The 41,341-nt window shown below is 46.7% G+C and carries 32 protein-coding genes and 1 pseudogene; 12 read left to right on the top strand and 21 right to left on the bottom strand.

Translation table 11 applies throughout. The features are described 5' to 3' along the window. The 3 genes and pseudogenes from A596_RS23465 to A596_RS05775 all read left to right on the top strand — a co-directional run. Positions 1-249, top strand: a pseudogene (locus A596_RS23465) ((Fe-S)-binding protein); the annotation flags it as partial. 65 nt (positions 250-314) lie between these two features. Then, positions 315-2,894: a DUF349 domain-containing protein gene (locus A596_RS05785; protein WP_039913214.1), complete on the top strand. Its 2,580-nt coding sequence runs from the start codon at positions 315-317 to the stop codon at positions 2,892-2,894. Between the two features lie 629 nt (positions 2,895-3,523). Continuing rightward, a complete protein-coding gene (locus A596_RS05775; protein WP_235425625.1) occupies positions 3,524-4,243 on the top strand; it encodes a GntR family transcriptional regulator in 720 nt (239 codons plus the stop codon). 89 nt (positions 4,244-4,332) lie between these two features. On the opposite strand, the gene A596_RS05770 is transcribed toward A596_RS05775, so the two are convergent. Together A596_RS05770 and A596_RS05765 are read right to left on the bottom strand one after the other, a co-directional pair. Then, positions 4,333-4,545, bottom strand: a complete 213-nt coding sequence (locus A596_RS05770) for a type II toxin-antitoxin system antitoxin (RefSeq protein ID WP_039913211.1) — start codon at positions 4,543-4,545, stop codon at positions 4,333-4,335. 12 nt (positions 4,546-4,557) lie between these two features. Then, positions 4,558-5,418, bottom strand: coding sequence for an SPFH domain-containing protein (locus A596_RS05765; protein WP_039913210.1), 861 nt, complete (start codon positions 5,416-5,418; stop codon positions 4,558-4,560). Positions 5,419-5,669: 251 nt separating this feature from the next. On the opposite strand from A596_RS05765, the gene A596_RS05760 reads away from it, so the two are divergent. From A596_RS05760 to A596_RS05740, 5 genes are all read left to right on the top strand, one after another. Continuing rightward, positions 5,670-6,761 (top strand): ATP-binding protein, encoded by a 1,092-nt coding sequence (locus A596_RS05760; RefSeq protein WP_039913209.1) that lies wholly within the window; start codon positions 5,670-5,672, stop codon positions 6,759-6,761. 15 nt (positions 6,762-6,776) lie between these two features. After that, positions 6,777-7,373, top strand: a complete 597-nt coding sequence (locus A596_RS05755) for a response regulator transcription factor (RefSeq protein WP_039913208.1) — start codon at positions 6,777-6,779, stop codon at positions 7,371-7,373. Positions 7,374-7,582: 209 nt separating this feature from the next. Next, entirely contained in the window at positions 7,583-7,891 is a 309-nt protein-coding gene (locus A596_RS05750) for a DUF485 domain-containing protein (protein WP_039913207.1), read from the top strand. After that, positions 7,888-9,528 (top strand): cation acetate symporter, encoded by a 1,641-nt coding sequence (locus tag A596_RS05745; RefSeq protein WP_039913206.1) that lies wholly within the window; start codon positions 7,888-7,890, stop codon positions 9,526-9,528. Before A596_RS05750 ends, A596_RS05745 begins: the two co-directional genes overlap by 4 nt. Positions 9,529-9,612: 84 nt before the next feature. Further along, positions 9,613-10,455 carry a hypothetical protein gene (locus A596_RS05740; RefSeq protein ID WP_039913205.1) on the top strand — a complete coding sequence of 281 codons (843 nt, stop codon included), beginning with the start codon at positions 9,613-9,615 and terminating at the stop codon, positions 10,453-10,455. A 58-nt stretch (positions 10,456-10,513) separates the two neighbouring features. Here A596_RS05740 and A596_RS05735 read toward each other — a convergent pair whose 3' ends face one another. Both A596_RS05735 and A596_RS05730 read right to left on the bottom strand, forming a co-directional pair. Next, positions 10,514-11,497 (bottom strand): glycoside hydrolase family 16 protein, encoded by a 984-nt coding sequence (locus tag A596_RS05735; protein ID WP_039913204.1) that lies wholly within the window; start codon positions 11,495-11,497, stop codon positions 10,514-10,516. A 155-nt stretch (positions 11,498-11,652) separates the two neighbouring features. Continuing rightward, positions 11,653-12,318 (bottom strand): RluA family pseudouridine synthase, encoded by a 666-nt coding sequence (locus tag A596_RS05730; RefSeq protein WP_039913203.1) that lies wholly within the window; start codon positions 12,316-12,318, stop codon positions 11,653-11,655. Between the two features lie 300 nt (positions 12,319-12,618). Between A596_RS05730 and A596_RS05725 the strand changes: the two genes are divergently transcribed. Together A596_RS05725 and A596_RS05720 are read left to right on the top strand one after the other, a co-directional pair. Further along, a complete protein-coding gene (locus tag A596_RS05725) occupies positions 12,619-14,283 on the top strand; it encodes a nitrite/sulfite reductase (RefSeq protein WP_039913202.1) in 1,665 nt (554 codons plus the stop codon). Beyond that, the gene (locus A596_RS05720; protein WP_039913201.1) at positions 14,267-14,770 is read left to right on the top strand and encodes a DUF934 domain-containing protein; all 504 of its coding nucleotides are present in this window, start codon (positions 14,267-14,269) and stop codon (positions 14,768-14,770) included. The genes A596_RS05725 and A596_RS05720 overlap by 17 nt, the downstream gene beginning before the upstream one ends. 59 nt (positions 14,771-14,829) lie before the next feature. Here the strand turns inward: A596_RS05720 and A596_RS05715 are convergent, their stop codons facing one another. The 8 genes from A596_RS05715 to A596_RS05680 all read right to left on the bottom strand — a co-directional run bounded on the left by A596_RS05715 (position 14,830) and on the right by A596_RS05680 (position 24,046). Then, positions 14,830-15,969 carry a patatin-like phospholipase family protein gene (locus tag A596_RS05715; protein WP_039913200.1) on the bottom strand — a complete coding sequence of 380 codons (1,140 nt, stop codon included), beginning with the start codon at positions 15,967-15,969 and terminating at the stop codon, positions 14,830-14,832. Between the two features lie 3 nt (positions 15,970-15,972). Beyond that, positions 15,973-17,604, bottom strand: a complete 1,632-nt coding sequence (locus tag A596_RS05710) for an AMP-binding protein (RefSeq protein ID WP_039913198.1) — start codon at positions 17,602-17,604, stop codon at positions 15,973-15,975. 33 nt (positions 17,605-17,637) lie between these two features. Further along, positions 17,638-19,428, bottom strand: a complete 1,791-nt coding sequence (locus A596_RS05705) for an acyl-CoA dehydrogenase C-terminal domain-containing protein (protein ID WP_039913197.1) — start codon at positions 19,426-19,428, stop codon at positions 17,638-17,640. 173 nt (positions 19,429-19,601) lie between these two features. Beyond that, entirely contained in the window at positions 19,602-20,186 is a 585-nt protein-coding gene (locus A596_RS05700; protein WP_052417270.1) for an NUDIX hydrolase, read from the bottom strand. Further along, complete coding sequence (locus A596_RS05695) at positions 20,183-20,506, bottom strand: YqfO family protein (RefSeq protein ID WP_039913196.1); 324 nt, start codon at positions 20,504-20,506, stop codon at positions 20,183-20,185. The genes A596_RS05700 and A596_RS05695 overlap by 4 nt, the downstream gene beginning before the upstream one ends. 40 nt (positions 20,507-20,546) lie before the next feature. Beyond that, positions 20,547-21,722 carry a phosphoglycerate dehydrogenase gene (locus A596_RS05690; RefSeq protein ID WP_039913195.1) on the bottom strand — a complete coding sequence of 392 codons (1,176 nt, stop codon included), beginning with the start codon at positions 21,720-21,722 and terminating at the stop codon, positions 20,547-20,549. A gap of 72 nt (positions 21,723-21,794) precedes the next feature. Further along, a complete protein-coding gene (locus tag A596_RS05685) occupies positions 21,795-22,910 on the bottom strand; it encodes a phosphoserine transaminase (protein ID WP_039913194.1) in 1,116 nt (371 codons plus the stop codon). Between the two features lie 503 nt (positions 22,911-23,413). Beyond that, positions 23,414-24,046, bottom strand: a complete 633-nt coding sequence (locus A596_RS05680; RefSeq protein ID WP_152600113.1) for a hypothetical protein — start codon at positions 24,044-24,046, stop codon at positions 23,414-23,416. Positions 24,047-24,249: 203 nt separating this feature from the next. Between A596_RS05680 and A596_RS05675 the strand changes: the two genes are divergently transcribed. Continuing rightward, positions 24,250-26,457: an FdhF/YdeP family oxidoreductase gene (locus tag A596_RS05675; RefSeq protein WP_039914290.1), complete on the top strand. Its 2,208-nt coding sequence runs from the start codon at positions 24,250-24,252 to the stop codon at positions 26,455-26,457. On the opposite strand, the gene A596_RS05670 is transcribed toward A596_RS05675, so the two are convergent. Further along, entirely contained in the window at positions 26,450-26,716 is a 267-nt protein-coding gene (locus A596_RS05670) for a hypothetical protein (protein WP_039913192.1), read from the bottom strand. The genes A596_RS05675 and A596_RS05670 overlap by 8 nt on opposite strands. A gap of 425 nt (positions 26,717-27,141) precedes the next feature. Here A596_RS05670 and A596_RS05665 point away from each other — a divergent pair, with 425 nt between their 5' ends. Continuing rightward, complete coding sequence (locus tag A596_RS05665; protein ID WP_326979664.1) at positions 27,142-28,191, top strand: TerC family protein; 1,050 nt, start codon at positions 27,142-27,144, stop codon at positions 28,189-28,191. Positions 28,192-28,230: 39 nt separating this feature from the next. Here the strand turns inward: A596_RS05665 and cysG are convergent, their stop codons facing one another. From cysG to A596_RS05625, 8 genes are all read right to left on the bottom strand, one after another. Further along, positions 28,231-29,616: a siroheme synthase CysG gene (gene cysG / locus A596_RS05660; RefSeq protein ID WP_039913191.1), complete on the bottom strand. Its 1,386-nt coding sequence runs from the start codon at positions 29,614-29,616 to the stop codon at positions 28,231-28,233. A 134-nt stretch (positions 29,617-29,750) separates the two neighbouring features. After that, on the bottom strand, positions 29,751-31,037 hold the full coding sequence (serS, locus tag A596_RS05655; RefSeq protein WP_039913190.1) for a serine--tRNA ligase: 1,287 nt from the start codon (positions 31,035-31,037) through the stop codon (positions 29,751-29,753). Between the two features lie 74 nt (positions 31,038-31,111). Next, complete coding sequence (gene crcB / locus A596_RS05650; protein WP_052417269.1) at positions 31,112-31,486, bottom strand: fluoride efflux transporter CrcB; 375 nt, start codon at positions 31,484-31,486, stop codon at positions 31,112-31,114. A 13-nt stretch (positions 31,487-31,499) separates the two neighbouring features. Next, positions 31,500-32,840 (bottom strand): replication-associated recombination protein A, encoded by a 1,341-nt coding sequence (locus A596_RS05645; RefSeq protein ID WP_039913187.1) that lies wholly within the window; start codon positions 32,838-32,840, stop codon positions 31,500-31,502. 24 nt (positions 32,841-32,864) lie between these two features. Beyond that, positions 32,865-33,506 (bottom strand): outer membrane lipoprotein periplasmic chaperone LolA, encoded by a 642-nt coding sequence (gene lolA / locus A596_RS05640; protein WP_052417268.1) that lies wholly within the window; start codon positions 33,504-33,506, stop codon positions 32,865-32,867. 79 nt (positions 33,507-33,585) lie between these two features. After that, positions 33,586-35,946, bottom strand: a complete 2,361-nt coding sequence (locus tag A596_RS05635; protein WP_200882894.1) for a DNA translocase FtsK — start codon at positions 35,944-35,946, stop codon at positions 33,586-33,588. Positions 35,947-36,125: 179 nt separating this feature from the next. Then, positions 36,126-37,637, bottom strand: coding sequence for a sensor domain-containing diguanylate cyclase (locus A596_RS05630; RefSeq protein WP_039913184.1), 1,512 nt, complete (start codon positions 37,635-37,637; stop codon positions 36,126-36,128). A gap of 40 nt (positions 37,638-37,677) precedes the next feature. Next, positions 37,678-41,341, bottom strand: a 3,664-nt coding sequence (locus A596_RS05625) for a putative Ig domain-containing protein (protein WP_160280091.1), incomplete at its 5' end; no start/stop codon positions are given.

The following is a 41,341-nucleotide window of genomic DNA, read 5'->3' as shown; positions in this document are numbered from 1 at the left end:
AAACTTGGCCAACAATTAAAAGTTATCGAAACCGGTTGCTGTGGTATGGCAGGTACCTATGGACATGAAAGTGACAATGCACAAACCTCCAGAAAAATCTATGCACTTTCCTGGTCACAAGTAGTAAATAACCCTGCCAATGCTGGCAAGTTGACCGCAACAGGCTATTCCTGTCGCAGCCAAACCAAACGTATCGATAATGTGAAACTACCGCACCCGGTACAAATTCTATTACAACAAGTAGTGTAAGTTCCCTATGAAAACCTCTGCTCACACAGAGGTTTTTTAACATCAATGAACGACGAGCCACGATTATGAAATTATTACGCAAACTATTTGGTGCCAAACCCAAGGTTGAACCGGTGAAAGCAATCCCTCTGCCTGTTGCAGAAGTTAAACCACCAAAGCCGGTTATTACGCTGGATGTAGTTGAAAACACCAATGACGAACAGGAACTGTTAAAGCTTGCGATAGATGGTGCGACCAGCCAATTGCGCCAGGCGGCCGCAGAAAAGTTACATACTCGTGAAGTGCTTGAGCAAATAGCCAAGGCTGTTAAAACCAAAGATAAAAATGTTTTTAAGATTGTTAAAACAAAATTGGAGATCTTTAAGGCAGAAGATGCAAAGCAAGCAGAATTGGAAGTAACTGCACAGCGCATTTGTGAAAAGCTGGAGCGCCACTCGCACCTGGAGGCAGATGCACTCTTCAAAGCAAAATTAACCGTATTGCAAAACGAATGGGCTACCCTACCCTCATTATCTCACGTCAGCCAGGAGCGATTTAATAAGGCCCTGGCAGCCTGCGAAGCAAAAATCACAGCACGCGCACAAGCTATTGCCGATGAGGAAGAAAAACAAACGTTAGACCTGCAAGCACAACAGCTAGCGGAAGAAGCGCTAATAAGTTTGAAGGAATTGACAACCAATATATATCGTCATGCCCATATCGACGATTTGCTCAATGCGAATTACGAATTGAAAATCCAGGAATTGAACAACGCTGTGCGCCTTGCAGCCAACCGCCAATTACCATTGGATAAGCTGACAAGGGAATTTGAACACCGCAAACAACAAACCCTGAACCTGATCGACCAAATTAAAACATCAGGAACAATTACCCAGCTCAATCAGGCATTAGAACAAGCGAGTGATGCAGATCTGATAAAGCAGGCCCAATATAAATTGCAACAATTTACAAAATTAGCCAAAGACATGGGAGATGATATTCCCGAAGCATTAGAGCAAGCCAAAAATAAAATTAACGCATTCTTTGCCGAACGCAACCAAACTGAGCAAGCCGCTAAAAATGCATTGCGTGAATTCAACGAACTGGTGCGCAAAGGGCTGTGGGCTGCCGAGCAGGGTTTCGTGCGTAAAGCGCGTGCAATCCAAAAAGAATTGCAGGAAAAGCGCGAGCAATTAACAAACTTTACGCAGGAATTACCAAAAGCAATCCAGGCAAAAGTCGATGACTTTGAAGCCCAACTGATCAAGCTAGGTGATTGGCATGAGTTTGCAGTAACCCCAAAAAAAGAAGCGTTGATTGAACAAATGCGCGCCCTTGCAAACAATCAAATAAATCCGGAGGCATTGGCAACACGTATTCACGACTTACAGGACAGCTGGAAGGAAGTCAGTAAAGGTGCGCAACAACAGGATGATGACCTTTGGCAACAATTCCAACAAGCATCTGCGCTTGCCTATGCACCTTGCAAAGAGTTCTTCGAAGCCCAGGCAGCTGAACGTGAAGCCAATTTAATTAAACGACGTGAGCTTGTATCCCAATTGCATCAATACCTCAATGGTTACGATTTTGCTAACGCGGTATGGAAAGATGTGGAACAAACATTAAAAACGGCCCGCGCTGAATGGCAAAACTACTGGCCTGTACCGCGTAAGGCCGGCAATGATTTGCAAAAAGAGTTTGAAGGCCTGATGGAACAACTCTTTGGCAAAATCACTCATGAACATGAAAGCAATAAAATCGCCAAGCAGCAATTAATTGAACAAGCAGAAGCGCTAAGCAATAGCAACGACTCACGTACAGCCGCCGAACAAATCAAGCTTCTTCAAGGTCAATGGAAAACTATTGGTAAAAGCTGGCCTAGAGAAGATCATCAACTCTGGCAAGAGTTTCGCAAACATTGCGATGCTGTATTCGCCAAACGCAGCGAGGCTTTTGAAGCAGCCAAAGAGCAGCGGCAGGCTATTACCACCCGGGCTGAGGAAATTATTGCGCAGTTAAATCAATTAGCAGAGCAATCATTAGAGCAAATCAATAATGCCAAAGAAGAAATTGAAAACCTGAAAAATGAGTTTTCTACCCTGGATTTACCCAAAGAAGCCACAAAACCTGCGCAACAAAAATTCACCAACAGTTTGAACGCTATAGCAGCCAAACGTGACAGCGCACGCCATCAGGCAGAAGCGCAACGCTGGGTCGATTTATTCAATATTTTGGACGCAATTCGCGCTTATGAAGTAGAGGTTATCAATAGTGCTGCCCCAGAGAACCTGGCTGCGCAAAAAGCAGAGTTGGAAAATCGTATCGCAAATATTTCACGCTGGCCTGCAGGCACACTGAGTGCAGTTCAACAACGACTGGCCAAAGCAGATGCGATACAGGCTGATGACCAAGCCCATAACGCCAATTTACTTCGCATACTCACCATTCGCGCTGAAGTTTTTGCCGGAATTGAAACACCTGAAAGCGATAAATCTTTACGCATGAATTATCAAGTGCAGCAATTACAGCAAGGTTTGGGACAAAGGGATTCGCAATTTGAACCGTTACTGATCGAATGGATTGGACTGGGTGGAGTCCCTGGAGAAATATATTCTCCACTCTTCGCACGATTCAACCAGATTCGCCAACACAGCATGAACAAATAACCATAATCAGCACAGCAAAAAAAAGCGAGTCCGGTTAATTCCAGGCTCGCTTTTTTATACCTGCAAGTAAACAGCAGGCTGCTAATTTAATCCGGGTGTTTTAGTGCAATCACCCACATAAAAAAGCAGCCCAAAACGGGCTGCTAAAGGGAGAGGTCAAAAATGTACAGGGAGAACTACAAGCTCAAAAAACTGGCGGAAAAACTCCGCCAGAATAAGGTCAAACACAACCCCTGTTTACTGAACCATCGGCGACGTTTCAGCAAACATTGAATGAATCCTACCCCTTGCATACTAGTGGGTCAAGCTTTTTGTCATTATGACTTTAAGATTTTTTCATTTGTTTTGCAGATGATTCCATTTTTATTGATAACCATAAATTCCCTGGTATTGGCATATGATTTAACATAGGGTGTTTGCTTTCCCCTTCACTCAAAATCCTGATTATCGCTATGCTGCAAATACAACAAGGGAAGCCGCGTGAGCCAACGCCCCAAACCATACAATCCGGTTATTTTCCCTGACAAATAGCCTTTGCGCACATAACAAGGCACAATCTGTTTTAGGGTTTGATGGCACCAGACCGTATCAATAACATTCGCAGGCTTCATTACTGAAGGAGATTTAACGTGGCTAAACAGCCTCTAATTAATATGCGCCCGGATTCCAAGGGTTTGTCGTATGACCGACCGGCAGCCAGTCAGATTTTTGGTTTTGTGCGCGATGCCATCATCAGCATGGAATTGCTACCAGGCCAGATGATTTCCGAAACCGCCCTCGCCCAACAATTCGGTGTTAGTCGCACACCGGTGCGTGAGGCGCTAATCCAGCTTTCCAATATTGGTTTTGTAGAGGTGCTTCCCCAACGCGGCACCTATGTGACCAAATTCAGCATGGAAAAAATCCTGGAAGCACGTTTCATCCGCGAAGCACTGGAGGTAGCAGTTGTCACGCAATTGGCAGCTAATGCTAATGAAAGTATTCGCGAAGAAGCCGTAGAAGCTTGTGAAAAAATTATCGTCGATCAAAAAACAGCAGCGGCTGATGATGACGCGCTCGCCTTTCAGAACCTGGATGATCAGTTCCATCAAACCCTGGCAAGTTTTACCCAATATCCACGCGCAGCGACTCTAATAGAAGCTGAAAAGGCACACATGGATCGCGTACGTAATTTAAGCTTGCATGTTAGCGGACAATACAAACGCGTGCTCAGCCAACATGCGGCGATTACCAAGGCAATTAAAGCGGGTTCAGCAGAAAAGTCTGCAGCAGCAATGAGCGTGCATTTAAAGGATGTGTACAATATTCTGGAAGTCATTCCTCAAGAACATCCGGAATACTTTATTTAATAAAGAAGACATGAAGAACAGCAACAGGTGTTGCTGTTCTGTTATTTAACCCGTTTAAAAACAACTATAAAACCATATAGACCATATAGTCACACTGCTTCCTCGCCAGCCTCATCACTCCCCAGCTGTTCTATATCGGTGATAACCTTCTGCACAAGCTTTACCCGCCCGTTTTTTACCAACGCATCGCGCAGGACAAATTCAATTTGCGCATTAAGGCTACGCAAGTCATCGTCTGCCCAGCGTTGCATTGCAGCAATAACTTGTTCATTAATTCGCAGAGGAAATGATTTTTTAGTCATAACAATAACCTGTTACGAATAAATGGTGCCGGTATTAATAACAGGTTTTGCTTGTTGATCACCGCACAGCACCACCAGTAAATTACTCACCATGGCAGCCTTGCGCTCTGCATCCAGCTCTACCACATCCAAAGCCGTTAATTGCTCCAGGGCATCACTCACCATTCCTACAGCCCCCTGCACAATAATTTTGCGCGCTGCCAATACAGCACTGGCTTGCTGGCGTTGCAACATTGCCTGGGCAATTTCCGGTGCATAAGCCAAATGACTCAAGCGCGCCTCAAGCACATCCACACCTGCTTTTTGCAAGCGATCCTGCACTTCATTTTTTAATTTCTGGGCAATCACATTAGAATCACTTCGCAACGATAGGCGCTCATCTTCAGCGTCATGTTCATAGGGATAGGTGGTAGCAAGATTGCGCAACGCCGCTTCACTTTGGATGGTTACGTAGTTTTCATAGTCATCCACCTCAAATACTGCTTCGGCCGTATCGACTACCTTCCACACAATAACCGCCGCAATTTCAATGGGATTGCCATTCGCATCATTTACTTTCAAACGCCCTGACTCAAAGTTACGTACACGCAAACTCACAGATTGCTTGGAATACAGCGGGTTGGCCCAGCGTAAACCATTTGTACGATCAGTTCCGGCGTACTGACCAAACAGTTGCAGTACTTTTCCCTGATTGGGCTGTACCATATAAAACCCAAACCAGCAGATAAAAATAAGGATGGCAGCCAGAATCGCCGCGATTTTTATAAAACCTGGCAAAAAGAATATGGCGCTCCCGCTGGCCAATTGGAGAATAAGCAATACCACCAACAGAAAATATCCTGACCCACTGCGCGCTTCGGTTTCATTAACCACGATTTTCTCCTTTTTTGACTTACTGATTGATATCATTTAGATATCAAAATAATACAAAAAAAGTAATCTGTAAATTATTTATTTGTCTGACATTTGTCACGTCCGAATGATGACGGGCATAGATAGTTTTGATCCCCGGTTTGGGCCACACTAATTGCTACACATTAAGGCGTGGAATATTTAAGTCTGCAGGGCTATGAGTTCATAATAGATTTTTCACATCCCACGCTGATCAATTCAGGTATCCCTTTATGCACCACCGGCCAGAACAATGCCCCGGCTCACTACACTCCGCCAAATCCTGGGTATGGTTGATTTTCAGCCTTTGGTATTTTGTCCCGCTCTATTACATGCCTTGGCACGAATTCAAACTGGGACTGTTTATCGGGGCCTACCTCCTATTCGTTGCATTCTATATTTGGGCCATTCAATCAAAGCCGCAACATATATGGAAACCGGTAACCGCTATTGTTTTGCTGGCGATTATTATTACGCCCTACTCTCCCGGCTCCAGTACATTTTTTTCTTACGTCGGGTTTGTGATTGGTTTTTCCTACCGGACCAAAACATGGCTAGCGATTACCACTGTCTTGGTCGGCCTGATTTTATTCCTGCATTATCAATTTAATTATCCATTTCCATTTTTTGCATTTCCGGCGCTCTCGGGTTTAATTTCAATCGGAATTATTGGATATGTTGAACGTATGCGAATGGATGCGCGTTCAAATTTATTAAAAAGCCATCAGGAAATTGAACAGCTTGCCGTAATCGCAGAGCGTGAACGCATTGCGCGCGACCTGCACGATATTTTGGGGCACACACTGTCGAGCATCGCGTTAAAAGCCGAACTGGCAGAAAAATTATTGAAGCAAGAAAAACATGAATCCGTACAACAACACTTATCAGAACTGCATCAGATTGCACGAAACAGCTTAAGCCTGGTGCGCCAAACTGTTTCTGGCTACAAGCATCGTGGTCTTTCCGGTGAAGTGATGGAATTGTGTGAGCGGCTGAGACAAAAAGGCTTTGTCGTAGAGTTGAACGGCGATATTCCGCAATTATCACCCCGTGCGGAAACAGCGATAATTCTCGCACTGACTGAACTAACCACCAATATTTTGCGTCACAGTAAAGGTAACCATTGCCAAATAGAGTTCAGTAAAGCATGCGATAAAATCCAGGTAAAAATGCGTGACAATGGTGAAGTTACATCGTTAACACCCGGCAACGGGTTGCAAGGAATTCAAGAGCGGTTGCATGCGCTAGCAGGCGATTTGCAATCCTCTATTCACAAGGGTTGTGAATTTATTATTTCATTACCCACGCGCGAGCTACACCGTTAAGAGTCATATATAACAATGAAAATTTTATTAGCTGAAGATCAATCGATGGTGCGTGGTGCGTTGGCGGCACTATTAGGAATGGAAACCGGTTTTGAAATTACCCAGGCGGAAGACGGTGATCGCGCATGGTTGCTAATGAAACAAAATAGTTACGACATATTATTGACCGATATTGAAATGCCCGGCCGTTCCGGTTTGGAGTTGGCGCAATGGGTCCTGCAACAAAAGCTGCACACAAAAACCATTATCATCACCACCTTCGGGCGCTCCGGTTATATTCGCCGTGCGATTGATATGGGTGTCGCTGGCTTCTTATTAAAAGATGCACCATCCGAACAACTTATTGAAGCCATCTATAAAGTGGTGGAAGGTAAACGTGTTATTGATGGTGAGTTGGCAATGATGGCTTTAGGTGAAGCGGACCCATTAAATGACAAAGAGCGCCGTGCCTTGAGGTTGGCAGCAGAAGGCAAAACCACAGCGGAAATCGCCACTGTACTTTGTTTGTCTGAAGGTACCGTGCGTAATTATCTCTCTGAAGCTATTGCCAAGCTTCACGCAGTTAATCGTGTAGATGCCGCCCGCATCGCTCGTCAAAAGGGCTGGATTTAGAAAAACCGCGCTGCAAAACCCGGTATAAATCGGCGTTAATTCCCCCGCAGCACTATTCCTGTAGCAGCGTAATGGCTGCTAGAATTCCCTACCCGCCCAAACCTGCGGTACCAACAGCGATAACAAAAATAGATAGATCGCGGTAACACAAGGCCGCCTCACAACCCAATTATTACCTGCACTAAAACCCATAAAGAACAGGGAAACCTATGAACCATACTGAAATTATCCGGCAGTGGCCGGAGTACGCGGCCCTAACCCGCGCCCGTAAAAAAATTATGTGGCCGCTCTCCATCGTCATTATTTCAGCGTATTTTGCGTTGATTCTGGCAATCGGTTTTATTCCCGAATCGTTGGGCAGCCCCATTGGCACGGGAGTAACTTCACTGGGTATTGCACTTGGCCTGGGCATCATCCTGCTGTGTTTTATTATTACCGGTATTTATGTGTATTACGCCAACCGTGTACTTGAGCCTTTAAATCAGGCGATTATCAAAAAAGCGGAGGCATTGAAATGATAAATATTTTTTCACGCCTGCTTTTATTAATGATTGCAACGGTCAGCATGCCCGTACTCGCACAATCAAACAGCATGGCTCCTGATTCTGCCATTTTAATGTTTGTTCTATTCGTGGTGCTCACGCTGGGCATTACGGTTTGGGCATCCAAACGTACGAAAACCACCAAAGACTTTTATGCCGCGGGTGGTGGTATTACCGGTTTCCAGAACGGATTGGCAATTGCAGGCGATTATATGTCTGCAGCTTCATTCCTCGGGATTGCAGGCCTGGTGTATTTATCCGGGTTTGATGGATTAATTTACGCGATCGGATTTTTAGTCGGCTGGCCTCTGGTGTTATTGCTAATTGCCGAACCGTTACGAAATCTAGGCAAGTATACCTTTGCCGATGTTGCCTCTTTTCGTTTACAACAGAAACCCATTCGCATACTCGCTGCGAGTGGTTCGCTCGTTACTGTGATTTTTTATTTGATCGCACAAATGGTCGGCGCCGGAAAACTCATCGAATTATTATTTGGAATGCAATATGAAACTGCCGTCATTATCGTCGGCGTATTGATGACATTGTATGTAACGTTTGGCGGTATGCTCGCCACTACCTGGGTGCAATTGATTAAAGCCATTTTGTTGCTATCCGGCGCAACCCTTATGGCCATATTGGTGATGGTGCACTTTGGTTTCAGCTTTGAAAATATGTTTGCCGAAGCCGTCAAAGTCCATAGCAAAGGTGATGCGATCATGGCCCCAGGCACATTGGTCTCTGACCCTATTTCTGCTATTTCATTAGGAATGGCATTGATGTTTGGTACTGCTGGCTTGCCGCATATTCTGATGCGTTTCTTTACCGTTCGCGATGCGGTACAAGCTCGCCGCTCGGTATTTTATGCAACCGGATTTATTGGATATTTTTATATCCTTACTTTTATTATTGGTTTCGGTGCGATTGTATTGCTTACATCCCATCCTGAATATTTCACCAACGGTGCATTAAATGGTGGAACCAATATGGCAGCAATTCACTTATCACAAGCAGTGGGCGGAGATTTATTACTTGGTTTTATTTCTGCTGTCGCCTTCGCCACTATTCTCGCTGTGGTGTCCGGTTTGACACTCGCAGGCTCCAGTGCAATTTCCCACGATCTTTATTCCACACTGGTTCTGAAAGGTGAGCGTAATGAGCAAAAAGAAATGCGCGCTTCACGTATTGCAACCATTACCCTTGGTGTAATTGCAGTCTTGCTGGGTATCGTATTTGAAAACCAAAACGTTGCATTTATGGTCGGACTCGCCTTCTGTGTTGCTGCCAGCGCTAATTTTCCAATTTTATTGCTCAGTATGTACTGGCGCAAACTCACTACACGCGGGGCGGTGATCGGCGGCTCGTTAGGGTTATTAACTGCTGTGGTATTGGTATTTATTGGCCCGACAGTATGGGTAGATGCTTTCGGTAACAAGGAAGCTATTTTCCCTTACAAATACCCGGCGATTTTCTCGGTGAGCGTGGCGTTTATTGGTATCTGGATTTTCTCGTTGCTGGATAATTCCGCAACAGCAAAAACCGAACAAGACGCCTTTGATAAACAATTTGTTCGTTCGCAAACAGGAATTGGTGCGGCAGAAGCGTCAGAGCATTAATAAAGCACCAACAATAAGCGCTGCCTGCAACATCACGATGGCAGCGCTAGTACACAACAAAAAGCTGGGAAATTCTGCGTGGTCATGCATTTGATAACACTTATTTGCCTGCTAATCCTATCCACTCAGCTATTCGCAAATACCGAAACGAACACCAACATCACTACAAATAAATTTGACTATGCCAGATCTGTTGCCCTGATTATAAAAGTCGACGATGGCGGTCATATCCTTCAGCGGCCGGATCGCCATGACCCGCAAAACGCATTCGTACTTAGCTTTACTATTGTCAGCAAATATATTGCAGACATGCAATCTGCACATGCGGGTATGACACTTGATCTTAATTCATTGCAACCACACGATTCATTCTTGCTTGTTAATCACCAAACCGTACAGACTTTGCATCTTGGTGATCACTGGATTGGCGATGAAAACTCATTTGCAGTGATGGAAACCAATGATTATCAGCGACTGAAAAGTATTTTTGATTCCATCAAACGCTCCCGGGGAAAACCCTCTCCCACTGATGCGCTGGATTTTTATACACGGGATATTCATCAGCTTTGGGAAGAAGACAGTGAAGAGTTTTATCGGAAATATTATTTCCCCGAACGAGGCACGCTGACTCCTACCAGCACATCAGAAAATTCGATCAAGACCTCTTCGTATGCTCGCAGCTCGTTACCCTTAAGTAAAAATCTGCCTCTGGATATCAATGAGCCGGTATTAAATCAACACTCATCCAGTTTTGCGAAGAGTTCGCTAGCAGTTATCAGTATTAACGACTCGCGAGAAAACCGGCCGGTTTACGATTCAATATCACAAGACACCCATTTACCGTTGAAAACCCTTCTTTGGAAAATTATTTTAGGATGTGTTTTGATTGCTATGGCGGGGTATTGGTGGCATCGTCAACGCAAATAAAAAAGCCTGCCAGTGCGCAATGACTGACAGGCTTTTTGATAGCAATCAAAACCAGATTTTATAAACCGCAAGGCGAAGGCAATGCGGGGTTCTGCTCTTTAACATTGTCAATAAAAGCCACTTTATTTGTGCGATAACCATTCACCAGCGTTTCAACTTCTGCCGTTGATAAAGCTACGCCTTCACGGAAAAATACCCAGTCAATATCCTCCTGGTATTCACGCAACTCGGGTGAATCCACCGGGCCTTGCGAACCATCGGCACCTTTTGGCATAAACCATAGGTTGAAATTGATGGACATGAAATCTTCCGGATAAACCGCACTGGTGTGCTCGGAAAATAATTGCCCGTCCACATAATAAATCACTTTATTATCGGTAACGGTCAGCACCAAGGTACGCCACCCCGCATAACTACCAGCCTTGCGTGTGTATTCATTAACTTTGGTCCAGGGCTCTAACTGGAACGTATCCCAGCTGGTAGTCCACATTGCCGGAACTGTATTTTCGCCCCAGCCACCATTGGGTAAATATTCAAAATCGGTTTCGCTATAATTTTTATCCATCGGTGCCTTCAATGGACTGATTGCATAGAACGTCTGGATTACTTCATCGCCATCAGGCCCATAGCTGGGTTCATCGCGGAAAAAGACGCGTGCAGCATAAGTGCCTTCGCGATATTTACGCGCATGGCAGAACTGGGTATGGCGAGTATTTTCACCCTTGCCACCAGTCACCGAACTCATACGAATCGCGCCATTCTCTGCGCCGGCAATATCCTGATGAAAAGACAAACCTTCCGCTGACCAGGTAGCACCTGCAATACCCGGGTGACCAGTTTCAGTTCTCACTTTCCAGCCATTATTGTGAAAGGCGGCCAAATCGCCATAACTAAAATCATCAAAAAATATCGGCGCCGAGGCAACAGGCTCCGGTTGGGTATTGGCGGCTTGGGTATTATCAGGTTTGTTTTTACCGGAGTCGCAACCTGCAAACCCTATGCTTGCAGCCACTAAACCAGTCAGGATTATTTTTTTATTCATTGCTTCGCTCCAGTATCGCCCTTGCGATTGTGTTTAGAAAAGACATTTTCGCGCAAAGGACAACGTTGTCAAACCAATTAGGACTTATGGGTAACAACTTAACGGGAATTTACATTGGAAAATAAAAAATGAAATTGTCCTAAGTACTTTTAGCGCTAAAAATCTGGTTCACACGCAATAAATACTGATTCATTAGTCGCTGGATGGGCAAAACATAAATCTGTCGCGTGCAGCAAAAGTCGATCGGCAGCCGCTGCAAACTCCCCGCCGTAGAACTCGCAACCCAGGATGGGATGCCCCATGGCTTGTAAATGCAAACGCAATTGATGTGATCGACCGGTAATCGGATGCAGTAAAACGCGGGTTACTCCAGCTTCATTATCGCGGGTTAACACCCGGTATTCAGTAACCGAAGGCTTACCCGATTCGTGGCAAATTTTATACCGGGGTCCCTCAGCTGCCGCGATGGGCAAATTAATAGTGCCTTGGTCTTCTTTAATTAACCCCGCTACTATGGCGATATAGTGTTTGCTAACCGTACGTGCCTGAAACTGCTTGCTAATATGTGACAAGGCAGCCTTATTAAGCGGAATAACCATTACTCCCGACGTATCAAAATCCAGGCGATGAACAATGGTTGCCGTCTCGTAATCGACCTGTAAACGACTTATCACCGAGTCGCGATTTTGCGGGTGACGACCAGGAACACTTAACAAGCGAGCCGGCTTGTTAATCAGTAAGAAATCCCGTTCCTTGCGCAGAATCTGGATATCGCCATCGCAAGGAGGCAGGATGAATAGTTGGTCGGGATCGGCATGCATAAGTAAAATAGCTAAGATAAAGAAAAAAAATCAATAAGGGCATGATACCAGCCCAAGCCCAGTAACGGCGCGGATCATAACTTGCCGGAACAAGCTTAGACTCAACGGATTATTCCCATCCGGATTCCCTGCTGCTATTTTGCCGCCACAAACTCGCTGGTGAGCCGCTTTTCCTGTATCCTGCGCGCCTCCGATTATTAGCCTACAGTGCCATTCCGTGGTGGCCGTTATCCTTTGTCTTCGATGGAGCCAGGCATTAGCCCTCGATGACTTCTTAACATTAGATAGGTATCTAGTTACATGTACATCTACGACGAGTACGACAACAGCATTTTGCGTCAGCGTATCGCCCAATTCCGTGGTCAAACCGAACGCTTTCTGGCGGGCGAGCTTCCGCCGGAACAATTCTTGCCATTGCGCTTGCAAAATGGCCTGTATGTGCAACGTTTGGCCCCGATGCTGAGAATTAACGTGCCCTACGGCATGATCAATTCCACCCAAATCCGCAAGCTGGCCCATATTGCCCGCTTTTACGACAAAGGCTACTGCCATGTCAGTACTCGCCAAAACATCCAGTACAACTGGCCTGACCTGACCGAGGTTCCTGATATTTTGTCGGAGTTGGCCGATGTTGGCATGCATGGTACCCAATCCAGTGGTAACTGCATCCGCAACACTACATCAGACCAGTTTGCCGGGGTTGCGCCGGATGAAATTATCGATCCGCGTCCCTACTGCGAAATTATTCGCCAATGGTCCAGCTTCCATCCGGAATTCGCCTTCCTGCCACGCAAATTCAAAATTGCAGTAACAGGTTCAACCCGGGATCGTGCCGCAGTACAAGTGCATGATATCGGGTTGCAAGTGGTATTTAATGATAAAGGTGAAGTGGGCTTTAAAGTCTTTGTTGGTGGTGGTTTGGGCCGTACGCCGGTAATCGGTGTTGCGATTCGCAACTTCCTGCCGGAAGAAGATTTGCTGTCCTACCTTGAAGCCATTTTGCGCGTGTATAACCTGTATGGTCGCCGCGATAACAAATACAAAGCCCGTATCAAAATTTTGGTACGCGCATTAACGCCAGAAGTTTTTGCACAGAAAGTAGAAGACGAATGGCAACATTTGAAAGATGGCAGCAACAAACTGACTCGCACTGAAATTGAACGTGCAAAAGGTTTCTTTACTGCGCCAGCTTACGAAACGATAGATAACTCCGCTGCCCAGGCTGTAGTTGATGCGCAAGCCGCTGATAGTGTTGCGTTTAGCAAATGGCTGCAACGCAATGTCCGTGAACACAAAATCCCTGGCTATGCAGCAGTTACGCTCTCATTAAAACCAACTGGCGTTGCTCCCGGTGATATCACCGATTCGCAATTGGAGATCATCGCTAACCTCGCTGATGAATTCAGTTTTAGTGAAGCGCGTACAACGCATGAGCAAAATATCGTGCTCGCGGATGTGAAGAAAACCGAGCTGTTTAATCTGTGGCAAAAAGCCAAAGCCGCTGGTTTCGCAACGCCGAACATCGGCACAATTACCGATATTATTTGTTGCCCCGGTGGTGATTTCTGCTCGCTCGCCAACGCCAAATCCATCCCTATCGCTGAAGCAATCCAGCGTCAGTTTGACGATCTGGATTACGTTTACGATTTGGGTGATATCGACCTGAATATTTCCGGTTGTATGAATGCCTGCGGTCACCATCACGTTGGCCATATCGGAATTCTGGGTGTGGATAAAGCGGGCAAAGAGTTTTATCAAGTGCAATTGGGTGGTAGTGCAAGTAATGATGCATCGCTCGGCGATGTGCTTGGCCCATCCTTTAGCGCTGAAGATATGCCAACCGTGATCCAAAAACTGGTTGATGTATACCTGGTTAACCGCACCCAGGAAGAATTGTTTATTGATACCTATCGCCGTATAGGCGCAGCTCCCTTCAAGGAGAAAGTGTATGCCAAAGCTAATTAAAGACGGTTCGATTGTTGAAAACACCTGGATCTTTATCGCCAAGCCTGAAGGAGATATTGCTGCATTGGAAGTACCGGCTGGCCAGGTGATTATTCCTGTTGGCACATGGCTCGCGCAAAAAGAAACATTGCAAACGCGAGCTGATATTGGTGTGTGGCTGGATAGTGATGACAGTGCTGAATTAATCGGCGCAGAGGCCAATCGTTTTGCGGTGATCGGTGTGAATTTTCCATTATTTATGGATGGCCGCTCATTCTCTACTGCACGTTTGTTGCGTGAGCGCTATGGTTTTACTGGCGAGTTGCGCGCGGTAGGTAATTTTATTCGCGATCAACTTTGCTACCTGCGTCGGTGCGGTGTTAATGCCTTCGCGTTTGCCAATCCGGAAACCAACCTGGAAGATGCTGTTAAATCGTTACAGGATTTCCAGGAATACTACCAGGCATCTGTGGATCAACCATTACCCTTGTTCAGGCGTCGCGCTTGATGTGAAAACAAAACGCCGCTTGATAGCGGCGTTTTCAGTTGCGTTACATAATTTCCAATTTACTTGTTGGCAAAGAAAGTATGTATTTTCTCAGCCTCAACTAATGTATCTGCCCGCCCAAGCTCAATTAGCTCAGTAATAAATTCCTGGGAAAACAATAAATAACTCGCTGCTGTGGCACCACCACCTTTTGCGGTAGAACCCGTTGCCCGCATAAAAAAGCGCAGGCTTTTAGGTAAGTAGCGCACGTTACGCCCCGCAATGCTATCAATAGGTGATGATGGTGAAATCACCATATTTTCTACCGGGCGCAAATAAATTCCCTCTTTAATCCGTTGCTCTTCGGGAATTAATTTAAGCAAATGGTTCATACGTTCCAAATGTTCCAGATCGCTTTCCATTGCATCCACAAATGCGCTATTAAACAAATGGCCAACAATCTGCCCCATTGAAGGAGAATGTCGATGCGGAACGCGTCGATTGGCTTTCACTGCCGTGCGATTGCCACTCACACCAATTACAAATAAAGAATCCGCCCCAAGGTGTAACGCCGGGCTCATTGGCGCGAGCTGGCGTAAAGCCCCATCGCCAAAATATTCGCGATTAATGCGTACCGCCGGAAAAATAGTGGGAATTGCAGAGGATGCGAGTAAATGCTCCAAGCGTAAATGAGTTGGAACACCGGCACGACGGTAACGATTCCAACCTTGCAAATCAGGATGCCCTTGAAAAAAACTTACCGAATGGCCCGATGTATAACCCATGGCCGAAATACTAACGGCGAGCAGCTTGCCTGAATTAATCGCACCATTAAGGTTTTCAAAATTAATTTTGGAGCCCAGTAAATTCCAGAGCGGACCATTATCCAGTAAGGACAGCGGTCTGCGTCGCCCCATACCTTCATTCATCAGGGAGAAGCCAAGATAAGCGAGCCCTTTAAAAATATCGGTCCATCCATGCAAATACACCTGCCCTATTTCCAGGCTCTGCCACATAGCTGCAAGCCCGTTAACGGCAGCCTTGAAATTACCGGGGTGCGCAGCAATTGCCAAAGCATTAATTGCGCCGGCAGATGTACCGCAAATAATGGGAAAAGGATTTTCAATATCGTCTGGCAGGATTTCCGCCAACGCTTTTAATACCCCAACCTGATAAGCAGCGCGAGCGCCGCCGCCCGAAAGGATCAACGCGCGTTTCATAAATTACTTCTTGGCGTTTTTTGCAATTTCCTGATCGCGCAATTCACGTCGTAAAATCTTTCCGACGTTGGTTTTCGGCAATTCCTTACGAAACTCAATTAAATGGGGAACCTTATAGGCGGTTAGGGTTTCCTTGGCATATTTGCGCACTTGCTCAATGGTTAGAGATTCATTAGCAGTGACAATAAATGCTTTAACAATTTCACTGCCTTCACCATCTGGCACACCGACAATTGCAACCTCAACAATATCAGGATGATTGCTTAATGCATCTTCAACTTCATTGGGAAACACTTTAAAACCGCTAACGTTGATCATGTCTTTTTTGCGATCAACAATTTTTATAAATCCATCCGGTTGGATTACCGCAATATCACCCGTTTTGAACCAGCCCTCACTATCAATGACTTCAGCGGTAGCATCGGGACGCTGCCAGTAACCTTTCATCACTTGCGGGCCACGCACACACAACTCTCCCGCCTCACCACTTGGAAGACTATTGTTGTGTTCATCAATAACTTTGGTTTCTGTATCAATCAGCGGCAAACCAACAGTGCCATGCTGTACATTTTCCAGCGGATTATTAGATACTACAGGCGAGGTTTCGGTTAAACCATAACCTTCACTGATAGGTGCCTTGGTGACCTCCAACCAATGCCGTGCCGTTTCCGCCGTTAGGGCCATTCCGCCCGAACACGTTAAACGCAGGTTACTGAAATCCAGCCTGGCAAAATCAGGATTGCGCATCAGCGCATTGAATAACGTATTTAATCCTACAAAAAAAGTGAATGGGTTGCGCTGTAAGGTCTTTACGAAACCGGGAATATCACGGGGGTTAGGAATTAATAAACTATGGTTACCCAGTTCCACTGCTGATGTGCAGTGAATAGTAAAAGAATATATGTGGTACAACGGCAATGGTGCTACGTAAATTTCCTGTTTGGGGCGAAAAACATTTTTCATCCGCTCATTCAACTGCGCCATGTTCGCCACAAGGTTGCGGTGAGTAAGCATCGCACCTTTTGCTACACCAGTAGTTCCGCCAGTGTATTGTAATACCGCAATATCGTCTGGAGTTTGAGGTACTGGCTGCCATGGTTTTGAGGGCAAAGACAAGGCTTTATTTAAAGAAATTTGTTGCGGGAATGAAAAAGGTGGAACCAGTTTTTTCAAATATTTAACCGCGAAATTCAACAAGATGCGTTTCACTGGCGGATGCAAATCAGCTAGCTCCGTCACAATGACTTGCTCTACTTTTGTTTCACCAATAATCGCGGCAGCGTTCTTGGCAATATTTGCCAACACAATCAGTGCTTTCGCACCTGAATCATTCAATTGGTGTTTTATTTCATGCGGCGTATAAAGCGGATTGGTATTAACAACCACGAGGCCAGCACGCAACGCACCGAAAACTACAACGGGATATTGCAAAACATTAGGCAGCTGCACCGCAATTCTGTCACCCGGTTGTAATTGGGTGTGCTGTTGCAAATAAGCAGCAAAACGTCCGGAGAGATGATCCAATTCGGCATAGGTCAACGTGTGCCCCATACAAGTGAATGCTTTACAGTCCGCGAATTGTTTACAGGATTGCGCAAATACTTCCGCGAGAGTTCTGTCGTAATTCAGCGACATGTAGGTATCTCCACTATTGTTATGGTAAATCGTTTAGAAACTATCATCAGGTAAATTCATTAAATTATCGGCACCCGACTTAATTGCCTGAACTAATCCTGCCGTACGCGGTAAAATGCGCGCAAAATAAAAATCAGCCGAGGCCAGCTTGGCCTTATAAAAATTCGCATCTTCCGCAGCTAATACCAATTGCATACGCGCAACTTTTTCTGCCCGGAGCCATAAATAAGCGAGCACAAGATAGCCCGAATACATCAGATAATCCACCGCTGCTGCTCCGATTTCATCCGGGTTTTCCTGCGCCTTGGCCGCAATATCCAAACCTAATTGTTGCCACTCCTGATTGAGTGTAGCTAATTGCGTGACATGTTGCGCCAACTGTTCACTATTTGCACAATCGATGCAAAAATCTGCAATTTCAGTAGCTAGCATAACCAGTGTTTTACCGCCGGAACCAATGATTTTACGGCCGAGCAAATCCAGCGCCTGAATACCGGTAGTACCTTCATAAAGAGTAGCAATGCGGCAATCGCGCAGGTTTTGTTCCAGACCCCATTCTCGAATATAACCGTGCCCACCTAAACATTGCACGGCAAGATTGGCAGACTCGAAGCCAACCTCTGTACTGAATGCCTTTACGATGGGAGTTAATATACCCAGCAAATCTGTCGCATTATCGCGCCCCGGAAGCTCTACAGAATGTTGGCTTAAATCCATTTTCAAGGTCGCAAAGTAACAAAGCATGCGAATCCCTTCTACCAAAACCTTCTGTGTGAGTAACATACGGCGCACATCGGGATGAACAATAATCGGGTCAGCGGCTTTGTCCGGATGCTTGGGCCCATTGGCCGAGCGCGCTTGTAAACGCTCACGGGCGTAGCGACGTGCAATCTGATATCCCAGTTCCCCATGGGCAAGCCCTTGTAGTCCGGAACCTATCCGTGCGAGATTCATAAAGGTGAACATCTGGTTCAGGCCTTTATTAACATCACCCAGGAGCCAGCCAATAGCGCCGTCAAAATTCAATACGCAAGTCGCATTGCCGTGAATCCCCATTTTATGTTCGATGGCAGAACAATGAATTTTATTCCGCTCCAGTAATTCGCCTGAGTCGTTAACAAGAATTTTGGGGACTACAAATAACGAAATCCCCTTGGTTCCCTGGGGGGCATCCGGCAAGCGGGCAAGGACGATGTGCACGATATTTTCAGCGAGGTCATGATCGCCAGATGAGATAAAAATCTTGGTACCGGTAATTTTATAACTACCATCAGCACAAATTTCAGCTTTGGTTTTAAGCAATCCCAAATCGCTACCGGCTTGTGACTCGGTCAGGCACATGGTCCCGGTCCAACGCCCTGAAATAAGCGACGGCAAATATTGCTGCTTCTGGCGCTGGCTTCCGTGAGTTTCGATGGTATGCATCGCCCCTTGCGATAACCCCACATACATACCCCATGCCCAATTGGGCGTACCCAGGATTTCGCTTAGCACAATTCCCAGAGATTGCGGAAGACCTTGCCCGCCATATAGGCCAGAACGCGACAGCGTGGGCCAACCCGCGTCACAATACTGCTGATAGGCTTCTTTAAAACCGGGTGGCGTGATTACTTTTCCATCGATAAGCTGGCAACCGGCTCTATCGCCCAGTGGACCGAGGGGGGCAAGTACAGTTTCAGAAAAACGCGCTGCTTCTGTCAAAAATGCATTCGCCAGTTCGGAGTCCAATGCCGGTTGACCAATAAGGGAACAATGTCCCGCATAGTCCAATAGCTCGAAAAGTGTGAAGTTAATATCGCGTAGAGGTGTCTGGTAATTGCTCATCCTTAACCACCGGGACAAAGCCCATCGAGAAATAATATAGTGAAAATCCAGTCACTTACTGGTTGATAATTATTATCGCCCACACCAGGATAAGGGGCATTGGCATGTAACTTTGCCCAGTTGAATCTCTTATGTCAAATAATCCAGTCGATGCCGCAACAAAGAACCAAAAGTTATGAATTATTTATCAGTTTTGAATCATTAGCTTTAGCCACCAGGCGCAAAAAACGGGCAGTAACTGCTGCTGTGAATCCCCATATTTCATATCCCTGATAATGGTAGACGGGAATTGTATAACTGCGACCTTCTCGTTCGAAGACATCTTCACGGACCATAATTCCTTGCTCAAATAGCGACAGCGGCACCATAAAAATAGAATCAAGTTCCGATAGCGCAGCAACCAGCGGATAACTCGCATCGAAACTCGCGACAAAAGGTGTTACCCGGGTTCCGACACGCGTATATGCTTCAGGCAATCGACCAAGCACTTGCACCTCATGCGCAGGGAGGCCAATCTCTTCCTCCATCTCACGCAAAGCAGTCGCTAATAAATTAATATCCCCGGGTTCACGCATACCCCCCGGAAAACAAACTTCCCCCGGATGATTGCGCAAATGCAATGCACGTTTAGTAAAAAGCAATGCAGGGTTATCGCCGCGGCTTAATAACAGGATGACAGCTGCATGAGACTGGCCGATATCAGCGCGTAGAGAGTCGGACAATTCCGCGGAAAGCATCTTAAATAGAGACAAACTCATCTATGCGTCTCCACATCGGTAAGGTAGAAGACATCAAAAGCTGGCTCCTCATAGGGATGTGCAACCCGAAGAGCGGCTACTGCATCTTGAATAAACTCATCAGCACAAACCATCTCAACACGATATTCATGCAAGACCTCAAGCTTACCGACACTACCAATGTAAGGGTTCGCATTTGCCAGTGGATGAAACTGGCCAACACCTGGCACTTGCCAACAACACTGGTCGTAATTGCCAATGCGCCCGGCCCCGGCGGAAAAAACAGCAGTTTTTACAAGTTCAAGGTGGGATTCGGGAACAAAGAAGACCAGTTTATACATCTACCCTGCTCCCGAATTTTTTTGAATGTTACGATAAAAATTAAATCACACGCACCGCGATCACGTGCTCAACTTTAGCCAGCGCGCTGATGACGCTTGCAGCCGGGGCTTGCTCAACATCGATAATATTGTACGCAACATCGCCACGGCTTTTATTAACCATATCGATCACGTTGACTTTATTATCTGCCAGCACGGAAAGCACATGTCCAAGAACACCGGACACATTCTCATTGGAGAATGTAATACGCGCACCAATATTCTGGTTGCGGTCCATAGACACCGCCGGGAAATTCACGGAATTTTTGATATTACCGTTTTCCAGGTAATCCACCAATTGATCCGCAGCCATAATCGCGCAGTTTTCTTCTGCCTCTTCAGTGCTGGCGCCGATGTGCGGCATCGCCAGAACATCATTGCGGTTGAGCAGGATCGGCTCGGGGAAATCGCAAATGTATTTACCCAAATGACCGGCATCCAGGCTCTCAACTACCGCATGCGCATCCACAATCGCCTCACGCGCAAAATTCAGCAACACCGCGCCCTTTTTGCACACTTTTAAAGTGTCAGCATTGATCAAATGTTTGGTTGCAGGAATCGCAGGCACATGCAAGGTGATGTAGTCAGAGCGAGCTAATAATGATTGCAGGTTTTCCATGCGGCCAACCTGGTTTGGCAAACGCCATGCAGCTTCTACAGATAATGCGGGATCGAAACCCACCACATTCATACCCAACGCAAGTGCCGCGTCAGCAATCAATGAACCAATTGCCCCCAAGCCAACAATACCCAGGGTTTTTCCCTGAAGTTCCATTCCAGCAAAATTGGATTTTTCTTTTTCAAGCAGCTTGGACATTTCATCGGCATCAGTCATGTGAGTCAAACCATTCACATAATTCATGCCGGAAACGATGCCACGCGATCCCAATAACATACCAGCCAATACCAACTCTTTAACGGCATTAGCGTTTGCACCGGGTGAGTTAAACACCACAACACCTTTTTTAGTGTATTCATCAACCGGAACATTGTTAGTACCAGCACCGGCACGGGCAACTGCCTTTACTGATTCAGGGAGTGATTCGCCATGCAATTTATGGCTGCGAAGAATATAGGCATCGGGAGCTCCGATATCGCTGGCAACCTCATAGTTCTCGCGCGGAAAACGATTAAGGCCCTTTACAGAAATTGCGTTGTAAGTTTTTATTTTAAACATGAGCTTCTTCCTCAAATCTGCTAACAAAAAGGCCGTGTAAAAACACGGCCTGAGTCGTTACATCAATCAATATCAAGCGGCCGTGACTTCGTTATAAGCCCAGGTCAGCCAAGGTAAAACAGCTTCAAGATCTTCCGCACCAACCGTTGCACCGGCCCAGAAACGCAAGCCAGGCGGGGCATCGCGGTAAGCGCCAATATCATAAGCTACGCCTTCTTTATCCAGCAGTTTGATCAAGGCTTTTACCTGATCCGGCGTTGCTTTCAGGGTGAAACACACGCTGGTATTTGACAGGGTTTCCGGAGTCTGTGCCAAAAAATCGATCCAGTCATTGGCAGCAACAAATCGCTTCAACACGTCCAGGTTGGCATTGGAACGAGCGATAGTTTCTTTTACACCACCGATAGAGCGAACCCAATCCAGTGCATCCAGATAATCAGCAACAGCCAGCATGGATGGCGTGTTGATAGTGTCGCCTTTGAAAATACCTTCCTGCAATTTTCCGCCGCTGGTCATGCGGAACAATTTTGGCATCGGCCAGCTTGGCTTATAAGTTTCCAGACGCTCAACCGCACGCGGACTCAGGATCAACATACCGTGTGCCCCTTCGCCGCCGAGCACTTTTTGCCAGCTATAGGTAATTACGTCGAGCTTGTCCCATGGCAGGTCCATGGCGAACACCGCAGACGTTGCATCGCAAATAGTCAGGCCTTTACGGTCTGCGGGAATCCAGTCGCCGTTGGGCACTTTCACACCGGAAGTGGTGCCGTTCCAGGTGAAAATTACATCGTTATCAAAATTTACTTTGGACAAATCCGGCAGTAAACCGTAATCCGCTTCATGGGCATTGACGGTCAATTTCAATTCTTTGGTGGCATCGCTCAACCAGCCTTTACCGAACGATTCCCATTGCAGGATATCCACGCCGCGCGCGCCCAGCAAAGACCACATCGCCATCTCCACCGCACCGGTATCAGAACCGGGAACCACACCTACACGATAACCTTCCGGCAAACCGAGTAGCTCGGCAGTATCGTCACATGCACGTTGCAGTGCTGTTTTACCAATGGTTGAACGATGCGAACGGCCGAGGGTGGAAATATCAAGTTGATCAAGGCTATAGCCTGGACGCTTGCTACAAGGGCCAGATGAGAAATTGGGGTTACGGGGTTTTACGGCTGGCTTCATGGTAATCCTCTAGCTGACAGGAAAGCGCGCCTTAAGCCATAACGGCCTGGCTCGCCACGAGGGCCCACCCTTGAACACTGCCCAGGGCAAACCCGGAAAATTCGGGGCGTCGATTATGCCAGCTAAGCACTGAATAACCTAGTCAGGAGCGCAAGAATTATGATGGGAATGAAACATCTGTCCACGTGCAGTAAAACACGGCGTGATTACGCTAACAGCCAAATCAAAACGGGAAATTAAAAAAAGCCCTCTGAAACTCAGAGGGCAAGAGGGAGACGTCGATGCATCAACCAGACATCGACGGTGAGAGACCATTTAACGATTTAAAACTGGACTTAATGAAGTTTTTTAAGACCGATATTCAATCAACTGTGATTACTTTAAAACCTCATGACAGCGCTGTCAAACATATTTTGATGACAACTGGAAATTTCTCGGGTACCGACATCAATGTTAGCCCTAACAAATATTTCGATAACCCGATTTGCTACACCGAATGGCCATTACGAGGCAGGAATGAAAACAATGGACTCACTACGAGGAAAAACCGTCCTGAAATGCTTAACAAAGTCCTCGTTAAATTTGCGGCGATTTTTAGAGACCAGAAGATTGCCGGAGGTAAACGTTTTCTTGCAATTCTCATTACCTCTAATACAGAAGGCGGCGGTTTCAATAGGAACAGCAAAAAAGTAATCGGAGAAATTGCGCTCAAACTTTCCCATATCAGCCGGCGCAATACGTAATTCATCATCATCGTAGTAAACGCCAACCAGAAAATACGCTTGCTTATCATCACGCACCAATGGCTCACCGTTAACCCGGAGGCTGGCCATTTCTACACTCACCGCAAGTTTACGTTTGAACCCTGCAACCTTTACCTTTCCTTCAACCAAACGTTCGGGCTCTTGTACAGTAAACTGATACCAGCCGGATTTATCAGTTTTTTTCAACTCAAGCCGAATATTTTTATCTTCCGCCACCCAATTTCCTACAAACACATAACGTGATAAATCATCCTCCTGCCCTTCCAATGGCTTGTTCAACACGTCTTTACATCCCCCCAGCAACAATACAAAAACAATACCAACGAGCCATCTAAAATACATTCCAACAACCTCATTAATTAAAAAAACCAATAAATTTTTGCGGCGCCGCAGCTTATTCACTCAACGGGAAAATGAATGTAAACATTTGTAGGTGGTGCCTATAAAAACACCAGTGTTATCAGGCGATTCAGCAAATCCGGCCTAATCTGATAAAAATTGCCGCCATTTGACGTATTGCAATCATGAACATTCCCACCTACCCTCCAAAAAATATTCCGGCATGCGATGAAATTATGTCAACCAAAGATACCTCTACCACCGAAGCCATCACCATAGTCGGCGGTGGCCCCAAAAAAGTACTTTATACACTCAAGACAGTTGCCCGCATCGGCCTGTTGAATTCCGCTAAAGCATTAAATAGTAAAAATACGTGCAAGGCTTGCGGCTTGGGGATGGGCGGGCAACGCGGGGGAATGACTAACGAAAAAGATGAATTCCCTTCAGTTTGCAATAAAAGTATCCAGGCACAATCAACTGATATCCAACTGCCTATTCCGGAGGATTTATTCGCGCACACACTGGAAGATTTCAAACAACTGAGCGCATATGAGCTGGAGCATTTGGGTCGACTCAATACGCCGTTATTCAAAAGTGCCGACACCGATAAATACACCCCCGTCACCTGGGCATTTGCACTCGACAAAATGGCTGGAGCATTTTCCGGAACCAGCCCTGACCACAGTTTTTTTTATTCATCCGGCCGCTCATCCAATGAAGCAGGATTTGTACTGCAATTGCTCGCACGACTTTACGGTACCAACAATGTCAATAACTGCTCCTATTATTGCCACCAAGCAACCGGCGTTGGTTTATACAATGTGATAGGCACCGGTACTGCCACCGTATCGCTGGAGGACGTAGGCAATTGCGATTGCATTTTTGTGATCGGAGCAAACCCGGCATCCAATCATCCACGCTTTGTGCATCAATTAAAGAATTGTCGTGAACGAGGCGGGCAAGTCATCGTTATTAACCCAGCGAAAGAACCCGGGTTGGTACGTTTCGCCGTTCCAAAAAGCGCAAAATCCATGTTAAGTGGCGGCACCTGGATTGCATCGGAATATGTGCAACCCAAAATTGGTAGCGACCTGGCATTATTAAACGGTATCGCCAAAGCATTAATTGAAAACCAGCAAATCGATTCCGGCTTTATTGCGCAACACACCGACGATTTCTATGTATTTAAACAGGAATTGGAAAATACTGATTGGCAAACAATCGTCAATCATTGTGGCGTAGCGCAAGAAAAAATTATGCAACTCGCCAATGCATATGCGAAATCCGAACGGGCTATTTTTGCCTGGGGAATGGGGATTACCCATCACCTGAACGGCGTTGAAAATGTAGAAGCTATTGCGAACCTTGCATTACTGCGCGGGATGATTGGTAAACCAGCAGCCGGATTATTGCCCTTGCGCGGCCACAGCAACGTGCAAGGTATTGGCACTGTCGGCGTTAAACCGGTGTTGGCAGAAGATGTATTGGAAAAGCTGGAACAGCAGCTGAATATCCGGTTACCACGCACGCCTGGTATGGATACACTCGCCTGCTTGCACGCAGCTTTCAATGGAAAAATAAATGCTGCATTAATCATGGGCGGCAATTTGTTTTCCGCAACTCCCAATACTGATTGGGCACGTACAGCGCTGGATAAAATTCCATTCAAAGTTTACTTAACAACGACACTCAACGCCGGCCACATCAATGGTGTAGAAAATAGTGAAGCGTTGATTTTGCCAGTCACTGCGCGAGATGAAGAATGGCAACCAACAACGCAGGAATCGATGTTTAACTATGTACGCTTGAGTGATGGCGGCATAGATCGATTACACAATGTAAAACCGGAAGTGGAAATTTTATGTGAATTAGGTATCCGGTTATTACCTGCCGCGGCGTATCATTTCCAGCAATTTAAAAAACATAATTCAATTCGCGCTGCTATCGCAAAAACAATTCCGGGATTGGAAAATCTAAAAGATATTGAAGAAACCAAACAGGAATTTACCATTAAAAACCGTCTTCTTGATAAAGCGGTATTCCACACCAAAAATCAAAAAGCCCAATTTAAAACCCATTCACTTCGCACCATCATTGAAAACACCGAATTTCCATTTATGCTCGCCAGTATCCGTAGCGAGGGGCAATTTAATTCAATCATTTACGAAGAAAGTGATTCTTACAGAGGTACGGACTCACGCTGGTCTGTATTAATGAATAATGAGGATATGAAAGAGCTGGGAATTGAATCGGGAACACTCATAGACATTGCATCCATGCATGGGACTATGCCTGCGGTGAAAGCGGTTGGCTTTGATTTACCGCGAGGAAATTTGATGGCCTATTATCCGGAGGCGAATGTATTGATTGCGACTACACATGACCCACGCAGTAAAACACCCGCGTTCAAGTCTGTGCCCGTAAAAATACTTAAATCTAGATAGAAATATTAATGCTGGGTTTGGGCGATTTGCGGCGATCTTTACCGGCCCGGGTTTCCACTAAATGCTCTCCCGACTTACTGCGACGATCCTGTTTACGCCGCTCAACACCACCGGGAGGCCCAACACCGATCGCCGGAGCAGCATCGACATCAATGCCATGTTGATCGCTGGCATAGGCACGCACCGGGGTAATACTGGTCGGTCTTGCCGGGTTTTTTACCGGCTGCGGCCTGGGAGTAATTGGACCTAAATAAACCATAACTGCACCTGATATTCACAATTCATAGTCAATTTGTCGGCTTTATTCGCATTTTCTTGAAGCCTAATTCATGTAGTTATAGAAATTTGGCACATTGATCACATTTTGGACAATGGTTTTATCCTTACGTCACCTTGCCAGCCTGTAAATGTCATTCAAAAACCTTGACCCTTTAGCCTTAGCTTTTATACTAGGCGAACGAAGGGGAGTAGTTCCCGCCGCGCAGGTCGTCAATACGAGTTATTTAGCTCCGGTCGCGCGGGCAAGGCAATATCTAGATGACTCGAAGGCTTGATGGCTCGAGGTTTGATAGTAAGTACCTTGTGAACGAGACCTTTGTCGCAATGACAAAGGCTTCCTTATTTCCCTTTTTATTTCCTTTGCCCGTCATTGCGTTGAGTAATCTATTAACGACGGAGCTATTCATGATCAAATCTTTACTTGCACTCTTCGCTGGCTTAAGCCCGGCGCTTGCAGTGGCGGAAACTACACTGGCAACTGCTGCTCAATCCACTGACATAACCTCCATCGGAACCTGGGGGATGTGGTTAATATTCTTCTGCATTGTCCTGATCGTATTAGCAATTGACCTGGTATTTGTCGGGGGCGGCAAGGAACATCGCGTATCACTGAAAGAAGCGGCCAGTTGGTCCGTGGTATGGGTTACGTTGGCATTGAGTTTTGGTGCGGGCCTCTGGTGGTACCTGGATACGTATTTCACCCGCGAGTTAGCTAACACCAAAACCATGGAATACCTGACAGGTTATTTAATTGAAAAATCGCTCGCGGTAGATAACGTGTTTGTGTGGCTGATGCTATTCAATTTCTTTGCCATTCCATTTGAATTGCAAAAGCGCGTGCTGACCTACGGTGTGCTCGGTGCAATTATTTTACGCACCATTATGATTTTTGCCGGCGTGTGGTTAATTGCCCACTTCCACTGGTTGTTATATGTGTTCGGCCTGTTTCTATTGGTGACGGGAATTAAAATGTGGTGGATGGCTGACAAAGAAATTAACCTGGAAAATAACCCATTACTCAACTGGTTCAAAAAGCATTTTGCCATCAGCAATCAGTTACACGGCGAAAAATTCTTCGTGGTCGAAAACGGGGTGAAGTTAATGACTCCCCTATTTCTTGCGCTAATTATGGTGGAAATATCTGACGTGATTTTTGCGGTAGATTCAATCCCCGCTATTTTTGCGATCACATCTGATCCATTTATCGTCCTGACTTCAAATATATTCGCCATTCTTGGTTTGCGGGCAATGTATTTCTTGTTAGCTGATATGGCAGACCGATTTACTTATATTAAATATGGTCTGGCGCTTGTGTTGGTATTTATTGGCATCAAGATGTTGTTGATTGATATCTATAAAATTCCAGTGGGAATTTCATTATCGGTAGTTGCTTTGTTGATCGGTGGTTCGATTTTAATTTCCTGGTTCAAAACCAAACCGCAAGAAAATACCTAAGTGAAAGCGCATATGTGCCTGTTAACAGGCACATATGCATTAATTCGTTTTAAACCATTTCAAACTGTCATGCAGTTTTACAACGTCTCCGACAATAAACAATGTAGGTGCATGAACATCATTTACGGCCACCACGCCGGCAATAGTATTCAAATCCGCAATTAACACTCGCTGATCTTGCGTTGTACCTTTCTCAATTAATGCTACCGGTGTCGTTGCTGCACGACCATGTGCAATAAGTGACTCACAAATTTCTTTCAATCCAACCAGGCCCATATAAAACACTAATGTTTGTGTCGGATTGGCAAGCTCGGGCCAGGATAAATTAGTATCATCAGATTTAAGATGCCCCGTAACAAAACGAACTGATTGTGCATAATCACGATGCGTCAATGGAATACCCGCATAAGCTGCACAACCCGATGCAGCAGTAATTCCCGGTACAACCTGAAACGGAATATCATTTTGTGCAAGCAATTCAATTTCTTCACCACCGCGCCCGAAAATAAATGGATCTCCACCTTTCAAACGCAACACACGTTTTCCTTGCTTTGCGAGATCAACCAACAGCTGATTAATATTTTCCTGCTCCATCGCGTGTTCATTACGACGCTTTCCTACATAAATTCGCTCTGCATCGCGTCGCACCAATTCCATCACCGCATCAGAGACCAAACGATCATAAAGTACGACATCCGCTTGCTGCATTAATCGCAATGCACGCAGTGTTAATAATTCAGGATCGCCGGGGCCGCCGCCGACTAAATACACTTCACCTTTTGTCAGTTGCGATTGATCGTTGGCAAGCTCATCATCAATAAACTTGTTTGCAGCATCCTCCTGTCCATTCATCATTAATTCTGCGGCGGGACCTTGCAGAATTTTTTCCCAGAATTTTCTACGGCTATCACCATTGTCAAAGCGCGTTTTAATGCGCTCGCGCCATTGACTGGCGATCTGCGCAAGTTTTCCATAGCTTGCAGGAATCAGTGTTTCCAGTTTTGCGCGCACTAACCGCGCCAACACCGGCGCTTCGCCGCCACTGGAAACAGCAATCACCAACGGAGAACGATCAATAATTGCAGGAGTAATGTAAGTACAAAGTGCAGGGCTATCCACCACATTGACGGGTATATGTAATGTTTGTGCGTCGGCAGAGATTTTTTCATTCAGGGATTCAATATCGGTAGCGGCGATTGCCAATACACAATCTTGCAAATCACTTGCTTGATATTCCCGCTCAAAAATTTCACCCTTGGAGACAATAACAAGCCCACGTAACTCCGTAGAAATTTCCGGTGCGACTACGCGCAGGGAAGCGCCAGCTTTTGCCAGTAAGCGGCCTTTGCGTGTTGCGACATCGCCACCACCAACCAACAGGCAGCGACGTTTTTTTAAATCGAGAAAGACCGGAAAATAATCCATAGCCAGGTGCACCAGATTCAACGAAAGCAAAAGAACTATTCATTTTGCTTTTTAAGGTTGTAAAAAAGGTGGGTCGCTAATGCGATACCCACCTTTACAGAATAATCCAACAATAAAATAGAGCAATGCCCGGTTTATTTTTTTGCCGGTGCAAGTACTTCCTGCCCACCCATATAAGGGCGTAATGCTTCAGGAATGACAACACTGCCATCAGCCTGCTGATAATTTTCCAATACAGCCAGCAAGGTACGGCCAATCGCAAGGCCAGAACCATTCAGGGTATGTAACAATTCGGGCTTGCCAGTTTCTTTATTGCGGTAACGTGCCAACATACGGCGCGCCTGAAAATCGCGGAAACTGCTGCATGAAGAAATCTCGCGATATTTATTTTGCGATGGCACCCACACTTCAATATCGTATGTTTTTGCAGAAGAGAACCCAATATCACCGCCACACAGAATTACGGTGCGATGTGGCAGCCCCAATTTTTGCAGAATCGCTTCTGCGTGGCCGACCAAGGCTTCCAATGCTGCATCCGATTCTTCAGGGCGAACAAACTTAACTAACTCTACCTTTTCAAATTGATGCTGGCGAATCATGCCACGCGTATCGCGACCATAGCTTCCCGCTTCTGAACGGAAGCAGGGAGAATGACACACCAATTTAATGGGCAACTGTGCCTCATCAACGATTTCATCACGATAAATATTAGTGACAGGAACTTCTGCGGTCGGAATTAAATAAAATTCGCGGTCATCAGTAAGTTTGAATAAATCCTCTTCAAACTTGGGTAATTGGCCGGTGCCAAACAACGAATCACGATTAACAATAAATGGAACATTAACCTCTTCATAACCATGTTCAGCGATGTGGGTTTCAAGCATGAACTGTGCAAGTGCGCGATGCAATCTGGCTACACCACCACGCAACACTGCAAAACGGGTGCCGGTAATTTTGGTAGCGACCTCAAAATCCAGGCCGCCAAGATTCGCACCGAGATCCACATGATCAACAATTGGAAAATCAAAATTACGCGGTGTACCCCAAGTGCGCACTTCTACGTTGTCTTCATCACTTTTACCTTCAGGCACTTCATCTGCAGGAACATTGGGAATTGCTTTAACGAAGTCATCCCATTCAGTTTGAATGGTCGCCAATTCAGCTTCTGCACTTACCAGGTCCTGTTTGATGTTTTCCACTTTTTGCATTAAAGGCGCAACATCTTCGCCCGCTTGTTTAGCTTTGCCGATACCCTTGGAGATGGAATTTCGTTCTGCTTGCAGGTTTTCAGTTTTTATTTGAATTGCCTTGCGCTTTTCTTCCAAAGCTTGGATTTTTGCTACATCTAATTCGTAGCCGCGTTTGGCCAAACCTTTTGCTACTTCTTCGGTAGCAGTACGAAGTAATTTTGAATCTAGCATGATGTCTAATTTTCTAGTTGAAGTTAAAAGGTGTTAACGCAGCCCGTATAGGTGTAACGCAATACGGCTACGCTCTAAAATATTTTTTGGGTTAACGCCATTCCGATGAACGCCATTAATAGGCCTAAAATGACAGAACCACTGGCATAGGCAAACGCGTTGAGCGCATGCCCCTCTTGCCACAGCTGCAAAATCTCCAGCGAAAATGCCGAGAAAGTTGTGTAGCCCCCCAATATCCCTGTAATAAAAAACAATCTCCACTCTGCAGGCAGGGTTGTTTTTTCAACCAATAATACGTAAGCCACGCCAATTAAAAATGAACCGGTTAAATTTACGATAAACGTACCAAAGGGAAAACGATGATTAATCAGCGGGGTCAGATAACTGACGGCAGCGAATCTGAGCACAGACCCGAGCGCACCACCTATTGCAATTGCCAACCACTGCATTATCGTTTCCGCTTTACTTTCTATAACGTTGCTTTTTACTTAGCTTGTCCAGCTCACGCAAATGCGCGAGTTTTTCCTGGATTTTTAATTCGAGCCCGCGCTCTACCGGATCGTAATAGCGAGCCCCGGAAATATCTTCCGGCAGATAGTTTTCCCCTGCTGCATAAGCTCCCGGTTCGTCGTGGGCATAACGATATTCCGCACCGTAATCCATATTTTTCATGAGTTTGGTAGGAGCATTGCGCAAATGAATAGGAACATCATAAGCAGGCTGGCTACGTACATCAGCCATCACTTGATTGAATGCATTATACACAGCATTACTTTTAGGTGCGCATGCCAAATATACTACTGCCTGGGCGATAGCCAACTCTCCTTCCGGACGTCCAAGGCGCTCTTGCACATCCCATGCGGAGAGGCACAATGGTAATGCGCGCGGGTCTGCATTACCGATATCTTCACTCGCCATGCGCACTACACGGCGCGCGATATAAAGTGGATCGCAACCACCATCCAGCATGCGCGCCAGCCAATACAAAGCACCGTCGGGTGATGATCCGCGCACCGATTTGTGCAATGCCGATATTTGCTCGTAGAAAATGTCTCCGCCTTTATCGAAGCGGCGCACGTCGCTGGCGAGAACTTCGGCAACGACATGCTCGTTGATAACTTTTTGCTCGCCATCTTCATCGGCAAGGTCTGCAGCGATTTCCAATAAATTAAGTGATTTACGGGCATCGCCATCGGCAGCTTGCGCCAATGTCATCAAGGTATCATCGTCAATCGTAATAGATTGGCTACCTAATCCGCGCGTTTTATCATTGAGCGCCTGGAGTAATACATTTTTCAATTGCTCTGGTTGCAAACCGCGCAACACGTAAACGCGGCAACGCGATAACAACGCATTATTCAATTCAAATGATGGGTTTTCTGTAGTTGCGCCAATAAAAATAAACGTGCCATCTTCTACATAAGGTAAAAATGCATCTTGCTGGGATTTATTAAAGCGATGCACCTCGTCGACAAATAAAATAGTTTTGCGCCGCGTAGAAATTCGTTCTTGCTGTGCAGTAGCAACTGCGGCGCGAATTTCCTTTACGCCGGATAACACGGCCGACAAGGACTCAAAACGTGCATCCGCCTGTTCAGCGAATAATTTGGCGAGCGAAGTTTTACCAACACCCGGCGGCCCCCACAAAATCATTGAATGTAATTGGCCGCGAACAATTGCTTCGCGCAAGGGTTTTCCCGGTGCGAGCAAATGTTCCTGGCCGATATAATCATCCAGGTTACGCGGGCGCATACGCGCAGCAAGCGGTTGATACGCGGGTGTGGGTGAACCAAATAAATCCATGCCAAGCCTGTGATAAAAGCCGGATTAATCTTTCAACACTTCAACGCCTTCCGGAATCTGGAAAAAGAATTTTTCTTCTGCCAGCGGTTTATTACGTTGTGTATTGTTGAGTACGCAGCGAGTTAATTGCCCCAGGCTGTCTTTAATTGAAAACTCTGCCAGCTGGCCATCTTTAAATACCAGTGTCAAATGCTGGAACATACCTTCCGTTACTTTTGGAGTAAGCGTGTAGGCTTCAGCAGCTTTGTTTTTGTCATCGCGTGTAACAGAAAACTGTTTGCGCAATTGTTCAACATCTGCACTTAACAGTAATGCAGGCGTTTCGCGCAGGTCATCAGTAAATTCGCGTACGGTGACAGTTTCCAGATCGGCGTCGTACAACCAAATGGTCTTGTTATTGGACACCAGTAATTGCGGCATGGGTTCGCGGGTTTCCCAATAAAACTTACCGGGGCGCATCAACATAAAATTACCTTTGCTGACGTCTTGCTCAGCACCGGTTTTGTCATATGTAGTTTGCACAAAATTGCCTTGCAGGTTGTTCATGGCATCAAGTAGTTTACGCAACTGCACCGCGGCTTGGTCATCAGCAGCATTGGCGATTGTTGAAAACACCATCAAAACACCGATTAAGGTTCGCGATAAAAATTTCAGGAAAAATGTCATAAGTTATCCAGGTAAAATCGAATATGGACGCAGGATTGCACCTGGCAATCCTATCGTTTGAGACTGAACCCGAGCCAAATTAATTGCGCCCGACCAATACCTCGCGGTTGCCGTTATGGCCTGCCGAGGAAACGACACCCGCCGCCTCCATTGTTTCTATTAAACGCGCCGCGCGGTTGTAGCCGATGCGCAATTTACGCTGCACAGAAGAAATTGATGCCTTGCGCGACTCGATAACAAATTCCACCGCCTCGTCATAAAGTGCATCCTTCTCGCCATCCCCTTCCTCACCGCCTTCACTGGGCAGGCCGGGAACCGGAATGGAATTATTATCATCGTCAGTAATACCGTCGATATATTGTGGCGCGCCGCGTTTTTTCCAGTCGGCCACCACTTTATGGACTTCATGGTCATCCACAAATGCGCCGTGGACACGGATAGGCACACTGGTTCCCGAGGGCAAGTACAGCATGTCACCATGGCCCAATAACTGCTCTGCCCCGCCCTGATCCAGGATGGTACGCGAATCAATTTTGGACGAAACCTGGAACGCGATGCGGGTCGGTACGTTGGCTTTAATCAAACCGGTAATGATGTCTACCGACGGACGCTGGGTTGCAAGGATCAGATGGATACCGGCAGCACGTGCTTTTTGAGCGATACGGGCGATCAGTTGTTCCACTTTTTTCTTGTCGACGATCATCATCATGTCGGCGAACTCGTCGATCACCACGACAATAAATGGCAACTCTGTCAGGTCCGGCGCGGTGGCCACATCGGCGCCCGCTTCAAAATTGTCTTCAGGTTTAAATAATGGGTCTTTAACCGGCTCACCCGCCTGGGCCGCATCATCCACTTTGCGGTTGTAACCGGCAAGGTTGCGCACGCCCAGCGCAGACATCAGTTTGTAGCGACGCTCCATCTCACCGACGCACCAGCGCAGACCGTTGGAAGCGTCTTTCATATCGGTAATTACTGGCGTGAGCAAATGGGGAATCCCCTCGTAAACCGAGAGTTCCAACATTTTCGGGTCGACCAGAATCAAGCGCACTTCCTTGGGTGTGGATTTGTACAGCAGGCTCAACAGCATGACGTTAACGCCCACCGATTTACCCGAACCGGTAGTACCGGCTACCAATAAGTGCGGCATCTTGGCCAGATCAGACACTACCGGCTGGCCGGAAATATCATGGCCCAAAACCATCGTCAGCGGTGACTTGGCATTCTCGTAAGCCTCCGAGGAAATCACTTCTGACATCCGTACCATTTCGCGGTGAACGTTGGGAATCTCCACGCCCATTACCGATTTACCCGGAATTACCTCCACCACACGCACAGACACTACAGCCAACGAGCGCGCGAGGTCCTTGGCAAGGCCGGAAATCCGGCTGGCTTTAATACCGGGTGCAGGCTGGATTTCAAAACGGGTAACAACAGGTCCCGGCTGGACGGAAACCACCTCGATCTCGATACCGAAATCCTTAAGTTTCAGCTCCAGCAGTTTGGACATCGCCTCCAGTGACTCTTTGGAATAGCCTTTATCGCTACGTTTATCGGGGGGATCGAGCAAACTCAGCGGCGGCAAAGTACCTTCCGCTGGTTCGAGGGATTCAAACAGCGAAGGTTGTTTTTCTTTTTCGATACGCGGGCTGGGTGTTGGCTTCTTTTTGGGCGGCTCAGTGATAATCACCGGTGCAACACGCCTGGCTTCCTGTTTTACATGCTGCTCGACAACTTCACGTCGATGCTCCTGGGCCTTAACGGCAATTTGTTTCTCCGCTTTTTCACGGCGATACACCTGCCATTTTTCCATGCCTTTATTAATACCAATCAGGGTCCAACGGCCAAGATCTTCACTGAGTTTTAGCCACGAAAGATCGGTGAAAATGGTCATACCCACGAGGAAAAGCGCCAGCAACAACAAAGTGCCGCCGGTGTAATTAAACGCACCGAAGACCGCATCAGATACTGCGGCGCCAAGCAAGCCTCCATTGGAATAAGGCAATACCGATTGACCATCACTGTAATGCATGGCGGCAATACCAGTCCCGGCCACCATCACCAATATCAAGCCAACCGAGCGCAAGCCGAAAAACAACCAATCAATGCCGCCTTCGCGGTTGCGATCTTTCAGTACCAACCAGGCACGATAGGCAATCATCACCGGGAATAAATAAGCAAGGTAACCAAACAGCGAGAAAAACACATCGGCAATCCATGCACCAAAGGGACCGCCGGCATTTTGTACGACAGCATTATCGCCCGTGCGCGACCAACCCGGGTCATTGGGGTCGTAGCTGACCATGGCAATCAACAGATAAAGGCAAATCGCCCCCAGGCCAATCAGGGCGCCCTCTTTCAACAGGCGCACCAATAAGTTGGAGGTCTGCTCGGAGGCGGGTGCGCGGCGTTGCGGAGTAACTGATTTCAATGGTGATATCCCGAATAATGATGAACCCGGTCTCAGCCAGGTTTTGAGTAAACGAGGGCTATTGTAATTACTGGCGGCAGATTTACCACCGGCAAGATCACTCTACGGGGAAATCCGCTTAAAAAACCTGCCAGCCCCGCCGGATCGCTATTGGGACAAGCAAATTTGCGCAGAATTTCAGCAAGGATTTAATGGTGTTGGGTATCGACAATGATAGTTTTCATATCTGGCCGCCAGCAAGTAACCTGGTTGCGACCATGCTGTTTGGAGTAATACAGGGCCTCATCCGCCTGTTGGATTAATTCGTTGGACGTCAACGCGCCCATGCGAATAGATGTCACGCCGAAGCTGCCAGTCACCTTAATACCATTTGTCACTTTTTCTTCAATTTTCTGCCGGCAACGCTCGGCAATGAGTTGTGCCTGGTCCAGTGGTGCACCCGGCAGGATTACGCAAAACTCTTCACCGCCGAAACGCGCCACCATATCCAGATCACGTACCACTTCGCGCAAACTGTTGGCGGCCATTTTAATCACTTCGTCACCAGCAGCATGGCCGTAGGTATCGTTCACTTTTTTAAAGAAATCGATATCTGCCATGATGCAACTGAATTCAGCATCGCCAGTACGCGCGCCATCAAACTTGCTACCCAAATGTTCATACAATGCGCGACGATTAAAACAATTGGTTAATGGGTCGCGCGTAGCAAGGAATGTTAATTCTTTATTTTTGTTTTCAATCGCCACTTGGGTTGCGGCCAATTGCTGGATCATATCTTCCAGCAACCGGCTTTTGGTTTCCAATTCGGTGATGTCTTCAAACACAGCAATGGTTCCCTGGCTTGCACCTTTCGCATCCATGATGGGGACCGCGTTCACCAGAAAAATAGTTTCTTTCTCGTTAACATCCGGCAATAGCACACGCACACCGGTTTGCTTTACACCGCTACTGATTGCTTTAAGCCAGGGGTAATCTTGTGCTTCCTGTTTAGGGTCCAGAAACCAGCCCAAACTGCTTGCTTTCTTGCCCATCAATGATTGCTCTGTGCGCTGTAAATGTTCGATCAACGTGTTATTGGCCAATACAATTTGTTCGCGGCGATCAAGAATCAAAACACCTTCCGCGAGAATATTTAATGCGTTGCGCACTCGCGCTGGAACCACCGCACTGGGGTCCAAATGTTTGAGCGCGCGCTTGATGTAATACCAATAGCCAACAAAACCGCTGAGCGATACAAAAATAATAAGCAAGACGAACGTAGGCAGTTTAAAAATCGGATGGCTTTCACTCAGCAACGGTTCAAAACTTAATTCAAAATCGGCCGCTTTGGCGCCGTTAATCATGATAGGGAAACGGATATGTGTGGGTGTGGATTCATCAGGCTTTGCCTTGGCCCAATTTTTGGTATGGGCTTTGGTTTGCGCAACAACAACCCCGTCATTGCGACGCACAGCAACTGACAGGATTTCCGGATTACGTTCCACCGTCGATTCAAGTAAATACTGCAACAACAATTCATCGCCGCGCAAAATTGCCACGCCGACTTGCGACGCAAGTGTTTCCGCGAGGCGTTTTCGCACATCCAATTGTTGCCGCTCAGCACCCGGCGCAAGCCCGATGGCTTGAGCGAGAATCAGAATGGAGATCGTTAAAATCACCAACCCCAAACTTAATCGAACTGCAGGAGTAATACCTAACATTTATATCCCTTACGCGATAATTCGAACGGCAAGCGCCGGGTTATTGCCCTGATTGTTTTTGTTGCGCATGGTCAAATAAATACCCCACTTCTTTTGCACTTTTATCTTCACGCGCGCGATCTTTGCGCTGTTGTTCCAATTCTTTTTTGCGTTTATTCACTTCATCAAGAATTGGTAATGGGTCCAGCCCGCGCCACAACGGCAACATAGACATTAAGGTTAACAATAGACTGCTGGCCCGCAAAGACCAAACCAGGATACCGGTTGTTACCGAAAAGGTAATTCCCGCCACAATCGCGCGCCGGTCTTGATCTTCTTCCATTGCCACATCCATTTGCTCACGAATGCGACGGACTTCATTATCAAAATCAGCAGCTTCCCAAGGGGCAAAACCGGCATCGGTAGTAATTAAACTGACTAGCGATGAAGACGCAGTGAGTGTCGTTACCGGAACATTGCCCGCATTAATTTGCGCTTCAATCCGTTCGTAATCACGGCTGGATTTATCATGCGGCAGATTAAAGTTTTCTCTCGCATCATCTGGATTGAGTACGGGTGGAATATCCTGCCCGTTTGTTCCCGGTACACTGATATCAATACCTGGCTCCGGTAGCGCTACAGTACCGCCATTATTGCCAGTGCCCGGATTTCCGCCATTACCATCAACAGGGGGTGTTGTTGGCGGTGTTGTTGGCACTTCCGGAATGGGTGGCACAGTGGTAGGCGGTGTCACCGGTGGTACGGTTGGAACCTCCGGTACTACGACCGGGGCAGCAACGACGGTTACCTTAAACCGCGTATCCACCCAGGCACCGTCACTATCCTGTGCACGCAAAGTGATAAACGATTCACCACCCACCGTGGATGCAAACGCAATTGTGAGCATACCGGTGGTTTGATTCCACTGCACGTTAGTTGCGATAGCAGGATTGGAATTAGCCACCAGCGAATATTTCAGCGCGGCCCCGTCTTCGATATCCGTAAATATTTTGTGCAAATCAATTTGTTGCGGTGCTGCACCGGCATTCACACGGATATCGGCGATACCGGTCGATACCGGTACATCATTAACCGGCGCAATATTGATACGCACCGACGTATCAACGACGGCACCATCGGCATCTTGCGCGCGGATAATCAAATCGCTGGAACCAAATTGATTTGCACCATAACTGAAAATTAATTTCCCGCTATTTGCATCAATGGTAATACCAGTCACCAGCGACGGATTGGAATTACTGACCACCGAATACTGCAATTGGTTTGCCGGTGTTTCTTCATCGCTGAACGTGGCAAATAAATCCAGTTGATCACCAACAGCGTCTTCAAAACTGTTGATCGTAACAGGAGCACCAGCAATCGGGTTATCGTTAACTGCCTCAACCTGGATAGTGAATTGGAAACTGACACTCGCCTCACCATCGCTAGCAATTAATTGAATGGCGATATTACCCACATCACCATTTCCCGGTGTACCGCTGAATGTTAATGTGCTGGCATTGAACTGCAACCAATCAGGCAAGGGTTGACCATTTGCCAATTGCGCACTGAAACCGAGCGAATCGCCTACATCTACATCGTTGAATATCGCCAGTGGAAAACCCAATGTAAAGGGCGAATCTTCCTGCGCAACAGGGTTTACTGCAGGCGCATTAACCGTGGGAGCATCATTTGTATTAATGACAGTGATACTGAAATTATCACTTGCGCTGCCGCCATGCCCGTCACTCACAGTTACTTGTAGATTAATAACACCCACATCATCATTTGTCGGTGTCCCGCTAAAAGTGCGTGTTGTTGCATCAAAATTCAACCAGGATGGTAAAGCGCCGCCGCCAACCATTTGTACGGAATAACCAAGCACATCACCTTCAGCATCACTAAATGCATTCGCTGGAATAGTGAAAGAAAACCGGGAGTCTTCATCGATCGATTGATCACTAACACCATCGAGTACTACGGGTGGCAGGTTCGCGGGCAATGCGTTAATCACCAGATCAAAATTATCACTGATTATTCCACCGTTACCGTCACTGGCAATAACATCAATACTCAAAGTACCTATGTTTGCGGTGGCAGGGGTTCCACTAAATGTACGAGTGGCCGCATTAAATGTTAACCATGCCGGCAACGCACCACCACCGGCAAGTTGCGCGGTGTACGTCAGCGTATCGCCAGCATCCACATCAGCAAATACATTTGCCGGAAATTGAAAATTAAACGCTGAATTTTCTATTGCCGATTGGTTGGCAATCGGATTGGCAACCGTGGGGGCATCGTTCGTATTGGCGATAACAATCGCAAATGTATCGGTAACAGTTCCGCCATTGCCATCATTGGCAATCACATCAATTAAAATTGTTCCAACATTGTCATTCGTTGGTATTCCGCTGAATGTGCGTGTAGTCGCATTAAAACTTAACCACGCGGGCAATGTACCGCCACCGGTTAGTTGCGCTGTGTAAGTAAGGGTATTGCCAACATCTACATCAGCAAACGTATTTGCTGCAAACTGAAAATTAAATACAGCATCTTCAATCGCGTTTTGATCGGGAATAGCGTTAGCTACTGTAGGCGGGTCATTCACATCGTTAACTGTGATGGTAAAGGTGTCAGTGATCGTGCCACCGTTGCCATCACTGGCGATAACATCAATAGCTATCGCCCCCAAATCAGCACTGCCTGGAGTACCACTGAATGTACGCGTGACCGGATCAAAACCTAGCCAGGCTGGCAAGGCGCCGCCACCGGCAAGTTGCGCTGAATAGGTAAGCGTATCACCCGCATCGGGATCGGCAAATGTATTTGCGGCAAACTGGAAATTAAACGCAACATTTTCTGTTGCGGTGCGATCCGGAATTGCATTGGCAATTGTGGGTGCATCGTTCGTATTGGCGATAACAATATCAAACGTATCGGTAACCGTTCCGCCGTTGCCATCGTCGGCAATTACATCAATGGAGATGGTTCCAACATCACCGTTTGCAGGAGTACCACTAAATGTGCGCGTGACCGGGTCGAAGCTTAGCCATGCTGGCAAGGCCCCGCCGCCGGCGAGTTGTACTGAATAAGTAAGCGTGTCGCCCACATCGGGATCGGTAAATGTATTCGCCGCAAATTGGAAATTAAATGCAGAATCTTCCGTAGCGTTTTGATTGGGAATTATATTGGCTACTGTTGGAGCATCATTAGTATTTCCCACAACGATATTAAATGTGTCGGTAACGGTCCCGCCATTGCCATCATCAGCGATAACATCAATGGAAATAGTTCCAACATCACTATTCGCGGGTGTCCCACTGAATGTCCGAGTCACCGGATCGAAACTGAGCCAGGCTGGCAAGGCGCCGCCACCGGCAAGTTGCGCTGAATAGGTAAGCGTATCGCCCACATCAGGATCGGCAAATGTATTTGCGGCAAACTGGAAATTAAACGCAACATTTTCTGTTGCGGTGCGATCTGGAATTGCATTGGCAATTGTGGGCGCATCGTTCGTGTTGGCGATGACAATATCAAACGTATCAGTAACCGTTCCGCCATTGCCATCGTCGGCAATTACATCAATGGAAATGGTTCCCACATCACCGTTTGCTGGTGTGCCGCTGAATGTGCGCGTGACCGGATCAAAACTCAACCATGATGGTAATGAACCACCACCGCTTAACTGTGCCGAATACGTTAGCGTTGCACCTGCATCAACATCC

This window comes from Cellvibrio mixtus subsp. mixtus J3-8 (genome assembly GCF_000766945.1).
Taxonomy (GTDB): domain Bacteria; phylum Pseudomonadota; class Gammaproteobacteria; order Pseudomonadales; family Cellvibrionaceae; genus Cellvibrio; species Cellvibrio mixtus_A.
This window is presented reverse-complemented; position numbering and strand designations above follow the sequence as displayed.

Excerpts from the sequence above, each read along its gene's own strand:
- A596_RS05785 (WP_039913214.1), top strand. The coding sequence starts at position 315 with ATGAAATTATTACGCAAACTATTTGGTGCCAAACCCAAGGTTGAACCG.
- A596_RS05770 (WP_039913211.1), bottom strand. The coding sequence starts at position 4,545 with ATGACTAAAAAATCATTTCCTCTGCGAATTAATGAACAAGTTATTGCT.
- A596_RS05760 (WP_039913209.1), top strand. The coding sequence starts at position 5,670 with ATGCACCACCGGCCAGAACAATGCCCCGGCTCACTACACTCCGCCAAA.
- A596_RS05755 (WP_039913208.1), top strand. The coding sequence starts at position 6,777 with ATGAAAATTTTATTAGCTGAAGATCAATCGATGGTGCGTGGTGCGTTG.
- A596_RS05750 (WP_039913207.1), top strand. The coding sequence starts at position 7,583 with ATGAACCATACTGAAATTATCCGGCAGTGGCCGGAGTACGCGGCCCTA.
- A596_RS05745 (WP_039913206.1), top strand. The coding sequence starts at position 7,888 with ATGATAAATATTTTTTCACGCCTGCTTTTATTAATGATTGCAACGGTC.
- A596_RS05740 (WP_039913205.1), top strand. The coding sequence starts at position 9,613 with ATGCATTTGATAACACTTATTTGCCTGCTAATCCTATCCACTCAGCTA.
- A596_RS05735 (WP_039913204.1), bottom strand. The coding sequence starts at position 11,497 with ATGAATAAAAAAATAATCCTGACTGGTTTAGTGGCTGCAAGCATAGGG.
- A596_RS05730 (WP_039913203.1), bottom strand. The coding sequence starts at position 12,318 with ATGCATGCCGATCCCGACCAACTATTCATCCTGCCTCCTTGCGATGGC.
- A596_RS05725 (WP_039913202.1), top strand. The coding sequence starts at position 12,619 with ATGTACATCTACGACGAGTACGACAACAGCATTTTGCGTCAGCGTATC.
- A596_RS05720 (WP_039913201.1), top strand. The coding sequence starts at position 14,267 with ATGCCAAAGCTAATTAAAGACGGTTCGATTGTTGAAAACACCTGGATC.
- A596_RS05715 (WP_039913200.1), bottom strand. The coding sequence starts at position 15,969 with ATGAAACGCGCGTTGATCCTTTCGGGCGGCGGCGCTCGCGCTGCTTAT.
- A596_RS05710 (WP_039913198.1), bottom strand. The coding sequence starts at position 17,604 with ATGTCGCTGAATTACGACAGAACTCTCGCGGAAGTATTTGCGCAATCC.
- A596_RS05705 (WP_039913197.1), bottom strand. The coding sequence starts at position 19,428 with ATGAGCAATTACCAGACACCTCTACGCGATATTAACTTCACACTTTTC.
- A596_RS05700 (WP_052417270.1), bottom strand. The coding sequence starts at position 20,186 with ATGAGTTTGTCTCTATTTAAGATGCTTTCCGCGGAATTGTCCGACTCT.
- A596_RS05695 (WP_039913196.1), bottom strand. The coding sequence starts at position 20,506 with ATGTATAAACTGGTCTTCTTTGTTCCCGAATCCCACCTTGAACTTGTA.
- A596_RS05690 (WP_039913195.1), bottom strand. The coding sequence starts at position 21,722 with ATGTTTAAAATAAAAACTTACAACGCAATTTCTGTAAAGGGCCTTAAT.
- A596_RS05685 (WP_039913194.1), bottom strand. The coding sequence starts at position 22,910 with ATGAAGCCAGCCGTAAAACCCCGTAACCCCAATTTCTCATCTGGCCCT.
- A596_RS05675 (WP_039914290.1), top strand. The coding sequence starts at position 24,250 with ATGTCAACCAAAGATACCTCTACCACCGAAGCCATCACCATAGTCGGC.
- A596_RS05670 (WP_039913192.1), bottom strand. The coding sequence starts at position 26,716 with ATGGTTTATTTAGGTCCAATTACTCCCAGGCCGCAGCCGGTAAAAAAC.
- A596_RS05665 (WP_326979664.1), top strand. The coding sequence starts at position 27,142 with ATGATCAAATCTTTACTTGCACTCTTCGCTGGCTTAAGCCCGGCGCTT.
- cysG (WP_039913191.1), bottom strand. The coding sequence starts at position 29,616 with ATGGATTATTTTCCGGTCTTTCTCGATTTAAAAAAACGTCGCTGCCTG.
- serS (WP_039913190.1), bottom strand. The coding sequence starts at position 31,037 with ATGCTAGATTCAAAATTACTTCGTACTGCTACCGAAGAAGTAGCAAAA.
- crcB (WP_052417269.1), bottom strand. The coding sequence starts at position 31,486 with ATGCAGTGGTTGGCAATTGCAATAGGTGGTGCGCTCGGGTCTGTGCTC.
- A596_RS05645 (WP_039913187.1), bottom strand. The coding sequence starts at position 32,840 with ATGGATTTATTTGGTTCACCCACACCCGCGTATCAACCGCTTGCTGCG.
- lolA (WP_052417268.1), bottom strand. The coding sequence starts at position 33,506 with ATGACATTTTTCCTGAAATTTTTATCGCGAACCTTAATCGGTGTTTTG.
- A596_RS05630 (WP_039913184.1), bottom strand. The coding sequence starts at position 37,637 with ATGTTAGGTATTACTCCTGCAGTTCGATTAAGTTTGGGGTTGGTGATT.